33 protein-coding genes (2 of these 33 running past the window's edge) are annotated in these 57,671 nt (G+C 50.9%); 23 read left to right on the top strand and 10 right to left on the bottom strand.

Annotated features, from left to right (window positions below):
* The 7 genes in view from BMZ56_RS22620 to bglX are tightly spaced (at most 33 nt apart) and all read left to right on the top strand, a layout consistent with a single transcriptional unit that may run on beyond the window.
* On the top strand, positions 1–539 hold the end of the coding sequence (locus tag BMZ56_RS22620) for a SusC/RagA family TonB-linked outer membrane protein (RefSeq protein ID WP_090631324.1). The gene continues 2,515 nt to the left of window position 1, outside the view; only the last 539 of its 3,054 coding nucleotides appear in the window; its start codon lies off the left edge, out of view; it ends in the stop codon at positions 537–539.
* 19 nt (positions 540–558) lie between these two features.
* On the top strand, positions 559–2,091 hold the full coding sequence (locus BMZ56_RS22615; RefSeq protein WP_090631322.1) for a RagB/SusD family nutrient uptake outer membrane protein: 1,533 nt from the start codon (positions 559–561) through the stop codon (positions 2,089–2,091).
* 33 nt (positions 2,092–2,124) lie between these two features.
* On the top strand, positions 2,125–3,189 hold the full coding sequence (locus BMZ56_RS22610; RefSeq protein ID WP_090631319.1) for a LamG-like jellyroll fold domain-containing protein: 1,065 nt from the start codon (positions 2,125–2,127) through the stop codon (positions 3,187–3,189).
* A 10-nt stretch (positions 3,190–3,199) separates the two neighbouring features.
* The gene (locus BMZ56_RS22605; protein ID WP_090631317.1) at positions 3,200–5,182 is read left to right on the top strand and encodes a glucoamylase family protein; all 1,983 of its coding nucleotides are present in this window, start codon (positions 3,200–3,202) and stop codon (positions 5,180–5,182) included.
* A gap of 13 nt (positions 5,183–5,195) precedes the next feature.
* Positions 5,196–6,566, top strand: coding sequence for a glucoamylase family protein (locus tag BMZ56_RS22600; RefSeq protein ID WP_090631315.1), 1,371 nt, complete (start codon positions 5,196–5,198; stop codon positions 6,564–6,566).
* A complete protein-coding gene (locus BMZ56_RS22595) occupies positions 6,566–8,335 on the top strand; it encodes a family 43 glycosylhydrolase (RefSeq protein WP_245893357.1) in 1,770 nt (589 codons plus the stop codon). Before BMZ56_RS22600 ends, BMZ56_RS22595 begins: the two co-directional genes overlap by 1 nt.
* Positions 8,336–8,342: 7 nt before the next feature.
* Positions 8,343–10,631 (top strand): beta-glucosidase BglX, encoded by a 2,289-nt coding sequence (gene bglX / locus BMZ56_RS22590; protein WP_090631310.1) that lies wholly within the window; start codon positions 8,343–8,345, stop codon positions 10,629–10,631.
* A gap of 3 nt (positions 10,632–10,634) precedes the next feature.
* On the opposite strand, the gene BMZ56_RS22585 is transcribed toward bglX, so the two are convergent.
* Both BMZ56_RS22585 and BMZ56_RS22580 read right to left on the bottom strand, forming a co-directional pair.
* On the bottom strand, positions 10,635–11,258 hold the full coding sequence (locus tag BMZ56_RS22585) for an alpha/beta hydrolase (RefSeq protein ID WP_090631307.1): 624 nt from the start codon (positions 11,256–11,258) through the stop codon (positions 10,635–10,637).
* Between the two features lie 5 nt (positions 11,259–11,263).
* Complete coding sequence (locus BMZ56_RS22580) at positions 11,264–12,202, bottom strand: ring-cleaving dioxygenase (protein ID WP_090631304.1); 939 nt, start codon at positions 12,200–12,202, stop codon at positions 11,264–11,266.
* A gap of 154 nt (positions 12,203–12,356) precedes the next feature.
* Here BMZ56_RS22580 and BMZ56_RS22575 point away from each other — a divergent pair, with 154 nt between their 5' ends.
* Together BMZ56_RS22575 and argH are read left to right on the top strand one after the other, a co-directional pair.
* A complete protein-coding gene (locus BMZ56_RS22575) occupies positions 12,357–12,962 on the top strand; it encodes a Crp/Fnr family transcriptional regulator (protein ID WP_090631302.1) in 606 nt (201 codons plus the stop codon).
* 431 nt (positions 12,963–13,393) lie between these two features.
* Complete coding sequence (gene argH / locus BMZ56_RS22570) at positions 13,394–14,725, top strand: argininosuccinate lyase (RefSeq protein ID WP_090631299.1); 1,332 nt, start codon at positions 13,394–13,396, stop codon at positions 14,723–14,725.
* 8 nt (positions 14,726–14,733) lie between these two features.
* On the opposite strand, the gene BMZ56_RS22565 is transcribed toward argH, so the two are convergent.
* The 5 genes from BMZ56_RS22565 to BMZ56_RS22545 form a co-directional block, all read right to left on the bottom strand.
* Positions 14,734–18,267 (bottom strand): hybrid sensor histidine kinase/response regulator, encoded by a 3,534-nt coding sequence (locus BMZ56_RS22565; protein WP_090631296.1) that lies wholly within the window; start codon positions 18,265–18,267, stop codon positions 14,734–14,736.
* Between the two features lie 12 nt (positions 18,268–18,279).
* On the bottom strand, positions 18,280–19,407 hold the full coding sequence (locus BMZ56_RS22560) for a hybrid sensor histidine kinase/response regulator (RefSeq protein WP_090631293.1): 1,128 nt from the start codon (positions 19,405–19,407) through the stop codon (positions 18,280–18,282).
* A gap of 146 nt (positions 19,408–19,553) precedes the next feature.
* Positions 19,554–20,624, bottom strand: a complete 1,071-nt coding sequence (locus BMZ56_RS22555) for an aldose epimerase family protein (protein WP_245893356.1) — start codon at positions 20,622–20,624, stop codon at positions 19,554–19,556.
* Between the two features lie 21 nt (positions 20,625–20,645).
* The gene (gene galK / locus BMZ56_RS22550) at positions 20,646–21,818 is read right to left on the bottom strand and encodes a galactokinase (RefSeq protein ID WP_245893355.1); all 1,173 of its coding nucleotides are present in this window, start codon (positions 21,816–21,818) and stop codon (positions 20,646–20,648) included.
* Between the two features lie 456 nt (positions 21,819–22,274).
* A complete protein-coding gene (locus tag BMZ56_RS22545) occupies positions 22,275–24,314 on the bottom strand; it encodes a dipeptidyl-peptidase 3 family protein (RefSeq protein WP_245893354.1) in 2,040 nt (679 codons plus the stop codon).
* Between the two features lie 280 nt (positions 24,315–24,594).
* Here BMZ56_RS22545 and BMZ56_RS22540 point away from each other — a divergent pair, with 280 nt between their 5' ends.
* The 6 genes from BMZ56_RS22540 to BMZ56_RS22515 all read left to right on the top strand — a co-directional run bounded on the left by BMZ56_RS22540 (position 24,595) and on the right by BMZ56_RS22515 (position 38,548).
* Positions 24,595–26,715: a right-handed parallel beta-helix repeat-containing protein gene (locus tag BMZ56_RS22540; protein WP_177195273.1), complete on the top strand. Its 2,121-nt coding sequence runs from the start codon at positions 24,595–24,597 to the stop codon at positions 26,713–26,715.
* A gap of 64 nt (positions 26,716–26,779) precedes the next feature.
* Positions 26,780–29,683 (top strand): two-component regulator propeller domain-containing protein, encoded by a 2,904-nt coding sequence (locus BMZ56_RS22535; RefSeq protein WP_181127816.1) that lies wholly within the window; start codon positions 26,780–26,782, stop codon positions 29,681–29,683.
* 130 nt (positions 29,684–29,813) lie between these two features.
* Entirely contained in the window at positions 29,814–32,684 is a 2,871-nt protein-coding gene (locus tag BMZ56_RS22530; protein ID WP_245893352.1) for a TIM-barrel domain-containing protein, read from the top strand.
* Between the two features lie 74 nt (positions 32,685–32,758).
* A complete protein-coding gene (locus BMZ56_RS22525) occupies positions 32,759–35,983 on the top strand; it encodes a SusC/RagA family TonB-linked outer membrane protein (RefSeq protein ID WP_090631283.1) in 3,225 nt (1,074 codons plus the stop codon).
* Between the two features lie 10 nt (positions 35,984–35,993).
* Positions 35,994–37,685: a RagB/SusD family nutrient uptake outer membrane protein gene (locus tag BMZ56_RS22520; protein ID WP_090631399.1), complete on the top strand. Its 1,692-nt coding sequence runs from the start codon at positions 35,994–35,996 to the stop codon at positions 37,683–37,685.
* 20 nt (positions 37,686–37,705) lie between these two features.
* Positions 37,706–38,548 carry a hypothetical protein gene (locus tag BMZ56_RS22515; protein ID WP_090631397.1) on the top strand — a complete coding sequence of 281 codons (843 nt, stop codon included), beginning with the start codon at positions 37,706–37,708 and terminating at the stop codon, positions 38,546–38,548.
* A 67-nt stretch (positions 38,549–38,615) separates the two neighbouring features.
* Here the strand turns inward: BMZ56_RS22515 and BMZ56_RS22510 are convergent, their stop codons facing one another.
* Together BMZ56_RS22510 and BMZ56_RS22505 are read right to left on the bottom strand one after the other, a co-directional pair.
* Complete coding sequence (locus tag BMZ56_RS22510; RefSeq protein ID WP_090631280.1) at positions 38,616–39,839, bottom strand: MFS transporter; 1,224 nt, start codon at positions 39,837–39,839, stop codon at positions 38,616–38,618.
* A gap of 199 nt (positions 39,840–40,038) precedes the next feature.
* Positions 40,039–42,444, bottom strand: a complete 2,406-nt coding sequence (locus BMZ56_RS22505) for a TonB-dependent siderophore receptor (RefSeq protein ID WP_090631278.1) — start codon at positions 42,442–42,444, stop codon at positions 40,039–40,041.
* Between the two features lie 210 nt (positions 42,445–42,654).
* On the opposite strand from BMZ56_RS22505, the gene BMZ56_RS22500 reads away from it, so the two are divergent.
* The 7 genes from BMZ56_RS22500 (at position 42,655) to BMZ56_RS22470 (ending at position 53,513) form a co-directional block, all read left to right on the top strand.
* A complete protein-coding gene (locus tag BMZ56_RS22500) occupies positions 42,655–43,245 on the top strand; it encodes an RNA polymerase sigma factor (RefSeq protein ID WP_090631275.1) in 591 nt (196 codons plus the stop codon).
* Positions 43,246–43,298: 53 nt separating this feature from the next.
* Positions 43,299–44,438, top strand: a complete 1,140-nt coding sequence (locus BMZ56_RS22495) for a FecR family protein (RefSeq protein ID WP_090631272.1) — start codon at positions 43,299–43,301, stop codon at positions 44,436–44,438.
* A 160-nt stretch (positions 44,439–44,598) separates the two neighbouring features.
* On the top strand, positions 44,599–48,027 hold the full coding sequence (locus tag BMZ56_RS22490; RefSeq protein WP_218146643.1) for a SusC/RagA family TonB-linked outer membrane protein: 3,429 nt from the start codon (positions 44,599–44,601) through the stop codon (positions 48,025–48,027).
* 13 nt (positions 48,028–48,040) lie between these two features.
* On the top strand, positions 48,041–49,543 hold the full coding sequence (locus tag BMZ56_RS22485) for a RagB/SusD family nutrient uptake outer membrane protein (protein ID WP_090631270.1): 1,503 nt from the start codon (positions 48,041–48,043) through the stop codon (positions 49,541–49,543).
* A 4-nt stretch (positions 49,544–49,547) separates the two neighbouring features.
* Positions 49,548–50,504, top strand: a complete 957-nt coding sequence (locus BMZ56_RS22480; RefSeq protein ID WP_090631268.1) for a hypothetical protein — start codon at positions 49,548–49,550, stop codon at positions 50,502–50,504.
* A gap of 25 nt (positions 50,505–50,529) precedes the next feature.
* Entirely contained in the window at positions 50,530–52,026 is a 1,497-nt protein-coding gene (locus BMZ56_RS22475) for a hypothetical protein (protein ID WP_143073000.1), read from the top strand.
* Entirely contained in the window at positions 52,023–53,513 is a 1,491-nt protein-coding gene (locus BMZ56_RS22470; RefSeq protein ID WP_090631262.1) for a sialate O-acetylesterase, read from the top strand. Before BMZ56_RS22475 ends, BMZ56_RS22470 begins: the two co-directional genes overlap by 4 nt.
* Before the next feature lie 9 nt (positions 53,514–53,522).
* On the opposite strand, the gene BMZ56_RS22465 is transcribed toward BMZ56_RS22470, so the two are convergent.
* The gene (locus BMZ56_RS22465; protein ID WP_090631260.1) at positions 53,523–56,381 is read right to left on the bottom strand and encodes a triple tyrosine motif-containing protein; all 2,859 of its coding nucleotides are present in this window, start codon (positions 56,379–56,381) and stop codon (positions 53,523–53,525) included.
* A 259-nt stretch (positions 56,382–56,640) separates the two neighbouring features.
* Here BMZ56_RS22465 and BMZ56_RS22460 point away from each other — a divergent pair, with 259 nt between their 5' ends.
* Positions 56,641–57,671: the start of a SusC/RagA family TonB-linked outer membrane protein gene (locus BMZ56_RS22460; RefSeq protein WP_090631257.1), read on the top strand. The gene runs 2,026 nt beyond the window's last position; the window shows 1,031 of its 3,057 coding nt (coding positions 1–1,031); it begins with the start codon at positions 56,641–56,643; its stop codon lies beyond the right edge, outside the window.

Raw genomic sequence — 57,671 nt, 5'->3', positions numbered from 1 at the left:
ACCAGAATGGGGACGGCATTATCGACGATCAGGACCGCGTGGTATTGGGCTCCTACATGCCCGATTTTACCTGGGGAGCCAACCTCGGTTTCCGGTATAAGAAGTTGGAGTTCGCGGCGCTGCTGCAAGGGCAAACGGGTTACAACATCCTGAATCGTAAACGCGGTGAAATGATTTTCACCAACGATACCAACATCGATGCCGATCTGGCAACGAACCTATGGACGGAAGGCGGGGGATCATCGAAGAATTATCCGTCGGCCTCCGGATTACGCAGGGCATGGAATCAGGTCATGAGCAGTTATTTCGTAGAAGAAGGTTCTTACTTCCGGTTGCAAAACGTGCGGCTGTCTTATTCATTCCTGGGTAGGGAAATAAACGGTGTGACCTGGCCGGAAGCCCGGGTTACCCTTACGGCAGAACGACCCCTTACGGTATTCAAGTACAACGGTTTTAACCCTGAAGTGGCCAATGGGGTGGATCGCGAAGTATACCCCATACCGGCTATTTATACATTGGGCGTAACCATTAAACTGTAAAGTATTAAGGAAAGAAATTATGAAAGCGATACGAAATATCCAATACGGGGCGATGGTATTCTTTGGACTGTTGCTCGGCACATCGTGTAGCGGTTTATTGGATGAGCCGCTCGAAAATCAGCAGATTGCTGAGGGGACGGACTATACACAGACGCAAAATATGGTGTTGATGCTGTATGGTGCTTACAATCAATTATATGACTTCGGATGGGAAATTTACCCATCTATCAGTGTACGGGGAGATGACATTGATATCGGTGGACGCGGTGATCAGCCGTTGTTTGCACTGGCGGATAGCTTCCGGTATGACCGCAATTTCTGGGCGATGAATAGCGCATGGACCGGCCTCTATGGCGACTTGATTTACTGGCAGGGTGCGATCGAGGAGATCCAAAAGTATCAAGAGGCAGGTGCAAACGGGACCACCGCGCAGCAATATATCGCAGAAATCAAGGTTTTGCAGGGATTTGAAATGCTTCAGCTGGCTCGTATGTGGGGGCGGATTCTGATACCCCAGAGTTCTGAGCCAAGTGCGCTGCTGGACGTGGAATTATCTAGTTTTGAAGAGGTTATGCAGTATGTATCTGCGCGGATGGATGAAGCGATTCCGCTTTTGCCCGATATGCGGCCAAATCAGCGGTCGGACGTGCGTGGCGGCGTCACCCGCTATACGGCACTTGCCGTTAAAGCGATAGCCAACCTCGAACTGAAAAATTATCCCGCCGTGGCCGAAGCCACCGGCCAAATTATCAGTAGCGGATTGTTTAGTTTAGAGCCCGATTTTTACCATTTGTTTAAACTGCGCGGTAAGCTCAACAATGAAAACCTGCTCGAACTGCAGTATTCTGATTATGGCACAGCCACGGGTACATCCAATAAATATTTGTGGGATTTCTTTGGTCCCACGAGCTGGACACCCACGCGCGATGGTGCCAGTGGCGGATGGGGTTTTTGGGAACCCAGTATGAAATATATCCAATTCATGCTCGATCGCGGTGAGCGCGAACGCCTCGAAACAACCGTGATCTTTACGCCGGATGGCATTACGGACGTACGCAATGCGTACCCGAATGCGCCGAGTTGGATATCGAATGCAACTCCAGATGGTGATGTGTTCAATAACAGTGTCAGGACCAAATTCTACAGTGGTAAGCATTACCTGCCATCCGCCATGCTAACCGAAGGCCGCACCGCGTATGGCGAAAATAAAAACTTCACCTGTATCCGGTATGCCGAGGTGCTGCTTATGCATGCAGAGGCACTGACCAGCGGTGCTACCAGCTCGGTGATGACTGCCGATGCGGCGGTGAATGCCGTGCGCAACCGTGTTGGCCTCGGCCCGTTGAGCGGTGTTACGCTCGATCAGGTATTGGATGAAAAGTTCGCGGAGTTCGCAGGCGAGTGGGGCATCCGGTTTTATGACGTTGTGCGGCATGACCAGACAGCCGAACTATCGTATGGTGGGCGTACTTACGATGCAACCACCAGCCGATTTTATCCGTATCCGCTGGAACAACAAGACGTCCTGCCGCAGTTGAGGGAAGGAAATTGACAAACCGATTAGAAAATTTAACAAGGTATTGAAATGAAAAGAAGGAATATATGGCTTCTAGCCGCAGTGTTTGGAGCTGTAGCGTGCCAAGAAGGTTATATTGACGATATCAAACCTGTACCGCCGGGGGAAGATGTCACAGCACCTACCATATCGATGACCTATCCATTGGAGGGGACACTGATTAGGGTACGCGAAGATGTTACGTCTATCAACGTGCGTTTTACGGTGACAGATGATATCGAAATTGGAAACGTTGTCGTGGAGCTTGACGGCAACCAGATCGCCCAACTCGATAGTTTCCCCGATTATCGGAAATCCGTGGCATCATTTGCGTATAACGAAGTTGCAACCGGCGAACATACGCTCACGGTGACGGCGACGGATGTTGCTGGAAAATCCACCATACAATCCGTAGATTTCGAAAAGGTAGAGCCCTACCAACCGATTTATGATGGCGAAATATTTTATATGGCCTTTGATGGCGAGAATACCGAGTTGGTGAGCATTACCAACCCCACCCGCGTGGGTGAGCCTGGTTTCAATAACGGTGGCAAGAAGGGCAGTGCCTATTCCGGTGTAACCGATGGTTACCTGACCTTTCCCTTCGCTGACCTGGCGAATGACGAGTTCAGTGCAGCGTTTTGGTATAAGCTGAATGCGGTTCCGGATCGTGCGGGTATTCTGACAGTGAGCCCTCCCGGCCCGACAAACAACAATCGGACAAGTGGCTTCCGCCTATTCCGGGAAGCGGCCGGTGCCAAGCAACGAATCAAACTTAATGTTGGGGACGGCACGGTGGATAGTTGGTTTGATGGTGCTGAAGCAGCAGATGTTGAAGCAGGCAGCGATTGGGTACACATAGCATTTACGATCGCGGGCGACCGATGTGCTGTCTACGTCAACGGCAATATCGTAAGTCAGGGAACCTTTTCTGGAATTAGCTGGGCAGATTGCGATGCCCTCACCATCGGTTCCGGAGCACCCAATTTTACCGAATGGGGGCACCTGTCGGACTTGAGTTTGATCGATGAGCTGCGTATTTTCGACAAAGCACTGACCCAGGGAGAGGTACAACAGATGATCGCGGATAATTAGGGATTGGCAGATGAGCAAAGACGTACCGATACGGATCATTTATTTTATCGTTCTTGCCGGTTTACTGGCTGGATGTAAGAAGAACCAGATCGGTACGTTTTCGCTTTTGCAAGTATCGGTTGGCGAGGAGGCGCTCGCACTTGATGGAACAATTATGGATGGGTTGCCACTTGATCGGAGTATCACGCTGGTGTTTTCGCAACCGGTCGATCAATCTGCAGCCAATGCGGCCATTACCCTGAACCGCAACGGTGAATCCGTGGCGATAAGCTTGGCATTCCTTTCTGAGGGAGCCAGCGTGGTGGTGCATCCCAATGGCCCATTGCTGAGCAATACCACCTACACCTTGTCAGTCTCGGAGCAACTTCGGAGTGCAGATGGCGGTCGCGGATCAACGTATGATGTGCAGTTCAAGACGATGATAAAAGACCTGCAAGTTGTGGCCATCGAAATGGATGGAGAAAATATAGGACAGAACGATGTGCTGACCGGCATACCTGCCGGGTTGGGGATGACCCTTCGGTTTTCCAGCCCACTTGATCCGGCCACTGTGCAACAAGCTATCACATTGGAGGGAACCACAGGTACATCGAATATACAGACAGTGCTCGCCACCGATGCACAATCGGTTACCTTGGTCAGCAACGCGCCATTAGAAGGGCTCACCAAATACGAGCTGCACATTTCCGATGCGTTGGTGGGTGCAGGGGGAGAAGGCTTTTCGGGTTTCACAAAGGCCTTTTATACAGCAATAGATCCAACACCAAAGTTTCCGGTTATTCCGGATGAAGAATTGTTAACCCTGGTACAGCGGCAAACGTTCAGTTACTTTTGGGACTTCGCCCATCCAGCCAGTGGTATGGCCCGTGAGCGCAACACTTCCGGGGATTTGGTAACCAGCGGTGGTTCCGGTTTTGGCATCATGGCATTGATCGTGGGAGTGGAAAGGGGATTTATTTCGCGTAGCCAGGGTGTTGAACGGCTGGAACGCATCGTCAGTTTTCTTGAAACGGCCGATCGTTTCCACGGGGCTTGGTCACACTGGATCAACGGTAATACAGGGGCGGTTATGCCATTTAGTGCCAATGACAATGGCGGCGACCTCGTGGAAACGTCGTTGTTAATGCAGGGGCTTATTACGGTGCGTCAGTATCTGACAACTTCCACACCTGTTGAAAAGCGACTTGTTGATCGCATCAATGCACTTTGGCAAGCCGTGGAGTGGGATTGGTACCGACGGGATGGCCAGGAGGTCCTCTACTGGCACTGGTCGCCGGATAAGGGCTGGATCATGGACATGCCGATCCGCGGATGGAATGAGTGCTTGATTACGTACGTACTGGCTGCTGCATCACCGACACATGGTATCCCTAAGACCGTCTATAACAATGGCTGGGCTGGAAACGGTGATATACGCAACGGGGCAACTTATGAAGGCATTGCGTTGCCACTTGGTGCCGAATATGGTGGTCCGCTGTTTTTAAGCCAATATTCGTTCCTTGGTATCGACCCTAGAGGGTTGAGCGACGAATATGCTGATTATTGGACGCAAAATGTGAACCATACCTCCATCAATTATCAATATTGTATCCGTAATCCCCGTCGGTATGTAGGCTATGGCGAAAGCTGCTGGGGGCTCACGGCGAGCGATAATCACGAGGGTTATTCGGCACATTCGCCCACCAACGATCTGGGCGTAATCACGCCAACTGCCGCACTTTCTGCATTTCCCTATACTCCCGATAAGTCCATGGACGCGCTAAAGTTTTTCTACTATGCAATGGGCGATAGGCTTTGGGGTGCTTACGGTTTCTATGACGCCTTCAACATTACCGAGCAATGGTTTGCCGATTCGTACCTCGCCATAGATCAGGGGCCAATCATCGTAATGATCGAAAACCATCGCACCGGTCTGCTCTGGGATCTGTTCATGAGCGCACCCGAGATTAAAACCGGACTCCAAAAATTGGGTTTTAGCAGCCCAAGATTATAGCAAAGATTGATTTATGAACAAGTTAATAGAATATATCGTATTAATAACCGCAATAGGTCTTGTAGGCTGTAACGGTCCATCGAGAAACCATGCAGCCGACAGCGATTCAACAAAACGCAGCGATTCGACCCTTTCCGACGACTCGTTGCTCACGCGGATACAGCGCCAAACCTTTCAATATTTTTGGGAAGGCGCAGAACCCGTATCGGGCCTCGCCCGTGAGCGCATCCATATCGATGGAGAATATCCACAGAACGATGAAAACGTGGTTACCATCGGAGGTAGTGGGTTCGGCCTGATGGCTTTATTGGTAGGCATGGAGCGCAATTTCATCACACGGCAAGCCGGTGTCGAGCGGTTCGAGCAGGTGATCGATTACCTTGAAAAAGCCGACCGTTTCCACGGCGCATGGCCGCATTGGTTGGATGGGCCTACGGGACGGGCCAAGCCATTCAGTAAAAATGACAACGGCGGAGACCTCGTAGAAACCGCCTTTATGGCGCAAGCGTTGATTTGTGTGAGGGAATACTTCCAGCAGGGCGATAAACATGAAAAGCAATTGGCTGCACGCGCCGATGCCCTCTGGAAAACCATTGAGTGGGACTGGTACCGTCAAGATGGGCAAAACGTGCTTTATTGGCACTGGAGCCCTACGGCGGGCTGGGCCGCCAATCATCCCATTAGGGGCTATGATGAATGCCTCATTACCTACGTGCTGGCTGCTTCGTCGCCGACGTACGGTGTCCCTCCCGAAGTGTATCACGAAGGGTGGGCGCGCGGCGGTGCCATCAGGTCGGCTGCCGAGCGGTATGGGCATCCCATCATCCTCAAACACAATGTGCCGGATAGCAATGGGGTGGGACCGTTGTTTTGGTCCCACTATTCCTATCTTGGTCTGGATCCGCGGGGGTTAAAAGATGAATATGCAGGCTATTGGGAGTTAAACCGCAATCAGGCACTCATCCATCGCGATTATGCCATTGAAAATCCAAAAGGGTTTAAAGGATACGGTAAGCAAGCATGGGGATTTACGGCGAGCTATTCAATCAAGGGGTATTCTGCGCACAATCCCGATAATGACTTGGGTGTAATTTCGCCCACGGCTGCCTTGTCGTCATTCCCTTATACACCCGAATACAGCATGGACGTGATGCGTTATCTGTATGAGCAACTGGGCGATAAAGTTTGGGGTAAATATGGGTTTTACGATGCATACAGCGAGACCGATAACTGGTTTCCGCGACGCTACTTGGCTATTGACCAGGGCCCGATACCTGTGATGATTGAGAACCATCGAACCGGATTGCTTTGGGAACTATTTATGGGCGCACCGGAGATCAAGGATGGATTGAGGAAACTGGGCTTTAGAAGTCCGAAGATTTGATGATGAAATATCGTTGGAAAAATAGTTGGTTGATCGTTGTTGCGTGGGTACTATGCAGCGGAACGAGCGATGCCCAAACACCCCGCACCTATTGTAATCCGATCAACATCGATTACGGTTATACGCCCATTCCCAATTTTTCAGAATGGGGTCGGCACCGAGCTACGGCCGATCCGGTTATTGTCAATTATAAAGGTGATTATTACCTGTTCAGCACCAACCAATGGGGCTATTGGTGGAGTAGCGACCTCTCCAACTGGAATTTTGTGTCCAAAAAATTCCTACGCCCATGGAATGGCGATGTGTACGATGAGCTGTGTGCTCCGGCGGTAGGTATCGTTGGTGATACCCTGCTGGTATTCGGCTCCACCTACACCGATAAGTTTACGCTGTGGATGAGTACGAACCCCAAGGAAAACCAGTGGCAGCCCTTGATAGATTCCTTTTCAATAGGTGGTTGGGACCCTGATTTTTTCACGGATGACAACGGTCGCTTCTATATGTACAATGGTAGCAGCAACCGCTATCCGCTATATGGCATCGAACTCAACCGGCAGACCTTTGCACCCATCGGCACCCGCAAGGAAATGTATTTTCTAGAGGACTGGCGTTACGGCTGGCAACGATTCGGCGAGTACGTGGATAACACGTTCCTCGATCCTTTTATCGAAGGGGCGCATATGACCAAGCACAATGGTAAGTACTACCTGCAATATGCGGCTCCGGGTACCGAATTCAGCGGCTACGCCGATGGAGTGGCTGTGGGCGACAGCCCCTTGGGCCCGTTTACCACGCAGTCGGACCCCCTCAGCTACAAGCCTGGAGGATTTGCGCGTGGAGCTGGCCATGGCGCGACCTTCCAGGATAACGACGGCAATTATTGGCATGTCGCTACCGTTGTCCTGGGCGTGAAAAATAATTTCGAAAGGCGGTTGGGCATGTGGCCCGCCGGGTTTGATGAAGACGACGTAATGTATTGCAATACCGCATTTGGAGATTACCCGCACTACTTGCCGAATGGCCCCACTGACCACCGCGAAAGTCGGTTCACGGGCTGGATGCTGCTCAACTATAATAAGCCTGTGCAGGTGTCATCTACGCTGGGCGCGGCTTACCCGGCCAACCATGCGGTAGATGAAAGCATGAAGACCTATTGGAGTGCCGTCACAGGCGATAGGGGCGAATGGATACAGAGTGATTTGGGCGAGGTAAGTACGGTTCGTGCCGTGCAGATTAATTATGCCGATCAGGATGCCGACAGCGCTTTTCTCGGGAAGATGGAAGGGATTTATCACCGGTATATGCTGTCTTATTCCGAAGACGGACGCAAGTGGAATGTCCTTAAGGATAAAAGTCAGAACCGCAGGGATGTTCCCCACGACTACATTGAACTGGAGAATCCCGTGAAAGCCCGGTACATTAAACTGGAAAATATCCACATGCCGACGGGCAAATTTGCCATCAGTGGTCTGCGGATCTTTGGCAAAGGACAAGGAAGCAAGCCGGCTTCCGTCAACGATTTCATCATTCTGCGGACGGAAAAGGATAAGCGCAGTGCCTGGCTAAAATGGAGTCCGGTGGATAATGCATATGCCTATAACATCTATACAGGCCTGGCACCTGATAAGTTGTATAACTGCATCATGGTACATGGTGCCAACGAATATTATTATAAAGCGATGGATAGCCAGAAGCCCTACTATTTCAGCATTGAAGCCGTCAATGAAAATGGGGTGTCCGAGCGTACAAAAGTGATACGGATTGAATAAGATAAAGATGAAATACACAGTAATCATCGCCGGTCTTCTGGCCATCAAGTTATCGGGTTATGCTCAGCAGGCCACAACAGATAAAAGTAAAATGGATATCTTCATCACTGATCTAATGGGGCGGATGACACTCGAAGAAAAGATCGGTCAACTGAACTTGGTTACGGGAGGTGATGCGACTACAGGTGCGGTTGTAAGTACGGATGTGGAGGCCAAAATCAAGGCCGGTAAAATAGGCGGGATATTCAGTATGACGACCGTACCGCGCATCCGTGCGGCACAGGAGTTGGCGGTGAACCACTCACGGTTAAAGATTCCTATCATTTTCGGCATGGATGTCATCCATGGGTATAAGACGATTTTTCCCATTCCATTGGGGCTTGCCGCCTCTTGGGATACGACGCTTATCGAAGAAACCGCGCGCATTGCCGCTATAGAAGCGTCCGCCGATGGGCTGAATTGGACATTTTCTCCCATGGTAGACATCTCGCGTGATGCCCGGTGGGGGCGCATCTCCGAAGGTAGCGGTGAAGATACGTATTTAGGTTCGCGTATCGCCGAGGCCATGGTGCATGGTTACCAGGGCGACGACCTTTCCGCCGACAACACCCTGATGGCCTGTGTGAAACACTTTGCACTGTATGGTGCAGCGGAGGCTGGGCGTGATTACAATACCACCGACATGAGCCTCCACCGCATGTACAACGAATATTTGCCGCCCTATAAAGCGGCTATCGATGCGGGCGCCGGTAGCGTGATGACTTCCTTCAACGATATTAACGGCGTGCCTGCCACAGCCAACAAATGGCTCATGACGGACGTGCTGCGTCACCAATGGGGGTTTGACGGCTTTGTCGTGACCGACTATACCGCCGTCAATGAATTGATCGACCACGGTCTGGGCAACTTACAGGAGGTGTCTGCGCGGTCGTTGAAAGCTGGTGTGGAGATGGATATGGTAGGAGAAGGGTTTCTTACTACATTGAAAAAATCAGTCGAAGCGGGTAAAGTAAGTGAGGCCGATATCGATCGCGCTTGCCGCTTGGTGTTAGAGGCAAAATACAAGTTAGGCTTGTTTGACGACCCGTTTCGCTACTGCGACGAAAATCGCGCGGCAAAAGCCATCCTGAATCCAACTCACTTGGCCAAGGCACGCGAAGCAGCAGGCAAGTCATTTGTACTGCTGAAAAATGATGAGCAGCTGCTGCCCTTGAAGAAGCAAGGTACGATGGCGTTAATCGGCCCGCTGGCCAACACGGGCAGTAACATGCCGGGTACGTGGAGTGTGAGTGCCGACTTGGAAAACACGCCGTCGCTGCTGGAAGGGATGCGGGAGGTGTTGGGCGATACCATGAAAATCATCTACCACCCAGGTTCTAACCTGCTAGCGGATTCGTCATATCAAGAGCGGGCTACCCTATTTGGCCGGACCATCCCACGTGACGATCGTCCCGAAGCCGAGCTGATTGCCGAGGCGCTGGAAGTAGCTAGGCAGGCCGATGTTGTAGTTGCTGCATTGGGCGAAAGCTCGGAGATGAGCGGCGAAAGTTCCAGTCGTACAGATATTGGTATCCCGGCAGTGCAGCAGCGGTTGCTCGCCGAGTTGTTGAAAACCGGCAAACCCGTGGTGTTGGTATTGTTTACCGGCCGGCCGCTCACGCTCACGTGGGAAAACGAGCACGTACCGGCGATCCTGAATGTGTGGTTTGGGGGTACAGAAACTGGCAAAGCCGTGGCCGATGTGCTCTTCGGAGACGTGAACCCATCCGGAAAGCTGCCGGCCACATTTCCACAACACGTCGGCCAGCTACCACTCTACTATAGCCATAAGAATACCGGCCGACCATTGGGGGAGGGTCAGTGGTTCCAGAAATTCCGTTCTAACTACCTCGATGTAAGCAATGATCCGCTCTATCCTTTTGGATATGGGCTTAGCTATACCACGTTTACGTATGATGAGCCGGTGCTGAGTACCGATACGCTTCAACGGAAGGGCAACTTACAGGTAAGCGTGGAGGTAAGCAATACCGGCAGCTATGCGGGTGAAGAGGTGGTGCAGCTATACATCCGCGATTTGGTCGGATCGGTAACTCGCCCTGTCAAGGAGCTCAAAGGGTTTCAGAAAATCCAGCTGGCACCCGGGCAGTCACAACGGGTAGTCTTTGACCTCACCGAAGAAGACCTCAAATTTTACAATGCCGATCTGGAGTATGCCGCGGAAGCCGGGGAATTTATCGTCTTCATAGGAACCAACTCTCGTGATGTACAGGAGAAGCATTTTTTCCTGATAGATTGACGATCAGGCGAATATTAGTTCGTTTGCTAACAGCGTTTCGTCGGCACTGATGCTATGCGGCTTTCCGGGATAGATTTCCGCGGTGACGGCTGCGCCCAGATTTCGCAAGATAGCCACACTTTCCTCAATCCGGTGTAAAGGCACATGCGGATCCTCGTCGCCCGATGTAATAAGAATGGGTGTGCCCGCGAAATCGCCCTGATAATTCGATTTGATCAATGATTCGCCAATAAGTCCGCCGGTGAAGGCAACGATTCCGCCATAGCGCTTCGCATGCCGGGTTACGTATTCCAGCGTAAGGCATGCACCTTGGGAAAATCCCAAAAAATAAAGGTTCGCCGACTGAATACCCAGTTTAATGGTCTCGGCGACAACCTCATCCACCAATGCCAGTGCCGAATCCAGGGCGGGTTGATTGTCTGCCATAGGCGCAAGGAAACTATAGGGGTACCATGAATTATGGGTTGCCTGGGGTGCCAGCAGCAAGGCGTCCTCCAGCTGCAGATGGCGCTGGAGGGAAAGTATACCTTGTGCGGTGCTGCCCCTTCCGTGGAGCAACACCACTGCTTTTTTGGCGTGTGCAGCCAATTTGCCTGCTTGTATAATGTGTTTGTCGTGTGTGTACATGATAACTAATTCAATTGAGGTAAAACTTGCTCAAGACGGTTGCGGTACCCTTCATATTGTGAAGGCAGTTTCAAGCCGCTTCCCAATTCAGCTACAGTCTCATCCGTTGCAAAACCCGGATTGTCCGTAGCTATCTCAAATAACACGCCGCCCGGTTCGCGGAAATACAAGGAATAAAAATAGTTCCGGTCTATTTTTTCGGTAATGTTAAGTCCCTGTGCCACCACTTTCTCACGGAATTGCATGAGCGTGGCTTCGTCTTTTACCCGGAAGGCGACGTGATGCACAGATCCACCGCCGACGAAACCCACGGACTCTCCCGGCGCTTCCACCAAATCGACGAAGGCAGCTTGTTTCACCGCGTCGGTGACGAAGCGGAAGCGATTAACGTCTTGCTGTAACAGCCGGTATCCAAAAATATCGGTGAGGATACGAGCTGTGGCGTCTTTCTCAAGGGTGGTAAGGGTCACGTGGTGAAACCCACGGGTGGCGTGTTCGGCCTTCACTTCGTCAGTTTCCCAGGGCGTGCGCATGTCGGCTTCACTCGGTACAGTAAGTTCCAGCTTGAGTCCATCTGGATCCAAAAAAGTAAGGTATTGTTCGCCAAATTTGGAGGCCACATTATTAATGATCGCATTGTTTTCCTCAAGTCGTTTCTTCCAGAAATCCAAGCTCCCTTCGGGTACGGCATACCCTATTTCTGTGACCTGCTGGGTGCCACGTCGCCCCTGTCTTACGCGGTTGCCCCAGGGAAAGAAAGTAAGGATGGTTCCCGGCGTTCCAACTTCGTCGCCGAAATAGAAGTGATACGTTTCCGGATCATCAAAGTTTACGGTCTTTTTGACCATTCGAAGACCGAGAACGCGGGTGTAAAAATCATAGTTCCGCCGGGCATCGCCTGCAATGGCTGTAATGTGATGTATCCCTAAAATCTTGTTTTCCATGAGTTTTCCTCCTAATAATTTGATACAAAGGTAGCCTGCCTGTTATCCCCCCGCATTAATCTATGACAAGAAATCGTATCCGGGTGTTTGGAAATGAGGTGAAAAAAACAGTAAGTTTGATGAGATATGCGAATTCCTAACAAGCGATTGTTTTATGGGTAATTTTACTGCGATTAATGACTACGTAAATCGGTGCGGCCGTTTTTCGTCCGAGGATATTGCTGTGTTCAATGATCTGCTTAAGCCAAGGACCGTCAAAAAAAAGCAATTACTGCTGCGGGAAGGTGAGGTGTGTGATTTTGAGGCTTATATCGTTAAGGGTTGCCTCCGCAGCTACTATATTGACGAAAATGGCAGTGAGGTTATCCTGCAATTTTCTATCGAAGATTGGTGGGTAAGTGATATTGGTAGTTTCCACGAACGCAAACCCAGCCTGTTGTATATCGAGGCCATGGAAGACAGCGAATTGCTCACGCTCAATCCCTCCCGTAAGGAAGAATTGCTGCGCCGTGTGCCGCAGTTTGAGCGCGTTTTCCGGCTGATGATCCAACGCCATCTATCGGCTTTGGAGCACCGCCTCATCCGGACCATTGCTAAAACTGCCGAAGAAAGGTATGTCGAGTTTTTAAAGCAATATCCCAAACTTGCGCTGCGTGTGCCACAACATTATATTGCGGCTTACCTGGGGATGACACCCGAATTTCTAAGTAAGGTCAGGCGCCGATTGGCTACTCAAAAAGCGAATACCCCACGGCTATAAGGCAAAAGCGGCATCAAGTTTCCCATGCTTGCTGCCGCTTTTTGCAAAAAAAATAAACAAATAGGTTTATAACTGGTTAGCGAGTGTTTTTCCAGTTTTAAGACATAGTGGTCTATCATCAATTTATGTTTACAATATCGAGTAATTCATGATTCACTTACTTGTCAAACTAAGCTGAAAGTGTTTGAATCAAACCATTTTCCCCTGTCGTGGTTACAAACGTAGGAATATAAATGATTACTGCAAAAGTTTTTTTAAAAATAAGTGAGTAAACACTCACCCTTGTTTTTGCTTTAATCCTTTTAGCAACAAAAAAAGAGACAAAAGGACGTTTTCACTTAAAATATCTGGTAAGCGGCCAAAATCCGTAAGCTATTTGTATTTTTGAATCGAAAAAACGTAGCGCAAAAAGCAAAAGAAACTTGCGGAATATGAAAATTTGGCAGAAGAATACCGACGTAAATCATTTGGTGGAATCTTTTACCGTAGGCAACGATCGAGTGCTCGATCTGCAGTTGGCAGCGGCAGACATTGTGGGTTCACTGGCTCACACCCGTATGTTACACAGCATTGGCCTATTGAGTGGCGACGATTTGGATGCGGTTCAGAAAGAACTTAAGCAACTGTATCGTGAAGTTATGGCGGGTGAATTTACCATTGAGGAAGGTGTGGAAGACGTGCATTCGCAGGTCGAACTACTATTGACCAAGCGCGTTGGCGAAGCGGGAAAGAAAATCCATAGCGGCCGTTCCCGCAATGACCAGGTGTTGGTAGACCTCAAACTTTTTTTTCGTACAGAAATTGAAACGTTGGTCAAGAATACGGAGGTGTTGTTCGAGCGATTGATCACATTGAGCGAGCAATATAAGCACGTCCTGCTGCCGGGTTACACACATTTGCAGATTGCGATGCCTTCGTCGTTTGGTCTATGGTTTGGCGCCTATGCAGAAAGTTTGGTTGATGACTTGGAGCTTTTGCAGGCAGCATGGAAGGTGTGCAACAAAAACCCATTGGGTTCCGCGGCGGGATATGGATCTTCGTTTCCGCTTAACCGTCAAATGACTACGGATTTGCTTGGTTTCGACAGTCTTAACTATAATGTGGTATATGCGCAGATGGGCCGCGGAAAGACCGAACGCATACTTGCGCAGGGTATGAGTGCCCTAGCAGCTACCCTTGCCAAGTTGTCGATGGACGTTTGCTTATACATGAATCAGAATTTCGGTTTTATTACATTTCCGGATCACCTCACGACCGGTTCCAGTATCATGCCCCATAAAAAAAACCCGGACGTTTTTGAATTGGTACGTTCGCGGTGCAACAAAATCCAGGCATTGCCCAATGAAATCGCTTTGATGACCACCAATTTGCCGTCGGGATATCACCGGGATTTGCAACTTCTGAAAGAAAACCTGTTTCCTGCATTCGGTTCGTTGAACGAATGTTTGGAAATTACAGCCTTTATGCTTGAAAATATTCGTATTAAAGAAGGAATTCTGGATGATCCCAAGTACGATTACCTATTCAGTGTTGAGGTTGTCAATGATGAAGTGCTCAGTGGCGTCCCATTCCGGGAGGCATATCGCAACATCGGCTTGGCCATCGAAGCCGGTACATTTAAACCGCGAAAAGAAGTAAACCATACGCACGAAGGGAGCATCGGAAATCTCTGCAATGCCGAAATTAGGCAAGCATTTAACCGGGTCGTGGCTGCCTATGGATTCGACCGGGTAAATGAAGCGTTGCAAGCGCTGGTCGCATAGTTTACATGCTATGCATGTTCATCATATAGCCATACGCGCAGCAACGAAATCAGTTGGTCGATGTCTACCGGTTTAGAAATGTAGTCAGATGCGCCGGCAGCAATGCATTTTTCGCGATCGCCCATCATGGCTTTCGCTGTCACGGCGATGATGGGGAGACGGCTGAAGCGACTATGGTTCCGGATTTTAGTGGTGCTTTCATAACCATCCAAATGCGGCATCATCATGTCCATAATTACGATGTTGGTTTCAGGATGTTCCTCCAATTTTTCCAGCGCTTCCTGTCCGTCGGTAGCCGATATCACCTGCATTCCTAGTTTTTCCAACGTTTTGGTCAGTGAGAAGATGTTACGGATATCGTCGTCGGCAATTAATGCGGTTTTGCCCTGCAATACATCTTGGGCAGAAAGCTGCAATTTGCCCGTTTTTGAGATATCATCCTGCTGCGTTTCCACTAAGTGGAGGAAGATAGCTACTTCATCGATAATCCGCTGATACGAATAAGCGGTTTTTACGACGATAGAGTCCGCATATTGCTTGATGCGCATTTCTTCGGCGGGAGAGGGGCTACGGCCGGTAAATACAATGATGGGTACTTCCTCAAGCCCGGGATTTTGTTTCACCGTTTCGAGTAGATCATAGGGATTTTTGGTAGGTATGCCCATATCCAAAATTACGCACTCCGCTTCGTTGCCCAACAAACTCGCCACACTTTCATCGATGGAATTTTTTACGCTGGAAGAAATCTGGAACGATTGCAGGAAATACGCCAAGGCTTCAGCATGTTTGGCATTTTCTTCAACGATAAGTACTTTTTTGGAGCCCTCGGCCCAGATGGTTTCCAGTTTTTTAAACATTTCGCGCATATGCTTGATGGCAAGCGGCTTACTGAAAAAATCGGCGGCACCGTGTGCGCGGCTTTCTTTTTTTGCTTCCAGCGATGACATGACGTGTACCGGTATGTGCCGGGTTTCAGGGTTGGATTTCAGTTCATCCATCACCTGCCACCCGTCTTTAATCGGCAGCTTAATGTCCAATAAAATGGCCCGGGGATTGTACCGGACGGCTAAATCCATAGCTTCGTCTCCCCGTACCGCAACCACTCCCTTATAATGTTGACTGTGAGTAAACCGCAGCAGTTCGCGCGCAAAGGCAGTGTCGTCTTCAACGATAAGGATCACCTTGTCTTCCGGGGTCACCGTATCCCGGTCGTCGGGGATGGGTTCCGGCACCACGGGTACCAGGTAAGGCGAGGGAGAAGGTACGGGCAGCTCTGCTGCGTCTGGTTCTTGGGAATGGGGTTTCGCAATCGGTACAGTGAACGTAAATGTGCTGCCCTGACCCGGTTTACTGGTCACGTAAATTTCGCCACCCAGAAGACGGGCCAGTTGCCGGCTTATTGAAAGCCCCAAGCCGGTACCGCCGTATTTACGCTTGGTGGAGCCATCTCCCTGCGTGAAGGCTTCGAATATCAGCGCGAGTTTTTCCGAAGGAATGCCGGGTCCAGTATCCTCAACAGCAAACGCTAACAGTGCCGGATCTTGATCACTTTTTCCAACGGATAGACGAACGTGGCCTTTAGATGTAAATTTCAAGCCATTGGAGAGCAGATTTTTCAGAATCTGTTCTATCTTCATTCTGTCGGTATCTATGAGGAACCCATCCGGTAAGGTGTGCGTAATTTGCAGCTCGAGTTTCTTGTCTTGAGCTACGGGCATAAACGTGCTTTCCATGTTGTTAAGCACGTCTGCCACAGGCACGGGAACGTAATCGACGTCCATTTTACCCGCTTCAATTTTTGAAAGGTCAAGCAGTTCGTCGATGAGCTGTAGCAAACCATTGCCCGAGTTGTAGATTACGCGGGCGGATTCCATTTGATCTTCGGAGAGGTTCTGTTCGCTGTTTTCGGCAAGGTAACGCGAAAGCAATAGGATGGAGTTCAGTGGGGTTCGCAATTCATGCGACATATTGGCCATAAACTCGGTCTTGTACTGCGAGCTTACTTCCAATTCTTTGGCTTTTGCGAGAATTTCGGCATTGCGTTCCCGGATCATCCGGTTTCGTTCCTCCAGATCGAGGTTGTTTTGCTGGAGCTCCTCCTGCTGTACTTTGAGTTCTTCTTCGGATGCCTGAAGTTTTTGGGCATGCGCTTCGAGCTCAACATTGAGGCTTTCCAATTCGTCGTGCTGAGCTTGCAACTCTTCAGCTTGAGATTGTGTCTCTTCCAGGAGCTCCTGTAATTTTTTGCGACTTTGAGCGCCATAGATGGCCGTACCAATGTTTGATGCTGCCATCGTAAAAAAGGCAAGCGACTGCTGGGAAAACGGTTGTAAAGCTGCTAATTCGATTGCGCCGATTGCCTCGCGCTCGTGGAAAATCGGAAAGGCAATTACGCCGGCTGGTTTGATGCTGCCTGTAGCATAGGAAATGATGACTGAGTGTTCTTCGATATCCGTGAGCACGATAGCCTTTTTATCCCGTACAGATTGGCCGACAATCCCTTGTCCGAGAGGGATGCTCATAGCTTTGTCAGTCTGTAGCGCATACCCGCTTTGTAAGGTGAGATGGTTATCGTTTAACAGGTATATGGCTCCTGTTTGGCTGCCGGTATATTCAGCCAGAAAGGTAATGATATCCTGACAAATGGTTTCTACTTGTTTCTCACCCACCATTTTCTCATTCAGATCCGCTACACCGCTTTGCAGCCATTCATTGTTTGCGAGGCGCTCGAAAGATAGGGCGAGCGATTCCGCCATTCGGTTAAGGGAACCTGCTAAACTCCCCAGTGTATCCTTCTCGTCGTCGTTTATCCGTACGGTGTAGTCACCCGCCGAGATCTGAGAAGCGATTTCCCGTATAATGGAAAGTCGTTGCTTCGTTTGGAGGTCTTGCTCTTCCAGGGCGTTGTGCAGCGCACTGCGTTCGGCCATATCCTGTACAATCCGTATGTAGAATACCACGGCAATCAAGATGGCCAGCAGTGCCGCCAGTACGATGACACCAGGTGTATATCGCGCAAACCGGTCGCGTATTTCTGTTTGCACTTGCACTTGGCTGGTGGCTTCGGTGATCATCTGGTTGGATAGTGTGCGGATATCTTCCATATAAGCACGACCCATCTCAATCTCTTTTTCGTTGACGATTCCGGTAGTCCCCTTTGCATCGATCATGGCATTCATGCGTTCGATACGAAGGCTTAAGGTCTCTTTCAGTTTCTGGCCGGCTTCTAACTGTACGGGGTTGTCTTTGATTTGTAGAATCACCTCGTCCAGCAATTGATGCGACCGTTGGCAAGCGGCTGTATATGGCTCCAGATACAGCACATTGTTTGTAATAAGGTAACCGCGTTCCGAAGTTTCGGCCTCTTGGATACTTGACACCACCTGTTCAAGCGTATGAGTTATCTGATTCGTCTGACGTACCAATGCCGAATTTTCCAGCAGTCTATCGATGCAGACGTAGGCAATCAGTGAACTAAAGATTAGCAGGAGAATCGACAAGCCGAAGCCGATTTTCAGATTTCTGTTTGTGTTGCTTTTCATGCGACTGATGTGTTAGCAATCGGTTTTATCGAGGTCGATAGGCAAGGTGAAATAAAAGGTTGACCCTTCCTGCGGACTACTTTTTACGCCATATGTTCCCCGATGGAATTTAACGATTTCGGCACACAAATAAAGGCCCATTCCCATTCCACGGTATTCGGCAATCGATTGCTCAGTTCTATAAAATTTCTTAAAGAGATTGGTTTGGTCTTCTTCAGTAATGCCGATTCCTTTGTCTGTTACGCACACCTCCACGTGGTTGCCTGCTGTTTTCCGTATGGTTACCTGTATTGTTTCGGTTTCGGGCGAATATTTGGCGGCGTTGGATAGGTAGTTAAGAATTACCTGTTCGAGCCGCAGCAGATCTCCCTGCAAAGTAATGTCTGCATCTCCCGTTCGTACTACCTGTCTTTCCGGGTTACTTTGGATAAAAATATCCAATGCGCCGTCTACCAAGTGATTGAGATTGAATTCTCCCATGTTAAAGTCGAGCATGCCGGCTTCCATTTTTGCCATGTCTAGCAGCGCGGTCATCATTTGGTTGAGCTTATCTATTTGGCTGTCTGCCTTGTTGATAAACGATAGGGCATTTTCCTTTCGGTCGTTGTGCACGGCTACGCCCGCGAGCTGGATGTACGCTTTTACAGAGGTTAAGGGAGTTTTTACTTCATGGCTTACCATGCCCATGAGTTCATCTTTTTTTTCTTCTAAGCGTTTGCGTTGCTCAATTTCATTACGTAGTTCCTGTTGGGTATGCGCCAGTTCCTTGGTCTGTTCCTGAAGCTTGATAAAGGTACGTATCTTGAGCACGAGGATGTCCGGATCGACAGGTTTTACGAGGTAATCATGCCCTCCGGAGGTATATCCTTTGGTGATAAATGCCTTGCTGACATTGACTGCAGAAAGAAAGATGATGGGCAATTCACTGGTTTTGCGAATCCCCGAAATTGCTTCGGCCACTTCAAAGCCATCCATGCCGGGCATCTGCACATCCAGAATGACAAGCTGATATTCGTTTTTCAGCACCTTTTTCAAGGCCTCTTCACCCGACAATGCCGAGTCCACGTCGAAATCCTGCGAGGCCAGGATCTTAGTCAGGGCGGTAATATTCTCAATCTTGTCGTCTACAATCAGTATCATGGTTAAACTAAGCTAATGGCTTCGCAGTTTTCGGTCTCTCTCCTGCCGTTGTAAGACGGCTTTTGGAGGAAAAGTTGTTAAAATTAACCCTTTCTAACGAAGATTCAAACTTGGATAAGCGGTACCCTGCATATCCAGCGTCTTTTTTACTTAACTACTGAAAAGCGATAGCTAGTTTCCGAATGAAATACCTGCCCGGGCAAAAGCAGCGTGCTGGGAAAATCCGGTTGATTGGGCGAGTCCGGAAAGTGCTGTGTCTCGAGACAAAAAGCACCGTGTTTTTCGTAATAGACTCCTTGTTTTCCTTTATCGTTGCCATTTAGGAAATTGCCGGTATACAGTTGTAATCCCGGTTCGGTGGTCAATACATCCAAGCGGATACCTGTGAGCGGTGAAATAGCGGTAGCAGCGGGTAGTTGGACGGTCGTTACATCTGCATTGAGTACATAATTGTGATCATATCCCTTGGCCATGGCCAATTGATCGTTAGTAAGGTTGATTTCCTGACCGATGGGCTTGATTTCTCGGAAATCGAAAGGGGTGTTTTCCACGGATTCGACTGCACCGGTCGGGATTTGATGGCTATCCACCGGCAAGTAGGCATCGGCCTTTATTTGCAGCAAATGATCCAATACGTTCTCGTTGCCTTCACCATTCAGGTTGAAAAAAGCATGGTTGGTCAGATTGATCACGGTGGCTTTATCCGTTTCCGCCCGATAGGTAATGACCAGCTCATTGTCATCCGTGAGGCGGTATTTGACCATGACCGACAGTTTACCTGGAAAGCCTTCTTCGCCATCGGCAGATACGTAATAAAAATCAGCCTTTTCTTTGTATACCACACGCCTATCCCATATGCGGTTCTGAAAGCCATTGGCACCCCCATGGAGTGCATTTGGCCCGTTATTGGGTTTTACGTAAAACGTTTCTCCTTCAAGGGTAAAGCGGCCGTTGGCAATGCGGTTTGCAAATCGCCCGACCGTTGCTCCGTGATATATTTCATCCGCAGCGAGGTATTCCTCGATGGTATTGAAGCCCAGCACTACATCGGTAGGATTGCCCAGCTTATCGGGCACAAGGATACTTACAATACGCGCTCCAAAGTCGGAAAGACCGACAACTACTCCTCTGTTGTTCTCCAGCGTAACCAGGTGTGTGTGCTTATCCCCCAGTTGACGCTCAAAATCACGTGTCTTTGGCAATCGATAATGCATCATCGTACAGTAGATTTGTGCTACCTAATTGAGACGGGCTGTGCCCTCCGAAATATTGGCAACGTAAGCTTGTGTTTTTTTATGGGTCTTTTCGGTATATGCCTCGCCGACTTCCTTTACGACCCGGTCTACTTCGGAGGCCTTTACCAGGTTGATGGTGCAGCCACCAAAGCCGCCACCCATCATCCGCGCCCCCAGCACGGCATCGTTGTTACGTACCAGATCTACCAAAATATCCAATTCTTCGCAACTTACCTCATACAGATGCTGCAGTCCATCGTGTGTTTCAAACATCCGTTTACCGAATGATTCGAAGTCATCTCTTTTTAAATCGTCGCATCCATCTTGCAGGCGTTTTATTTCCGATACCACATAGCTGCATCGGTTGTAAACCACTTCATCCACGGGTCTTACGTAGCGGTCTAGCTGTTCGAGGGTTGCATCGCGCAAGCTTTTAACCTCGAAATGATGTTTTTGGATAAGCGATACCCCATACTCACACTGTTCGCGTCGCTCATTGTAAGCTGAAGAGGCCAGGGAGTGTTTCACTTGAGTATCAAACAATACGATGCGCAGTTCGGGGTTGTTAAACGGAATGTACTCATGCGAAAAATCTGCGCAGTCCAGTTTGATGAGTCGCTGCTTCTGCCCAAAAACGCTGGCAAATTGATCCATCAAGCCGCATTTGACACCTACAAATTCATTTTCAGCAGCTTGCGCGGTGAGCGCGAGGTCCAGCCGGGTGATGCCCAGGTTAAACAACTCATTGAGTGCAAATCCTGTGGCGCATTCCAGCGCTGCTGATGACGAAAGTCCCGCGCCCTGTGGAATATCTCCGCCAAATACAATATTAAAACCCTGTAGCGTATACCCACGCTTGGTCAATTGTTGGGCTACGCCGAGAATGTAATCCGGCCACAGAAGCGGCGAACGCACCAGCTCATCCAGCGCCGTGGAATACGTTTGGTTCTGGTCCAGCGAATGAAGGTGTACCGCGTGGTCGTCTCGCTTGCCGATCGCTAAGACAATATTTTTGTCGATAGCTGCTGGCAGCACCAGTCCATTATTGTAGTCGGTATGCTCACCGATGAGATTTACACGCCCCGGCGATCGTACCAGCAGCGGTGTGTGGTCAAAAAGTTCCTGATATTTTTCGTATACCGCATCTTGCAGGCTCATCGCCGTTGTTGTATTCATCCGTATGTACAAATTGAGCGCTAAAAGTACGAAAAAAAATTAGGTAGCGCACAAGCTCGCTGAAGTGCTTGGAGCGCGTTACGCACGCGGCCCCAAAAACTGGCAATGCAAAGCCAACAAACGAGTAATAAAAAAGGCTAAGAAAAGGAACAAAACTCGGAGTAAAAAAGACTATTATTCATGTATAAAAGGAATATTAGTTGTTATTTTGTCGTATAAAAGACGACCATTAGACGACAATTACACGACTAAAAGACGATCAAATTTGGTATCTACTCCGTTTTTGTAACGATTACATTCCGTTTTTGTAGGGAGTCTTTTTAGCAAAAAGGGAGGTGCGAGCCCTATTCAGGATTACAGTCAGGCTATGAACATGAAGGCGGCGGTTATAAAAAAGAAGCCGTTGCGCTGCTGAGCAGCACAACGGCATAAATGCTTCGAAGGTTAATTTATGGATTAGTTTATCGGTGGCAAAAACGAGTACTCCTTCCCATATTCCAGCATTTGCCGATAAAAATCGTCCGTATATTCCAGTTTCACATCTGTGATTTCGCCGTTTTCTTCCACTGCGATCAGTTTCGGTTGAACAAAACCTTTGTAGGGCCTGAGGTTCAACTTCGCATAGCGCTCCCAAACCTCTTTATGCAGTTCAGGGTTCACCTGTACACCATATGTCTCCACAAGATTCTTTCCTGCTTCGTAATCTCCTTCTGATTTAATGCGTTGGATTTCGCGTAGCAGGTCGCCAAATAAGGTACGCAGTTTTTCGTAATCGTTGATCTGTACATAGGTTTTGCCTTCTTGTTTTTCAAACGACACCACGTTTTCTGCCTTGCCTTTTTCATATACCCAATAGGCATTCAATGCACGGTTACGCATGTGAGCTTCTTCAATCTGATCGCCCGGTTTGATACGGGTTAACTGGGTCATCAGCCCATTCATCAGGTAGCTGTCGTACTCGGCTTTACCCACCTCCACTGAAGGCATGACGCCGATTTCTACCAATTTCGGGTCTAATATGTAATATAAAGCTACGAGGTCGGCCCGCGCTTCTTCGAGGCAGGATGCATAGCTTTTCAGGGTCTTGTCGGTCGTGCCCACACCGGGATTGATTTGCCCAGACGCATGACCGATGCACTCGTGCATATCGGTGTGTAGGTCACTGGCCAGGTTGCCGTATTTTTTCATGCGGGCCAATTTTGCCGTATCACCGACAAACTCTTCCAGAAAGCCGCTGTTCGCGCTGCTTTCGTTATAAGCGTGGACAATGTTGCTTAGCGAAACTGACTTGGAGCCGTAATCCTTGCGCAGCCAGTCCGAATTGGGAAGGTTGATGCCGATTGGCGTGCTGGGGGCGGCGTCACCAGCTTCCGCAATAACGGTGATGGCTTTGGCGCTGATGCCCTTTACCTGCTTTTTCTTATGTTCCGGTATCAAAGGCGAGTTGTCCTCGAACCACTGCGCGTCATCGGCAATTGCTTTGATCCGTTTCGTGCTTTCGAAGTCCTTCAGTGATAGCACCGCTTCGTAACTGCCTTTAATGCCGATCGCATCGTTGTACACTTCAATAAAGCCGTTGGCAAAATCGATGACACCGGTTGTGTCTTGTACCCATGCTTTATTGTATTCATCCCATGTTTTTAGGTCGCCGGTTTTATAATATTCGGTCAAGAAGGTAAGTGCCTGTTTTTGCTGTGGATTTTCAGCCAGTGGGATCGCCTTTTCCAGCCACGAAATCATCCGGTCGATCGCACTGCCATACATCCCGCCCGATTTCCAGACTTTTTCGGTCAGTTGGCCCTGTTCTTTGACAACCTTACTATTAAGCCCCCATTCGGGATCTTGGCCGGTATGCGGAAAGCCATTATAAAAATCTTCTACTTCTTTTTGAGTTACGCCCTCATAGAAATTATTGGACGACAGTGCTACGTGGTCGATTCCTTCCGTAAGATTAACCATTTTAGCGCCCAATTTCGGATCGAAGATTACCGGAGTGATCCGGGCTATAAAAGCTTCCGTGTCCTCGCCGTCTAACAGTGGCAGGTTGGCGGGGTCACACGCTTTTACCAGGTCAGCAAAGTAATCGGGGTTGCATTCGGGTACAAATTTATCGTTCGAATAGTGGTGGTGGGCGCCATTGCTGAACCAAAAGCGACCCGCATATTCCTTCAGTTTGCCCCATTCCGCTCCGCTTTTTTCTGTCTTGGCATTGTTGAAAATAGCTTCCAGCGTTTTTCGGATCGTCAGGTTGTTTTTTCCGCGTTGGTCATAAATAATATCCCTGCCGGATAATGCTGCCTGGTACAAGTAGTACGCTAACTTTTTTTGTTGAAGACTCAACCGGTCAAACCCTGGCACCTCATAGCGCAGGATCTCCAGATCGGCAAATTCATCGACTTTCACTTGGGCTGATGCCGTGTCAGAACTGCCAGAACTGTTTTCAGACGAATGGCAGGAATAGAAGGTGCCGATTGCCACGGAACTTGCTAATAGCATTGAAAATTTAGTGCTAACTTTTCTCATAAAATAAACATTCATTAGTGCATTAAAACCAATTGGGATTGGATTCTATGCAAAGGAAATAAAAAATTGACGGATATTTTGCCGATATCCGTCAATTTTTCTTCAATGTCCGGTGACATAGGTGGTTTCCTGCGCTCCAATAAGACGTCTCCAGTAGAGCGATGTCGAGTTTCTTTATTTATTAGCTATATTTAGGGCGTTGATTTCCCATTAGCCCTTATGAACCCGAATTTGCTGAACAATTATGAATATTATGAAATCACTCTTCCTTATTCTGACCACCTTATTGATCTCCCATGCATTGCGTGCGGATGTAAAACTTTATGTATCGCCCGATGGCGATGATCGCAATCCGGGTTCTCAGGGTCAGCCTTTGGCAACTCTTGAAGGTGCACGGGACAAAATCCGTCAGTTGCGTTTCGATAAGCAGATCTCGGATACCATTTTTGTCGAAGTACAATCGGGCACCTATTACATCACCCAGGCATTCCAGTTGACCGCTGAAGACTCCGGTACTCCTCAGTCGCCGGTAGTTTTTTATGGAGCCAAAGATAACAGACCGCTTATATGCGGTGGAAAAACAACGGACCGTTTTGAAGAGGTGACACCGGGGCTTTGGCGTGTTTACATACCAGAAGTTGCCCATTACGGTTTATATTTCGAACAATTGTATATAAATGGTCAACGGCGTTTTAGGGCGCAAACGCCTGACCGGGGCCAGTTCTCGCGGGTAGAAAGACTTGAGGAAACCATCCTGGATTCTTCGGGATACAGGATTGCTGATTTTGCATCACAAAAACTGGTTGTATCAGCGAAGGATCTGCCTATTTTGAACGATATTAGTGATAGTGAATGGGATCAGGCACTCGTGATTTTCTACCACAAATGGGACAACACGCGTAAGCGGGTCAAACATATTAAGGTTTCCGATTCGGCCGTATACTTCATCGGTAAAAGTATGCAACCTTGGAATCTAATCGACCATCAAAGTCGTTTTGTGATAGAAAACTATCGGAAAGCATTGGACAACCCCGGTGAGTGGTTCCTACAACGCGATGGATATCTTTACTACATGCCTCTGCCGGGCGAAACGATCGAAAACACGCAATGCATATACCCTATCTCCGACAAGTTGTTGACCCTAACCGGCAGCGAAGAAAAGGAAATCTCCTCGGTGCGGTTTGAGAACCTGCGTTTCGAAGTAACCACCCACCAAACCCCTCCTAATGGAGATGAACCCTACCAGGCAGCTGCCTATGTCGATGCCGCCGTTATGGTTGATCATGCCAATCACATCGAATTTGTAAATTGTGACATTGCCCATACGGGGCAGCATGCCATCTGGTTCCGTACAAGCGTTTCCAACTCAAAAATAACGCATTCCCATTTACACGACCTCGGGGGTGGCGGAGTCAAAATAGGGGATTATTCATCCTCGGGGTTTAAGCAGACCAATCAGGGAGAAACGGCAGAAACCCATCATATAACCGTACATAATAATATCATACAACACGGCGGATATGTATTCCCCTGTGCCGTGGGGGTGATCATTTTCCACGGGAGCGATAATTATATAACCCATAATGACATTGCTGATTTCAGGTATTCGGGTGTTTCCGTTGGTTGGATATGGGGCTATGCGCCAAGTCCGTCGAAACGCAATAAAATAGCATTTAACCACATCCATCATTTGGGGTGGGGCGAATTGAGCGACATGGGTGGGGTGTATACGCTCGGGGCCTCGGAAGGTACAACGGTGAGCAACAATGTTATCCACCATATCCACTCATTCAGTTACGGTGGCTGGGGCTTGTATACCGATGAAGGGTCCTATGGGATTACGATGGAAAATAACCTGGTATACAAATGCAAGAATGCTGGTTTCCATCAACACTATGGCAAAGAAAACATCATCAGAAACAACATCTTTGCATTCAACCTGCTTTCGCAGCTACAATTTACACGTGTTGAAGAACATCTGTCGTTTTCCTTTATCAACAATATTGTTTATTACGATACAGGCTTTCTATATATGAATATGGGAAAAGACACATGGCTTAAGGCGCAAACGGTCTTAGATAAAAACTGCTTCTGGGACCGCCGTACTGAAACGCCGGATTTTGTAGGGATGAGCTTTTCCGAGTGGAAAAAGCTAGGGAAAGATAAGCATTCCATTATCGCGGATCCGTTGTTTGTCGATCCGGATAATTTCAATTTTCAGTTTCGCAGCAAGCGCATAGCTAGGAAGATTGGCTTCGAGCCATTTGATTATTCGCGTGCAGGAGTTTACGGCGATCCGAAGTGGCAAGCCACGGCTTTATTATCTGACGAGCTGATGAAACAGTTTGATCGGATGATGGAAAAGGTAAAATGAGCAATCAAATACAGAATGCGTGATATTTTGTAAATTTGGCTGATTTCGTTGGCCTATGTTACATGTGCTAGTACGACTTTTGATTGTCGGGGGATGTTTGTTGTCCATCCGGGGCGTCGCTCAGACCGTTCAGTTCCAGCAATTGAACGTTGAAGATGGGCTATCGCATAACCACGTCACGGCCATTGTGAAAGACAAACGAGGCTTTCTATGGTTCGGTACACCCACGGGTCTTAGCCGGTACGACGGCCATGAGGTCAAGGTATTCCGGCATGTAACCAACCAACCTCGTAGTATAAGTGATAGTGATATATTGGGGCTGTTCATTGGTCCGGAGGAACGGTTGTGGGTGAAGACAAAACTGGGCATGAATATTTACGACGATCGTCGCGAAGAGTTCACGCGCAATGTAGACAGTGTACTGCAATCGATGGGGCTGCCGGTAGCGGAAGTGCTGGACGTAAGGCGCGCCGCTCACGGCAAATGTTGGTTTCTGCAGGCTGGCGGCCGGGTGTCAAGCTACGAGGAGCAGGGGCATACGGTTGCCTCGTATCCGTGGATAGACCCGACAAGTTCCGTCACTGGTATTGCGCTGGATCGTTCGGGAAATGCGTGGGCCGTGGATCATAAAGGGACGGTATGTCAATTGGGGGGCGACCACCCCATCAGTTACCAGTTGAACGATCGTGAGGTAACGTACCAAGGGGGAGCCGACTTTCGGCTATTTATGGACCGCAGCGGACAACCCTGGGTATATGCGTCCGGCCTATCGTTGGGGGTTTATTGGTGGCCCGCACCTCGCACCGCACCGCTGCACTTTACCACGGCATCTAACATCATCCCTTTGAATAATCAGATTATTTTCGGGATGGCCGAAGATGCCGATGGAAACATTTGGATCGCTACGGATCACGGCGGCGTGAATTTAGTGAATCCCAATACCAAACAGGTTTCTTACTTACTGCATGACGAATACGACGATCGGACCATCAGCCAAAATAGCATCATGGCCCTCTACTGTGATCGCGACGGAATTATGTGGGCAGGTACTTTCAAGCGGGGTGTCAGTTACTACCACCCCAGCCAGATTCAGTTTGCTTTGTTCCAACGACAGCGGGGGAGGGGAGAAGCCGTATTGCCCTTTGACGATATTAACCAATTTGTCGAAGACTCATTGGGGAATGTTTGGATCGGAACCAATGGGGGTGGACTGATTTATTTCGATCGACGGACCAACCGCTTCATTCAATATCGGTACGATCCGCAGGATCCGCACAGCCTCAGCAGCGATGTGATTGTTAACCTGTACATCGACCGCGAGAGAACGCTTTGGGTCGGCACGTATCACGGTGGGCTCAATCGCTTCGATGGCCGTGGGTTTGTGCGGTATTTGCATGATCCGCTCGATTCCACGTCCATCCCCGACAACAGTGTTTGGGAGATTTATGAAGATACCCAAGGGCGTTTTTGGATCGGAACGCTCAATGCTGGATTGGCGCGGTTTGATAGAAAGACAGGCTGCTTCACCCGGCTGGGGTATGGAGAACAGGGATTTACCCTATCGGCGTACATTTCGGCCATCACGGAGGATCAACGGGGCGGGGTTTGGTTCGGTACCGCCAACGGTGTCGAACTGCTTAATCCGGATGGGACGTTTACGCTATTTTCCTATAAGGACAACAAGCCGGGGGCACTCAGCAACGATCATGTAAACGAGATCATCGAAGATCGTAAGCGTCGGATCTGGGTGGCTACACGGGATGGTCTCAATCTCTACGATGCGGCTACCGGTTTGTTTCGGTCTTTTCGCATGGAAGATGGACTGCCGGACAATGCGATATTAGGCGTGGTGGAAGATCAGGAAGGGACCATTTGGGTCAGCACGGCGAGAGGTATTTCCGCCATTCGGGAGGAAAAAACCACCCCCGGACAGTGGCGCTTTTGGAGCTATGATCGGCGCGATGGATTACAAGGCAACGCATTCAATGAAGACGCTACGTGCCTGTTGTCTACGGGGGAATTGCTTTTCGGCGGTCCTTCGGGATTCAATAGCATCGATCCCGCACACATCCAATCGCCACCCCAAACGCTGACGCTACCTGTCCTTACCGATTTCCAGTTACTCAACCGCAGTGTAGACGCATCCCAATGGTTGGACCGTGGGCAACTAAGGCTTTCCCACGACCAGAATACCGTGGGGTTTGTGGTTGCTTCACTCTATTTTCTCAATAAAGACCGAGCCTATTTCCGCTACCAATTGGAAGGGTTCGACTCCGAGTGGGTATTGATGGATAGACGTACCCGCAAGGCAACGTTTACCAATTTGGATCCGGGTAAGTATGCATTCCGGGTGATGGTGTCCGAGGACGGGGAGAACTGGAGCAAGCCGTACACCCTTTCAACGTTTACCATCCGTCCCCCATTCTGGAAAACCGGATGGGCGTATTTTCTATATGTTGCGTTTGGATTGGGCACGATACTATTGATCCGGTATATTGAGCGAACGCGGGAAAAAACACGTTTCGCGCTGCAGCGAGAGCGACAGGAAGCACGTTCCAAGCTGGAAAGTGTGTTGAAACAACAGGCTTCGATGGAGCAAGCCTATAAAAAGAAACTGGACGTGTTCCCTTCCGAGAAGCCGGTAATGACGACCGACGAACTGTTTCTACGGAAAGCACTGGAGACGGTGGAGCAGCATATGGGGGAAGCCGGTTTTTCGGTGGAGTCTTTTGCGGAGGCGATGCATGTAAGTCGGGTAAGCCTCTACAAACGGATCGTTACGTTAACGGGGCATACACCCTCCGAATTTATCCGAAATATCCGCCTGCGCCGGGGCGCACAATTGCTGGAGCAGTCGGGGCTTACCGTGGCCGAAATTGCCTACGAAGTCGGGTTCAGCAATCCCAAACCATTCAGTAAATATTTCAAGCAGCTTTATGGGGTAGCACCCTCTGCGTACCGCAAATAGGTATATCTGGGACAAAAGTTAACCAAATCACCCACATTTGTTAACATACCTATCCCTTGGTATCCATTTAGCTCGCCTAATTTTGATCTCGATAACCAATTGCATTAACCAGCTATCGGTATTGCTTTTTATGATGAAGATGATATTCTTGTTCGTGGCCATTCTTTTTTTACTTATCTGTCCGGTGATGCCAACGATGGCAGCGCAGGTAGACCAGCCCCAAATAACCCGTAACGCTACCGGTGTATCCCTTTTGTTTGATGGGATGGCTACCGCAATCGACCAAGAGGTGGTATTGGATGTTATTACTGACCAGATTATTCATGTTATTGTCAAGCCGCCGGGAAAGTCTGTAGCGCCAAGCGAATCGCTCGTCATCGTCGACACCCTGCGCCGTACGGCAGGGCCGTGGACGCTGGAAAAGGCCGGTGATTATCTGCAGTTGAAAACAGCGGCCTTAACCGCCCGCGTCTCGTTGCTGTCTGGTGCAATCGATTTTCTGGACGAGAAGGGACAAACGCTGCTCGCCGAGCGGCGGCGGGATGCCACCACGTTTGAACCGTGTGCGTACGATGGCGATGTCTTTTACGGGATTCGGCAACATTTTGCCGTGTCCGAAACAGAAGGACTTTATGGACTTGGGCAGCACCAAAATGGGGTAATGAATTATCAGGGCCGACAGGTAACCCTTTTGCAGTATAATACCACGATTGGAGTACCTTTTTTGTTGTCCACCAACCATTACGGTATCCTTTGGCATAACTATTCCATTACGAAGGCCGGTGACATCCGGCCGCTACTTCCATTATCGGCTTTTCGCCTGTATTCCAAGGAAGGACAGCGGGGGTGGCTTACATCAACCTATCGGGATAAAAACCACCCCGAAACGATCCGGTTATCGCGACCGGAATCGGATATCACCTACCGCTATCTGACCGATCAATCGCGGTTTCCAGATTCTGTAGACCTTGCGAGCAGTCTGGTTACCTACGAAGGGCAACTGGAATCGCCCTATACGGGCCTCCACAGGCTGCATTTTACGTATTCGGGTTACATCAAGGTCTGGATAGACGACCAATTGCGAGAAGATCGCTGGCGCGAGTCGTGGAATGCTGGTTCTTTCGAGGTCGCGTTAGACTTAGAAGCCGGCCATCGCCACGACATCCGGATCGAGTGGCTGCCAGATGGAGGGCAGTCCTACTTAGGTGTCGAGTGGCAGCGCCCCATTCCCGATACAGATACCGGTACATTTTCGTTTGACTCGGAGGCAGGTGCTGGTGTCGACTACTATTTTATTGCCGGAAGCGATATGGATGATGTCATCGGTGGTTACCGCCACCTTACCGGCCGGGCACCCATCATGCCGCGGTGGGCATTTGGTTTCTGGCAGAGCCGAGAACGTTACAAAACACAGAAAGAACTGGAAGATACAGCCATGGAATTCCGCAAGCGGCAGATTCCTATCGACAACATGGTGCAGGATTGGTCTTATTGGCGTGAGCACGATTGGGGGAGCCACGATTTTGATACCACACGTTTTCCGGATCCCGAGGGCATGGTAGATCGCTTGCACAACAACCACTTTCACCTCATGATATCGGTTTGGCCCAAAATCAACGAAGCATCCAGCGTCTACACCCGGTTTCGCGATAAAGGGTGGCTCTATCTACGCAATATTTACGATGGCCGCAAGGACTGGATCGGTCCCGGATATACTTCTACCTTTTATGACCCATTTAATGCCCAGGCCCGCGCGGGCTTCTGGGATTTGATGAATGAGAAACTATATCGTAAAGGCATCGACGCATGGTGGATGGACGCCAGCGAGCCGGATATCCACTCCAATATTAACCTAGAAGCGCGAAAATCGGTCATGCAACCGGCTATCGGTTCGTCTGTGCGCTATTACAACGCTTTTCCGTTGGAAAATGCCCGCGGCATTTACGAAGGGCAGCGGAGCACCGATGCCAACAGTCGGGTATTTATCCTTACCCGTTCGTATTTCGCGGGCCAGCAGCGTTACGCGGCGGCGGCCTGGAGCGGCGATATCTCCTCGCGTTGGCACGATATGAAAGACCAGATTGCCGCCGGGGTCAATTTTTCGATGTCAGGCACACCCTACTGGACCATGGATGCTGGCGGTTTTTTGGTCGAAAGGCGTTTCCACAACCCCAATACCGAAGACCGTGAAGAATGGCGCGAATTGAATACCCGCTGGTACCAGTATGGAGCCTTTTTGCCGATTTTCCGGGCCCACGGGCAGTTTCCCTTTCGAGAACCATTCAATATCGCCCCCGAAGGACACCCTGCCTACAGCAGTATGCGTTATTACATCGGACTTCGTTATCGACTCTTGCCCTATACGTATTCGTTGGCCGGGAACACCTATTTGCATGACTACACGATGCTCAGGGGGCTGGCGATGGACTTCCCGCAGGATGCACAGGTTTTTGCCATCAATGATCAATTTCTGTTCGGACCCTCATTGCTCGTAAATCCGGTAACGCAACTTGGGGCTACTTCTCGTAAATTGTATTTGCCCCGGGGAGCAGGATGGTATGATTTTTACAGTGGCGCATACCATCGTGGCGGGCAAACGCTGGAAGCGGCAGCACCCTACGAGCGCATGCCGCTTTTTGTCAGGACAGGCAGTATCATTCCGCTTGGCCCCGAGCTGCAATACACCGACGAAAAGCCTGCCAAGGAAATTACACTCTTTGTTTACGCAGGTGCTGACGCCTCTTTTGAGCTCTATGAAGACGAGGGGACTAATTATAATTATGAAGAGGGAAAGTTCGGTACCATTACATTGACGTATCACGACAAGACCAGCGAGCTGCGTATCGGTGCTCAGCGGGGTTCGTTTGAAGGGATGTTGACCCGCCGGAGGTTCGACATTGTCTATGTGCGGCCTGAAACGCCGCAGGGTGCGGATACGCCCGCGCGTGTCACGCAAACGGTAACATATACTGGAAAGGAAATACACATCAAATTGAAATAAACAAGCAATAACTCGGGCGTAACAAGGATCAGTTATCGCCTTCTATTGGATTCTTCAATTATAAACAAAAAACCATGCAATTAATTTTTTACAAACAGTACTCGCGAAGGCTGTTGCAGCTCACAATAGGCTGCCTTGCCTTGAGCGTTTCGGTCCCTCCGGGGCCTGCATTTGCACATAACGGTGCCGGATATGAATCCGAACGGCTACACGTGGCGCAAGCAACGGTTAGTGGCACCGTGGTTGACGATGCAGGGACACCTTTGGCGGCTGTTACGGTCACAGAAAAAAACACCAGCACATCTACGACGACGGATGTTGAAGGTAATTTTCAGCTGTCGGTATCTTCGGGTAATGCCACCTTGGTGTTCTCGTCGATCGGGTATACCACCCAAGAGGTTTTCATCGGTAACCAGCGGATAATCCATGTTACCCTGGAGGTTGCCAACAATACCCTTGAAGAACTGGTGGTGGTAGGCTACGGTACGCAGAAAAGGAAGCTGACAACAGGCGCTATGTTGCAGGTAAAAGGCGATGACATTCAGAAATTGAGTACCACCAATGTGGTCGGTGGGCTTCAAAGCCAGTCGCCCGGTGTCCAGATTACGCAGACCTCCGGCATGCCCGGGCAAGGTTTCAAGGTCAGAATCCGGGGTATCGGTACAATCCATAATTCCGATCCGCTGTATGTCATCGATAACGTTATCGGTGGAGATATCAATGCACTGAGTCCTGCGGATATCGAATCCATTGACATCCTTAAAGATGCTGCATCGGCAGCCATTTACGGTGCCAGGGCCGCCAATGGTGTGGTCTTCGTCACGACCAAACAAGGGAAGGCCGGCAAGCTCAAAATCAATTATGATGGTTTCGTTGGTTGGCAGAATGCCTACAAGATGCCTTCGTTGCTTACGGCCAAAGAATACATGGCTATCCAGGACGAACGTATGTTTAATGAGGGGTTGGCTCCGTATGACTGGGCCAGTCTTATTCCCAATCAATACCAGCAGATACAGGAAGGAACCTGGAATGGTACCAACTGGTTGCGGGAAATCCACCAAGATAACGCATTGACGCAAAGCCACGCCTTTAACCTCACCGGAGGCGGTGAACAGTCTAAGTTTTCACTGGGTTACTCCACCGCTTCTCAGGATGGTATCTTTGGGAAGCCTGTTCAACCCCATCTTAACCGGCACACGTTTCGCATCAATTCCGACCACGTGATTCTGAAAAATGATGATTTTGATATCCTTAAATTCGGTGAGAACCTCACCTATACCTACCGGGTCAATTCGGGTATCGGCATCGGCAATATCTACTGGAACGACGTGCACAACATGATGGTGGGTAATCCACTGCTGCCCGTCTATAATGCAGCGGGCGGGTACTACGACCAGGCCAGCAAAATTGCGGATGGATGGGCATTCGACGGCGCGACGGCCAATCCCATTGCAGATATGGTTTACCGCCGGGGTCAGAACCAGAGCAAGAGCCATTCCCTGTTTGCCAATGCATATGCCGAGGTTCAGCCGCTCAAAGACCTGCGAATCCGCAGCAGTTTCGGTTATCGGCTGGGCGCTTCTTCCTACCGTTCGTATACGCCGGCATTCCGTTTATCCACGGTGTCGCTCAATGACATCGATGACATCTCGCAAAACCAGGGCCTTGGCTACAGCTGGTTGTTGGAAAATACGATATCATATCAGCGCAGTTTGGGCAGCGGACACCATTTCGACGTGGTGGTGGGGCAGTCTATCGAAAAGGGCGGTATTGGCGAGGACCTGAGTGTCACCACGGCCAACTCGTCGTTTCCCGGTAGTTGGCCCAATGCCTGGGTAAGTAATGGGCAGGGATATTCCGGCTTTATGCCCGCTGTGGGCGGAACCCATTGGGGTGAATACGCCTTTAGTTCTGCTTTCGGACGCGTCAGCTATAATTACCAGGAGAAATACATGGCGGCTGCGATTATCCGGGGCGATGGTTCGTCCAATTTCGACCGCGGCAAGCGATGGAGTTATTTCCCATCCTTTTCGATTGGCTGGAATGTCACGAATGAAGATTTTATGGAACCGGCATCGGAGTGGCTTTCCTTCCTGAAGCTGCGTGCCAGCTGGGGCCAAAATGGAAATGCGAATATCCCGCCCTTCCAGTACCTGGCTACCATTGCCATTGATCGCCAAAATGGCTACTATTTCGGCAATGAAAAGAACACGCTTGTCAACGGCGCCTATCCTGATATCTTACCCAACCCGGTTGTGTCATGGGAAACGTCCGAACAGCTCAATATCGGGTTTGACGCGCGCTTTGTACAGGACCGCTTGGGTGTCATCTTCGATTGGTACCGCAAGTCAACCATCGATTGGCTGGTCCAGGCACCGGTATTGGCTATTTTCGGAACTCAAGCACCCTTTATCAATGGCGGCGATATCGAAAATCAAGGCCTGGAGCTGGGGTTAAGGTGGAATGAAACCCGTGGCGATTTCGCTTACGGTATCAATCTCAACGGCGCTTACAATAAGAATCGCGTTACCCGCATTGCGAATGCCGAAAAGCTCATCAACGGCGCGGCAAACGTGTTAAGCCAGGGTACGACGCCCATGTATCGTGCGCAGGAAGGCTATCCGGTGGGTTATTTCTATGGTTTCAAGACCGACGGTATTTTCCAGAATGACGCGCAGATTGCGGAATACCGTGCCGCGGGGCACGGTGTATTGGCAAGTGCTCAGCCAGGAGATGTGATTTTCGTAGACACCAATGGCGATGGCTTTATCACCGAAGCAGATAAAGTACAGATTGGCAATCCGCACCCCGATTTTACGGCCGGGCTCAACATTTCGCTGGGGTACAACGGCTTTGACCTGATTGTGTCAGGCTTCGGCGCGTTTGGTCATCAGATTGCCAAGTCCTATCGCTCGTTTGCCGATAGTCCCTTGCAAAACTACACCACCGAAGTATTCCAGCGGTGGCATGGCGAAGGCACGTCCAACCGCTACCCGAGGCTCACCAACGGCAGCCATACCAACAACCAATATATATCAGACATCTACATTGAAGATGCCGATTTCTTCAAAATACAGAATATCACGTTGGGCTACAGTTTCAAGTCCTTGTTTCCGAAGATGCCGCTCGGGCAAGCCCGCCTTTATGTGTCGGCGCAAAACCTGTATACGTTTACCGGCTATTCGGGCATGGATCCTGAAATCGGTTATGGCGATGAGCAGGGCTGGGTGTCCGGCATAGACCTCGGGTTTTATCCAAGCCCGCGTAATTTCATCATTGGACTGAATGTCAACTTTTAATACGAAAGAAATGAAACGAATTATCGCAATAACATTAGGAGTCATACTCTTATCCGGATGCGAAAGCTTTTTGGACACGACCAGTTATGACAAGAAAAATACCGGCAATTTCCCGATGAATGTGGCCGATGCCGAACAAATGATCACCGGTATCTATTCGACGATGAGTACTGCTATCGCTGACGCGGCTCATTCCCACTTTTACGCCGCGGAGCTGGCTTCGGATGACCGTTTCGGCGGCGGTGGCGAGAACGATCGCGATATGCACGGGCTCGATCACCTGATGAACACCCAACCCGACCGTTTCCTCCCTTTCTGGCGCGCGCGTTACCAAGGCATTTTCCGGGCCAATACCGCCATCGCTACGATGGACAACGTAACCGGTTGGAGCAATGAACAGCAGCGCAATCAGCTCTTGGGCGAAACCTACTTTCTGCGGGCGCTGTTTTACTTCGAGCTTTCCCAGCTATTTGGCGAAGTGCCATTGGTTATCGTGCCCGAAGCGGAAAATCTGCCCAAGGCACCCGCTGCCGAAACGTATGCGCAGATCGGCTATGACCTGCAGCAGGCCATAACGCTGTTGCCCTCCGTGCCGTATACCAACACGACGGCGGGCCATGCCACCAAATGGGCCGCTCAGGCGCTTGCGGCCCGGGTATTCTTGTTCTATACCGGCTATTATGAGCAGTCGTCGCTGCCCGTGGCCGGCGGAGGTGAACTCAACAAGGCGCAGATCGTCACTTGGCTCAACGAGTGCATCAGCAGCAGCGGTCACGACTTGGTATCCGACTTTCGTAATTTATGGCCTTATACGAATGAATATACTGCTGAAGATTATGCCTATACGCGTGATAACGATTTGGCTTGGGAAGGCGATGGAAATAAGGAAACTGTATTTGCCGTTAAATTCGGAACGTTGGTCGACTGGGGCGACCAGTACAAGCTGGGATATTCCAATCAATATGTGCTGCACTTCGGCATGCGGTCCAACAATGGGCAGGCAGGTACGTTTCCCTTTGGCGCAGGCTGGGGTGCAGGCCCGGTGAATACGAGGCTATGGAATGAATGGCGACAGGCCGAACCCACCGATATCCGGCGCACCGGTTCCATCATCGACGTAGAGAATGACCTGGAGAGCTATATTTACGGTGCTGATTCACAGATGGAAGAAACCGGGTTCTGGCAAAAGAAATACATGCCTGTCACCGCCTATCGGGATGGGACACTGCTTCCTTCTTATGCCATTCTGGCCGATGGGGCACCTACGGATATGCAGCTGGCCCATACCCAGGATCTGGTGCTGATTCGCTTTGCCGATGTATTGCTGATGCATTCCGAGCTGACTGAAGAGGCAACGGGTTTAAATCGTGTGCGTGCCCGGGCAAAGTTGGGCAATGTGGCCTATTCGCTGGAAGCGCTCAAGCGTGAGCGCCGTTGGGAACTTGCCTTCGAAGGACTGCGCTATTTCGATCTCATGCGTTGGCATGACGCCGCAAACGCACTGGCTGCACAGGAAGGTGTCGCCATTAAAAACAAAGGGGTAGATACCCAGATGAAGGGATTTGGCGGTGGATACAGTGCACGCTACCAAGCTACCGGCGGCTTTTGGCCGATCCCGCAAAACGAAATCGCCCTTTCCGACGGTGTACTGACACAGAATGCCGGATGGGGTACACCGGCAGATGAATTTCCGGGATGGTAAAACTTAAAAGGAAAAATATCATGAAAACCTTTATAAAACACTGCTCCAAGTGGGCAGTCCTACTGATCATGGCGGTCTCGGCCTGCGAACCCATCGAAGACCGTATGGAAATGGGCGGTGCCATTGCCGCCGAGCAACTCGACCTTACGGCAACGCTTATTCAGGTGAACGGGAAAAACTCTAACAAGGTAGCATTGGATAACCGGAGTCCGGTTCTTTCAAACTGGGATTACGGCACCGGTACCACACAACGGAAAACAGATACCGTACTGTTAGTGACCACCGGCGAGAATGAAATTATTTTTACAGGGCTCAATCCCGATGGTACTAAGATCACAAAAACATTGACCGTCAACGTCGACGAGCTGACCTTTGACGTACCCTTGGAATGGGGCTATCTCACCGGCGGATCGGAACGGACATGGGTATGGGATGATACCCAGCCTGCCGTATGGGGCAACGGCGGTTACATGGGTAGCAGTAAACCCGAATGGTGGGCATTGCCAGTCGCCGATATCGATGGACAGGCTAGCGGAGAAGGTGCCGGAGCCAAGATGGTGTTCTCTTTGCGGGGCGCCAAACTCACCAAGGTGAAGGCCGGTGGGCAGGAGGAAACGGGGAGCTTTTCATTCGATATGACCAAAATCATCACGCTGGACAATGGATCAGTATGGGCTACCGGTAAACTGACCACCAAAGGTGTTACCGTATTGTGTGGGAAATCACCCAACGAAGGAGGCGCACCTGTTTACGAGTATGACATCTTGCTGCTGGATGATGGCCGCATGGTACTAAGCTATCCAGAGCCTGGTGTGGGACCATGGGGTACCGCCTGGTTTTGGATGTTCAGGGCCATCGATTGATTGTTGATCGGCTATCAACCGTATATTTGCGTTTACCAGAGGCCATTCCGTTAAAGGGATGGCCTCTTTACCTTGCGCAATGAGCGAGTTCGGCTTTGTCCGACTCGGGGGCACTCTTAGGCGCAGATACGATCAACAAGCCGGTAGAGATGAGGGCAAGAATGAGGTAATTGACGGCTAATTGTCCTTGATCTGTAGCAGGCAGAATGGACACAAGGGCATAACTAACTAAGGAAGTTACGAGGTAAGAACCCCCGCTGGTAAGACCACCGGCCACGCCCGGATTTCTTGGAAACCGCGTAAGGCAGTGCGTAAAGTAAACATTGTACACAAATCCCGAAGCCACATGCAAGGCAAAGACAAAGCCCATCAGCGAATAGACATTGGCTATCCAGTTGGTGGTGGCTAGCATAGCCAGACCCACGATCCATTCGGCCGCAGTGGCATAACGCAACTTCGCCGTGAAGGGAGCATCCGTGAAGGCTCGACCGATGGAACCACCGCAGAGGAGTCCGAAGCCGGAAATAAGCGCGCAATAGCCTGTCACTATCGGCGATAGGCCCAGTTCATGTTCTATAATAAACGGAGCAGACATGCCAAAAAGCATCACCATGCTATAGCTGATGCCCAGTGTAACCAGTCCATAGGTGAAATCGGCGGTGCGGAGAATACGGCGGTAGATAGCCAGTTGCCCCTTAAAGCGGAAAGCCGGAAACCGTACCATGGCTTCGCCGCCGAAGCGTGCCTCCATAAGTAGTGCCAATAGTGCGTACGCTCCTAGGAAATAGAAGTTAGCCGTCCAACCCACCCACACCTGAAGGTAGCCGCCGATGAAAGGAGCGGTAATGGGAGCCAGCGCCCAGATCACCGTAAGCATGCTGGTGTAGCGTTGTAGCTTGCTCCCCGTGAATATATCAGCCAGGAAAGCCCGTTTGCTTACCACGATAAGGGCAGTTAGTGCTCCCTGCAGAATGCGCATGGCATACACAAAACCGATGTGGTGTATGGTAGCAATCGCAAAGTTACTGCCGGCAAAAAGCAGCAGCGATGCCAGAACAAGGCGGTAGCGTCCCCACGTATCCACCACACTGCCGGCTACGAGCATAGTCAGGCCATAGCTAATGAGAAAGCATGACAACGTAAGCTGGATTCCCGCAACGTCTGTATGCAGTGCCCGCTGCATCTCCGGAAATGAGGGCAGGTATACATCGGTGACCAAACCTGAGAGTGGGATAAGCAAAAAGGTAGAGAGCGTGGCAAGTTTTTCGTATCGTTGCTGATATCGTTTCATTCAAATCCTCCGAGGTGCAAAAGTAAGTAACATTTGTTGGGGCGGTAATCACGATACAGTAAAAAATGAAAGGTTTCCAAACGGGGAGAATGGAAACCTTTACTAACCAATTATAAACCTAAATTATGATGATACAAAGATAGTGTATTTTTCACACTATGCAAATTATTTTTTAATTTTTTTTAGTTATCTGCATATGCTAGAATTTGTAGCTTATAGAGAGTCTCAGATTGCGGGGTGCTTCGGTCTGCCAATAGAATGCGTTGTTCCACTCATAGTAGGTGCCGCTGTACAGGTAGTTATTCAAGAGGTTAAACGCGTTCAGCCGGACATTGAAATTCTGAATGTGATAATGGATACCGGCATCCAGTTTAAAATAATCGCCCAAAGGCATCCCTTCCAGTTCGCCGTCATAGGTTTTCCGATCCCATAGGTAGGTGAAGCCAGCGGAAATACCAACGTTGCGCAAGAAGCCTCGCTGAAGAGTGTAATCGAACCAGGCATTGGCTGTGTGGGTAGCATAGCCCGGTACGAGGTCTCCCACTTCAAAACCCTCAACTCCTTCATTCAGTTTAGTGATTTCCGCATGGGTATATGCATAGTTGGCCATTACGTCAAATCCGGGTAAGATGCGGCCCCTAACGTCGAGCTCAACGCCCCGTGCCACTTTCTGGCCCAATACAATGCTATAGCTTTGATTCGGGTCGCTGTGAAGCGGGTCGTTGGTAAGCTCATTTTCCTTTAGGATCCGGTACACGGATACACTCGTATTCCAGTTGCCACCTGCCCAGTTACGCTTAAGGCCGATTTCCTGGTTATTGCCTGTGATGGGTTTCACCCTGCCGCCGCCGTAAATGCGCCCAGCCTGGGGCACAAACGCCTGGTCGTATAACGCATAGGCGGAGGTATTTGGGTCGATGCTCCAGCTAAGGCCGATACGAGGTGTAAAGTGGCTGGCTTGATAGGCTTCTTCACCCCATTCACTCTGCCTAACCCAAGTGTAGCGTCCGGCCAGTGTCAGGCGTAATTGGTTCTGGAAAAAGCCCAATTCATCTTGCAGGTAAATGCCGGCATAGCGTTGGGTTTGAATGCCACCGGCAGTTTCGGCCCGTTCGCTTAACGGGGTTTCGCGATCAAATGTTGGATAACCATTTGCCGGGCGACCAAGGTCGGGGTTGTACACATCAAACGGATCGTCCTCCGTGTCCAGCGCAAAGCTTTGCCCCCAGTCGGCTAGGTAGTCTTTGTCGCCCACGTCAACACCCGCCAGCACCCGGTGCTGAATGCCGTTAGTATTAAAATGACCGTTTACAAATGCTTGGCCGAGGGCAGACCTGCTGAAGGCATCCCATATATCTACCCCCCGGATGATCTTCCCATCGTCGGTCATCTCGTTCTCCGGCCACATCGAAGAGCCCTTTTGATCGTAGCGCAGGTAATACCCCTGTGCGGTCACCTTCCAGTTGGGGGCTAGGTTGCGGGTCACGTTGAGCAAAAAGGTTTGATCGGTGATGTTGGTCGGATCCAGCCCTTCGGGGGTCATGGAAAAATTTTGGGGCAGCCACGCATATCCTTTGTTAACTGGTCCAAACACATAATAAGAACCCACGTCAGACATGCGTGCGTATTGCAGGGTATACTCCGCAGTGATCGTCGTCTTGTCATCCGGCCGGTAGGCAATTACTGGGGCTACCACATAGCGGTTGTCGGATTCATTTGGGCGGTGTGAACCTTTCGCCTGTGCCGATACATTTAACCGGTATAAGAATTTGCCGTTTTGGGATAGCTTACCGTCTAGGTCTACTGCTGCCCGGTAAAGGTTGTACTGACCCACCGTTATCGAGGCTTCGCCCTTGGTCTCGCCGGTTGGCTTTTTGGTCACCACGTTATAGGAACCTGAAGGATCGCCATTGGACAGCAGAAACCCGGCAGGTCCTTTCACAAATTCGATGTGATCTACAAAACTCATGTCTTCTGTAAGGGGCCCCCAGTAGGACGAAACCACGTTGAACCCATTGCGGAAGGCCTGTATCTGTGTGCCCCGCATGCTGATGTTGGTGTATAAGTTGCCCCAATGTTCCAGCCGCACTGCGCCGCTCACATTGCGGATCAATCCATCGCTCATACTGATTACCTGCTGATCTGACAGCGCTTTGGAAGAGACGACCTGTATATTCTGCGGCACCTCTACGAGCGGTTCATCCAATCGCAAGGTGGGAGAGGGAGCCAATGTGGTATAGCCCCTGGACTGTGTGATCAGCACTTCCTGCAATTGGGCACTGGTCATGTCGATGGTAAAATCTTGGGTTATCGAAGCGTCGGCACTGACGGTAAGCGTTTGCCGTTGTTTGGCCATGCCGACGGCGCTGACCTCCAGGGTAAGGGAACCCACTTCGGTCAGTTCGAGGCGGTAATGCCCTTGCTCATCGGTTGTCGTCCCCTGTCGGGTGCCAACCACCACGACACTGACCGCTGCGGCGGGCAGCCCATTGGAAGTAGAGATTTTCCCACTTACCACCGCATGGCCGCTATTTTGAGCATGGGATCCCGGAATACCGAGGAAAATTCCTGCAAATAAGAAAGTTAAGTAAGTAAAAGGTTTCATTCGTACGCTATATATTTTATATGATCAATCATAAACACGGAGCCTGCCCGGCCATTTCGGCACAATATTAGGAAACCTTTTGATTTATTTAAAATAATTCTAAATAATATCATCGGTAGATTTGTTCTGTTCGTCCGGATCCGTTTGATGGAATACGCGTATCGTCCTGATTTCCTATGTTGATGAAAAACTGTACTTTTATCACTTGCTATGAAGGTAACAGATAAGGACATCCTCCAATTGGCACAGACTGACCCGCGTAAAGCGTTTCATTGGATTTTCGGCCAGTATTGGGAAGAACTGTACCGGCATGCATGCCGCAGGGTCGATTCAGCAGAAACTGCCAAGGACCTGGTCCAGGAAGTATTTATCACCTGTTGGGACAATCTGGGCAAGTTATCCGCTCAGGAGCACCTGCAACCCTATCTGTATGCTGTATTACGCAATAAAATACTCAAGCTTTTCGAAAAAGATGAAGTCAGGTTGCGTTACGCCTTGCAGCACGCCGCTATTGATGCAGCGACTGATATCGATCCACAGCAGCAGCTGCTCACCAAAGAACTGGAGGACATCCTCGCCGATGAGATCGGTGCGCTTCCCGAGCGCATGCGGCAGATCTACCAGCTCCGGCATGACGAAGGGCTAAGCATCCGCGAAATTGCCGATCGGCTGCATTTATCGGAGCAGACCGTCAAAAACCAGTTGCATACCGCTACAAATCGGCTACGCGATCGTTTCACAGGCTACGGCCTTTCCCTCATCATGGCGGGTACGGTGCTGTGGATGCAGCAGGCGGTTTAAAAAAAATCATTTTGACCTAGTACTTTTTTGACTGTTACCGGATAAGTAAGTATATGGCCAATCTGAAAGACATACATCGGCTCATCCAGCGGTACAATGATGGCACGGCTACGCCCCAGGAACGGCAGCAGGTAGAACAGTGGTACGATACCATTCAGGGGCCCGATCATGGCGACTTCGCGCATCAGCCCGACGCAAAGGCATATGTGCGCCGTACGTTATGGGCAGACATCCGGCGGCAGCGGCCCGTCGGTGGAGGTATGCCGAGGCTGATGCGTTGGCTTCCCTACGCCGCAGCCGTATTCATTGCGGCGCTTGCCGGTACGTGGTTTTTTATCGGCGAACAGCATGCACATCAGGATACTGCTATAGAGAGCGCCTATGCCATCCATCCCGGCGGCAATCGCGCTACACTGATGCTGGGGGATGGCCGGACGATCAACTTAAGCGAAGCACAGTCGGGCATCGTAGTAGCGGATGGAATCACCTACAGCGACGGGACTGCGGTGGTGGGCAGATCCGCCAGCAAGGGAACCGGCGCCGAGCTATTGCAGCTGACCACCCCCAGAGGGGGGATCTACCAAATCACCCTGCCCGATGGCAGCCAGGTGTGGCTTAATTCGGGCACAACCTTAACATATCCGGCCCGCTTTGATGGCGGCGAGCGCATCGTGGAACTGGAGGGCGAGGCGTATTTTGAGGTAAAGAGCTTGAAACATATGCCCTTTAAGGTGAGAAGCAAAGGGCAGGAGGTATCGGTGCTGGGCACACAGTTCAACATCTCCGCCTATCCCGGAGACACCGATACCAAAACCACCTTGATCGATGGATCGGTCAAAGTCGCGGTACAGCACACAGGCCAGCAGTCGGCGGTTCTGCTGCGGCCGGGCCAGCAGTCGGTTTTCCAGCAATCGCAATTGACGGTGGTGGAAGTCAATACGGCTCCCTTTGTCGCATGGAAAAGTGGTTTCTTCCATTTCCGGCAGACGGAAATCCGGGAAGTCATGAACCAGCTGAGCCGTTGGTACAACATCGACGTTGTTTACGAAACCAATCTTCCGGGAGAAACTTTTTCGGGAAAAATGGAGCGGAATGTCAGCTTAGGCAATGTACTGGACTTTCTGTCCGGGTCGGGTATCAGATACCGTTTGGAGGGACGGCATCTGATCATCGAGGGGCTGACCTATCAATAACCAATGTATAGACCAAGGAGGTAAAATATGAAGAAATAAAGACCACCGTAGTGCAAAACAGGACGAGGAGGTGTTGCAACCACCTCCTCGCGATGTTCGGATATGCCGATAAGGCCTTGTATTGAAACCGGATTATAAACTATCCAAACAAACAAATTTAATGATAAATTATGTAATGTCACGCTGTGGGCTAAAAATTCCCACAGTGCTCAACCAATTATTACTTGTGATGCGGATAACCACGCTGTTCGTACTCCTCGGATTTCTGCACGTGAGTGCTGCTTCCTTGTCGCAGACGATCACGTTGCACGTCAAACGGCAACCCATTGAAGACGTATTTTCGGCCATCGAAAAGCAGACCGGATATTGGGTGATGTATAACGATCGGTTGGTCCATGCGGCGGAGCCGATTACGATCGAAGCAACCGACATGCCGCTGAAAGACTTCCTCAATAAAGTCCTGACACCACTTGCCCTTACCTATACGGTAGCGCATACCAACATCCTGATCAAGGCCAAAGACAATCGGGCGTTCGGTCATCGTACGCCGGGGAGCGAAACGGCCGTCGCTGAAATGCAGCAACAGACCCTGCGCGGCACCATCACGGACGGTGATGGGCAACCCCTTGCGGGCGTGACGGTGCGCATCCCCGGTACGACGGCCGCAACTACTTCCGACGAAAACGGGGTGTATGTCCTCACCGTACCGTCGGGAGGCCAGCAGATATCCTTTCGGATGGTGGGGTTTGAGTCCCGGGAATATGCCGTAGCCGGGTTAACGACCCTCGATGTCGTACTGCAGGCTACAGTGAGCGACCTCGATGAAGTTGTGGTAGTGGGCTACGGCGCCGTCAAGAAAAAAGACCTCACAGGGTCGGTTGCCTCGGTGCAAACGCAGGATTTCAAGGATATCCCCGCCAACTCCATTGAGAATCTGTTGCAGGGACGTGCATCCGGCCTGCAGATCGTCAAAACATCTCAGGATCCCGGTGCGGGCACCACGGTACGCATACGTGGAGGCAGTTCGTTGCGGGGATCCAATGCTCCCCTGTTGGTGGTTGACGGATTTCCCCTTGGCGACGCGGGTAATCTCAAGCAGATCAACCCCGCAGATATTGTATCGATCGAAGTGATGAAAGATGCTTCGGCATCCTCCATTTATGGGTCACGCGGCGCCAACGGTGTGATTATGGTCACCACGCGCAAAGCCGCTGCCGGCAAAACGGAAATCAATGCCAAACACCAGACCACGCTGTCGCAGTTTGCGTCAGACATTATCCAATGGACGGATCCGGCCCTCATGGCCCAGCTGGATAACGAAGCCAAGATCAATGGGGGCATGCCTCCGCTCTACGTCGGAGCGGTCAATTCTACGGGCATCTACTATCCCTCGGTGCGGGAAATACAGGACGGCACATGGCCCCATTTCACCGATTGGGCAGACGTTGTTTTCCGGGACAATGCCCTTACCCATACGACTACCGTGTCCCTGGCCAATGCCAACGACAAAACGTCATTCAATCTCAGTGCCAACAACTTCGCGCAGGATGGCGTGTACATTAAAGACGCATACAACAAGCAGATCCTGAACCTGAACATCAAACATGAAATCAGCAAGCGGCTGACGGTTAGCGCATTCAATAACCTCTCGCGCGATACCCGGACGGCCAACAGCGGGCTTCCCTACTGGCGTAATCCGCTGTGGCCGGTGTACGACGAAGCGGGAGGGTACTTTCTGGCCGGTGCGGCCGACTACGAGCATCCCCTCGCGTGGACCGACCACCGGAAAAGCATCAACAAGGGTACGGATTTTATCTCTTCCTGGCTACTCGACCTGGATGTAGTTGACGGGCTGAACCTGCGGTCGCAGTTCAATTATAAGTATGGCGCGTCCATCACGGACCGGTATGAACCCGATGTATACACCGAAACCGGTACCAACAACAAAGGAGCGGCATTCCTGGACAACTGGATGGGGCAGGTATATACCGCAGATACGTACCTGACGTACGACAAGGCCTTTGGCAAAGATCATGCCCTCACCGCCATGCTGGGCCATTCCTACGAATATTCGTTGGCACGCTCCTCGGCACTGGAATCCTACAATTTCAAAAACGGAGCCTTGAACAACGAAAATATGGCATCGGGTGCACCCGAACTCAACCGGCATACCAACGGGCAGACGCTGACCAAACTGCTGTCGTTTTTCGGCCGTATGAATTATGCCTATAAAGACCGGTACCTGCTTACCTTAACCCTGCGTGCCGATGGTTCATCCAAATTCAGTGCCAACCACAAGTGGGCCTATTTCCCTTCGGGTGCACTCAGCTGGAAGCTGCACGAAGAAGACTTCATCAAAGACCTTGGCATTTTTGACGAGCTGAAGCTCCGTGCCAGCTATGGTATATCTGGCAACCAGGGCATCTCCCCTTACCAGACCCTCAGCCGTTACGGCATTGAAACCTTCTTTACGGACGGTGCCTGGAATACCGCCATCGGCCCCGGCTATGTCATCGGTTTCACCGGCGTGGGCGGTAGGTACAAAGAATGGGGAGGCATCCCTAACCGCGACCTGAAATGGGAAACCACTGCGCAATACAACCTCGGACTTGACGTTTCTTTCCTGCGGAACCGGTTGCGGCTTACCGCTGATTATTACGACAAGCATACGTTCGATCTGCTGCGGGAGCGGTACCTCGCCCTCAGTTCGGGATATGACCGCATGTGGGTAAACGACGGGGAGATTGCGAACCGCGGTGTGGAGTTGACGGTCGATGCAGACATCGTACGCACACGTGATTGGGATTTTTCCGGCACGTTCATCTTTTCGCGCAACGTAAATAAGGTAGTGAGCCTGGGCGACGCCATTACCTCGGGTCTGAATACCGACTACCTTTCGGGCGTGCAGTACGAGTACTACGGCAACGGGGTGGACCCGTTCCGGGAACCCTCGCCCAATATCCTGGCCGTGGGGATGCCGGTCAACGTATTCTACGGATACCGCGTAAACGGCATCCTGCAATCTGCCGCGGAGGGCGCTGCTGCCGGGCTGCAGGGTGCAGAAGCCGGGGCGGGCGAATACCGGTATATGGATCTGAGCCAGGACGGGGTGTTCGACACGCGCGACCGCACCGTCATCCGTGATCCCAATCCCGACTTCCTGGCGAGCCTCAACCTACGGTCGCGCTACAAGAATTTTGACGTGAGTGTATTCCTCAATGGCGTATTCGGCAACGACGTGCTTTGGAGCGGTATGTATAATTCCGCCATGTATGTACCGCTGCGGTGGACACCCGACAACCCCACCCAGCAGTATCCCAGTGCGCGGCAAGGCAGGCTGTACTATACTTCAGACTGGTTTGTCAAAGACGGGAGTTTCCTGCGTGTCCAGAATGTCAACCTCGGATACACCCTGCGCTTCCCGCATGCATCGTGGATCCAGCAGGCACGGCTTTCGGTGAATGCGGAAAACCTGTTTACGTTCAGTTCTTTCGAGGGTTATGACCCTGAGGTGCCGCTCAATGGGCGGTACGGTGGTGGGTACCCGAAACTGCGGACCTTCACGTTTGGAATAGATTTCACCCTTTAACACGCAATCGATCATGAGCAAATACTTGTATATATTAATGCTGTCGCTGGGCCTTTGCCTCGGCGGGTGCAGCCTGGAGGAAGAACCATACGGGTTTTATTCCGAAGACAATTTTTACCGTACCGTGGAAGACGCGGAGTCGGCCCTGTACTATGCATACAATACCTTCTCGTACAACGAGTACGTACGCGCCATTTTCTACATTCACGAGCTGGCCACAGAGACCTGCGACGTCAAGGGCGAAGAAGGGTTCGGCTCCCAGGAGATCAACCGGTGGGATTACCAACTGTTCAGTGAAAACGAACAGCTGGAGCTCTTTTATAAATACGGCTATATTGCCATCAACCGGGCCAATGCCGTGATCGACAACATCGCGGCCAGCAACTTGCCCGACGATTTTAAATCGCGTGTACTGGGCGAGGCCCATTTCCTGCGTGCCTGGAATTACTATTACCTGGCGCAAACGTTCGGGTTGGTGCCGTTGCATACGCAGACAATCACCGCGGCATCGCAAACCGCGGCACCGCTGGCGGCAAATATGGATGAGCTGTATGACTTCATCATTGCCGACCTCCGCATCGCTGCCGAGCGGCTGCCGGTGCAGCGCATGGTGGGCCGGGCCGACCAGGTTGCCGCACAGGCCCTGCTGGCCAAGGTTTACCTGAGCATCGCCTCGTCCAAGGAGAGCCAGGTGAACCTGTACCGCGACATGCAGCGCGACGTCACGCTCATGTACGACAGCGCAGCCTATTGGAGCCGCAAGGTGCTTTACGACCAGTCAGAGTACGGCCTGTCGCCCGATCTGCTGAGCATTTACGATACGCGGAAGCCCGAAGGACCGGAACATATCTTCATGATGTCGATGGACAAATCCGGTATTGACGAGGGTAATTTTTCATCCATCGACAAGATGTTCATCCCGTATAAAAACGGCGGTAGCCTATGGTTCCCCAATCCCGACGGAACCTACACCCAGGCGACCAACATGGGGTGGGGGGTGTTTGTGACCACCGACCTGTTTGCCAACAGCTATGCCGATGGCGATAAGCGCAAAAGCCAGCTCATGGCCAAGCGTTATTATACGAAGGCCGACGGATCGGCATGGGAGGATAACGACTATTACCTCACGCGCAAGTATGTGGATCCCGATTTCGTGGGGGTCAAATCCAGCACCCGTCCTTTCCTCATTCGGTTTTCAGACATTGCCCTCACCTTTGCCGAGTCGGTCGGACCAACGGTCGAAGGGTACCAGTGGGTGGATGCCATCCGGCAGCGCGCGGGTCTTGACGGCCTGCCTGAAGGGCTAGGAATCGCGCAATTCCGGGAGGCTGTGTTTGCCGAGCGGGCTTTTGAGCTTGCCTTTGAGGGTAAGCACCTGCACGACCTGCGGCGCAAGGCAAGGGTTACCGCGACCGATCCCCGTGCCGCCGCATCGGGTATTTCGGAAGCGCAGGCCGCATTTTACCCCCTTCCGCAGAAAGAAATTGATCTCAATCCGAGTATTCCAAGAAACTAAGCAAATGAACAAGTATCTTTTATATACGTATTGCCTGCTGCTGCTGGCCGGCTGCAAGCGGGATATCATGCAGGATGTCCGTGACCAGCAGTGGAACCACGAGCGGGCCATCATCGATATCGTGTTTGAAAACCAGGTGGGCACCGCAACAATCCAGCGCGACGAGCACAACGAAGGGACCGTGTCGTTTATGTATAATGCGACGGCAGGCGACGGCAACCGGCTAGTCATCAAAAGTCTGGAACTTTCCTACGGTGCGCAGTCAGAACTGTCCGAAGGCGATGAGCTCATTTTTGACGGCAACCATACGGCACAGTTGACGGTGACATCCAAATCCGGCAAAACGCGCGCCTGGACCATCCAGTACGTCCCGTTTGCGGACGAATTGGTGGGCACCTGGCAGATCACCACGCTGTCGGTATACGGCGGTGCATGGCCGGAATATGGCGGCTCCGCTGCCTATCCGGATATGGCTGAACGTGCGTGGAACTGGCAGCAGGATGGCAGTGGACCGGTAGCCGAATACGACAACACCCTCACGTTTACGCTGGAAGGCATTACCGAAGAGGGCGATGCCTATGGTAAGGTCATCAACCATGCCGGACCCGATGAGCAGTATGCCGACTTCATCTTCATCGACGATCCCGACGGTGCACGCACCCCCATCGATGTCAATTCGAAATACCGCAAGATCCCGGTGGGTGAAGGCACCTGGAAGCGCAACTCACGCCAGGGCACCCTGACCTTCTCCGGTGGCAGCACCGTATCCACGGGCCGGTTTGTGGGGAGCGGAACCGAAAAGCTGGACGACTTCAATAACGAGCTTACGTTGCCCGACCATGCATTTGTATTCGAGCTCACGCCATCCTTCGTCTGGATAGACATCTATAAAGACCGTGAGCGTTTTGTCGAAAATGCGAAGAAATACTGGGTACAGGTAACCAAGGTGTCCGATCAATAAACTATTCACACAAATTAAGAAACTCATGAAACTACAGGGCTGTTTATTCGGATTGATGCTGGCGGGCGTGTCGTCTGCCTGCCAGGACGTTCGGCTTGAATCCAAAAATATCAACAATGACATTGTGGTAAAGACCACGCCGGTTACCGGTCTGCCTTTCGAAGGCATTGGCCCGCAATGGGGCGGATATGACAACATCGAGCGATGGACGGGCAATGCTACCTTCACGGAGGCCGATTGGGCCACCCTGCGCGAGCGCGTGTCGTTCCTTAAACCGGGGCTGGTACGCATCATGGTCTCCCAGGGGTGGAATTACCTGACGGACGGGGCCTATCATCCCGAGAAAAGTGCGGGCGTACTGTTCCGGATACTGGATTTCTGCCAGGAGCAGGGCATTCAGGTAATGTACGGGGAATGGGGAGAGCGCGCACTGGAAGACGGCAGCGTGGATACCGACTGGTTGGACCGGTCTACCGACTTCCTGAAATACCTGTTGGATGTTAAAGGCTATACCTGCCTGAAATATTATAACATGTGCAACGAGCCCGCGGGCGACTGGTCGTCCATCGGGGGCAACTATGATCTTTGGCAGCAGACCTACGACCAGATCTTTTCCTTGATGGAGCAGAAAGGACTGTCGGACCGGATTACGGTCATTGCTCCCGACGTAGCCATCTGGAACGATACCAGTCTTTCGGACTGGATCACCCGTCCGGCCGCCCATTTCGGCGACCGCATCGGGGCCTATGACATCCATTCATATCCCACAGACGACCAGGTGAAAGGAGGCAGTTACCGCAGCGTGATTGAGGCCTACCGGGGAGTGGCCCCTGCCGGCAAACCCATGATCATGGGTGAACTGGGGTTCAAGTACAATCCCAATTCGGAACTCGGAGCTACCAACCTGGCCCGCATCGCGGAAGATCCCTTTGCCGGCGACGACTCGAACATGATGGTCTACGATGCTTTTTATGGGGTGGATGTGGCCGATGCCGTCATCCAGAACATGCTGGCAGGCTACAACGGTGTCATCCTCTGGAACATGGACGATGCGATGTATGAAGACCAGAATGATAAATTGAAGCGATGGGGATTCTGGAACATCCTGGGCGAAGAGCGTTTCGGCGGGGCGACAGATGAGGCCATCCGGCCGTGGTTTTATCCCATGTCGTTGCTATGCCGTTATTTTCCGGCAGGGTCGAACCTGCTGCAGGTAGCTATCCCCGAGAAAAAGGGACTGCAGGCCATCGCCGCCGAAAAATCGGGCGCGCATACCATCGCCATTGCCAATTCGCATGCTGCGGCGTATACATTGCAGCTAAAGGCCGACCAAGGCATGACGCTCAGCAACGCAAAAGTATACCGGTTTACAGCCGGGCAGGGAACCGCCTTTGAGGGCGCGGTAGATGCCAACGGCTTTGCGGTTCCCGAAAGTGTGGAAACCATCCAGCTTGGCAATGGCCAGTCTCGTACGATTACGCTTCCCGGCCACACGCTCGTGTTGATAACCACCCTGCCATGAAACGGACAGACTTTTTGATCGCACTTGTAGTGTGCTGTGCGATGGGTTGTTCGGGCAAGGAGGAGCCTGCCGGTCCCGAAGGAGGGAACGGCAGGCTCTCTGAAAAACTGACGGTGGGCCCTAGCCTTCAGGCGCACATGGTCATGCAGCAGAACAAACCGTTTACGATTTCGGGAACAGGCACCGCGGGCCAATACGTCGAAATTTCCTGCAGTTGGGAAGAGAAGTCCAGCCGGATACAGGTATCGGCAGACGGCAGCTGGCGGCATACGGTGACTGCGCCCAACGGTGGTTTTAACGCTCAGCAGGTTACTGTGTCGGGCAAACAGACACTCACATTTGACGATATCCTCATCGGCGAAGTATGGGTTTGCAGCGGCCAGTCCAACATGTGGTGGCCGCTAAAAGATACCGAAGGGGGGCTTTCCGAGATGATCGGTGCCAATGCCAGCCTGCCCATCCGGCTGCTGCATGTGCCACAGGTACAGGCGTCTGCACCCGTAGCTACGCTGCCTGCCACGTGGCAGCCCTGTACAGCCGGTTCGCTGGAGTGGTTCAGTGCAGTAGCTTATTTCTTCGGCAAGCAGCTGGTGGAGGCATTGCAGGTGCCGGTGGGGCTGATCAATGCCAGCTGGGGAGACACCACGGGCGAAGTGTGGGCAGAACGGGACGCTGTATTGGCCAATGATGCCATCCGTGAGCAGGCGCTCAAGCAGGATGCCACGCCGCGGGCAGACGCCCAAGCACCCTATCGCATCGGGTCGGCTTTCAATGCGATGATCTATCCGCTGCGGGACATCCCGGTGGCCGGTGTCATCTGGTACCAAGGTGAAGCCAATATGGATGCCCCTGGTACCTATCCGGCGCTACTGGCTACCCTGGCAGCCAGCTGGCGCAAGCTATGGGGCGTCGAATCTGCAGACTTCCCGTTTTACATTGCCCAGATCTGCCCCTATCAGCGGGCATTTGACTATCAGGTCAACTATGCCAATCCCAACATGCGGTTTGCGCAACAGAGGGCCAGCGAGCAGATCCCCAACAGTGGCGTGATCTGCAACGACGACATCGGCGATATCCACGACATCCATCCCAGGAACAAGCTGGACGTTGGCAAGCGCTTTGCCTTTTTGGCGCTGGAGAATAAATATGGCCGGACAGGCCAGCCAAAATCGCCCCTCTATGCAGGCCACCGGATTATCGGCAACACGCTGGAAGTGGATTTTCGGCATGCCGGATCGGGATTGAAAACGGTCGATGGATTATCGCCTACCTTTTTCGAACTGGCGGGTGCCGATCGCGTATTCCATCCTGCGAATGCGGAGATCAGTGGTAGCACCGTCCGGCTCACGGCAGCTGCCGTGCCCGAACCTGCGTATGCCCGGCTTGGCTGGAGCTACACGCGTACCACCAACCTGCGGAGCAACGAGGGTTTGCCGGTAGGGGTGTTCAAGACGTACGATTGGGCGGAGCCTGCGGAAGAGCCTTAAACAAATGAATCAAATAGTTGCCAGGTACTCGCTCAGCGACAGCTCGGTTGGCAGTCCCAGTTTTTTACGGAGTCGGTAGCGATGGATTTCAACGCCTCTAACCGAGATGTTCTGTAACTGTGCAATCTGTTTGGAAGAGAAATTCAGGCGTAGGTAGGCGCAAACTTTCAAGTCTGTGCGCGTTAAGTCGGGGTGAGCGGTTTTCAGCCGGTTAAGAAAGCCGTCGATCAGTTCGTCAAAGTGGGCGGCAAACTGATCCCAGTTGGCACTGTTCTTTTCAACATCTTTGAGCAGTGAAGTGATTCGTTTCAGGTCGTTTTCATCTTCGGCGTGTAGGTTTAATTTGGTGATTTCGACCTTGAGTTTGATCAATGCATCCGTGTTTTCCATCAGTTGCATACTCGTATTGGCCAATTCTTTGGTCTTCAGTAGTACTTCGTTTTCCAATTTTTCATTCTGCAATTTTACGATCTCCTTTTCATTCTTCTCGATCTCCAGTTGATGGATATACCGCAATTGATGCAGTTTTCCTTCGAATTCGAGCTGTTGCAGCCGCCACGCCCGTTGCTGCCAGCGGATCAATAGGTAAACCCCCGTCAGAAATAAAAAGAAATAGCCCAGCATTGCCCAAACCGTTTTATACCAAGGGGGCAGAATCACAAACGTATAGGCAATGATTTCCGATTCGTTTCCCGGATTCTTTCGTGCCTTTAGCTTAAATGTATACCTACCGTTGGAGAGATTCGTGTAATGTTTTTCAGTGGCCGAGCTCCATTCAGACCAACCGGTATCATACCCTTCCAACCAATAGCTATAGGTTACATGGTTCTGTATGCCGAAGCTTGGCGAGCCGTATTTAAAATGATAGGAGTCGAACGAAGGGGGCAGTTCGGGTATCTGCGAAGGAAAATATCCTCCAAAAATAAGACTATCTTTTTTGCCCGAAGTTTTTATGGAAGATAGCAGCGCCGCGGGCTGAGGAGTGTCGCCGGTGTATTTTTCATAGTTGATGTGAATGATGCCCTTTTCGGAGCCGATGTAGATATTATTCCGGTTATATGGGTAAATATTTTCGAATCCGGAAGTGTTGAGCCCTTCGATCTCGGGGAAAAACGTGATCTCTCGGCTGGCTTCTTCTTCCGCAAACCGCGCCACTCCGACTTTTTTTCCGCTGCAGAACCATACATTGCCATCTACGTCATCTTTCAGGTATTTAATGGGGATTCCCCGAAAACATGTGAATGACGCAGATGGGACAAAGCGTTGGGAGACCGTATCAAATTCATAGATGCCCGATTCGGTCGCAAACACGATGCGGTTGGCGATTTTAAAAACATAATTTTGGAAAGACGAAGGCAGGCCGTCGTTTTGGGTGAAGAGACGCGCTTCGTATTGCATACTGTCCGGCGCAATACGCAACCGATAAATGCCGCGGTAGGGATGCGATGCCCATACATCACCGTTTTCATCCCGTTCCAGAAAACGGTATGAATCGGGCTGCCCCGTTAAGGTGCCCAATTTCTGGAAACGGCCCTTTGAATAATGTAGCAGGTCTAAACCGTAATAGGTGCCCACCACGATATCGGATACCGGATACACGGAAGATAAGGGTAGGAACATCCAGGAACCAGTACCTGCCGCAAGGGGTATGGCCGTTTTATCTTTGATGATAAAGACACCGGCATTATGAGCAAGGAGCAGCTGACCGTTTACCTCCTCCAGGCGCCAGGCTTCACCTCGGTCGCTGCCGGCAACCAACGAGAAACTACCCTGGGATAGGCTGTGATCCGTGGCATCTGGTGCCAATGGAGCCACGTATACACCGTTGGAAGAAGACAGGTACAGGTTCTTTTTAAACACACGGGTAGAAAACCCCGTGACGTCATTTTCCAGGTTGGGGCGAAAATATTTGACAACGCTGTTGTAGCTGATTACCGCGATCGCGTTGTCAACTCCGGCCCAGATATTACCATCTCGATCGGTGAAGACAGCGGAGACGTTATTATTTGGTAAGCCTTCGGCAACACCGATGCGCTGGATTACCTGGCCGTCGAGGTTGCGGATCAAGCAACCTGCCAGGGATGTTGCCGTGGCATATTCTGTGTCACTGATTCTCGAGAACGAGGGGGTATACAGATCCCGCCACGGTCCAGTGTCCAGCAGCTGGAACTTGTCCTCGTGCAACAAGTACATTTGATTGGTTAAGGTAGCGAATAAAACGCTGTCTTCACCGATGGAAAAGACGTCGGCAATGGCGGCATCTTTCAGCAGGTTTTCCGGGGATAACGGCGACCACCGATTGTTCCGGAATTCAAGCAACCCATTTTCCCGATCCTGTGCGAATAGCCGGCCTTCCGAATGACCGAGGAACTGCCAGGTTGTAGTAGCGTTGTGTACGGTAATCCGGCCGTTGGTCAGTTCAAAGATGCGGTCGTTGGTCCGAAAAAAAACCGACGAACCTTGTTTGGCCGTATTCCACACATCGGCAAATTTCCGGTGTTTTTCCGGGATGAGCTCCGTCAGTGACGTGTAATGTAGCGATGTGTGTGAGGCTTCAAAATAGCCGAACTCGCCCTGGCCACCTACATAAATCCGGTCGTTCCCATCGATATACAGCGAACGGGCGATTGTGCCATTGGGCAGTGGATAAAGTTTCCAATATCCCCCGTCAAACGTAATCAGCCCTTCATTATTGGCAAAATAAAGAATTCCCCTGCTATCTTGCTTAATATCCCAAGTACGGCTTCCGCCCTGGAATATCGCTTTGCTGTAGTTAAAAACCAAGGGAATGCCCAGCGTATTCTGCCCCCATACTAGGTAAGGCAGGACAATTAACCAAAGGGGTATCAACCGGATGATGAACGTCATATAGATTTATTCGTCAGTTGTTGTGACGCTGAAGTAGGACAAATATAGCGAAATCATCAGATTTCGCAGTTATGATGTAGAAATGTTGTAGTGTAATATTTCCGATTTACCTGCTTCGTATGCTATTTTTGACCTACTGATTGTAAACAAGAATCCTGGTAAAATGAAGGGTGTATGAAGCTTGCAGGAGTTGCCGTTATGAATCGGATGCCTTAGGTGCTCATGCGGCTTCATTGCCTTAACAAAAACAATTATTCACATGAACAAAAATCTATTAAAACTTGCTATGGTTACACTTTTGTCTTGCACGTATGGTTTCGTGCAGGCACAAAGTAGCGTGGTGACCGGCACGGTCACCGATGCAGGAGGCAACCCGCTGGTTGCTTCCGTAACTGTGAAAAACGCGCCCGGTATCGGAACCACAACTTCCGAAACCGGGGCGTTCACCTTAACTGTGCCACAAACTGCCGACTCGCTGGTTGTTTCTTCCGTTGGCTACGTCCGCCAGGCATTTGCCATTTCCGGGACGGTGCTCAATTTGCAGTTGACGGCAGATGGGGCATTTAACCTGGATGAAGTGGTTGTAATCGGATATGGCACCCAACGGAAAGGTGACTTAACTGCGCCGGTTGCCACGGTAAATATGGAAAATGCAGCCAAGCGTACCATATCCACACCGATGGATGCGCTGCAAGGGGCGGTAGCCGGTGTGCAGGTGGTCAGCTCCGGTGCGCCGGGTACCACGCCTACCGTGCGTGTACGGGGCGTGGGTTCGTTTAACAACGAGAACCCGCTGTATGTAGTAGACGGCATGTTTATGGACAACATCGATTTCCTGAATCCGAATGATATTGCCGATATGTCGGTATTGAAAGATGCTTCGGGAGCCGCGATTTATGGCGTGCGAGCGGCAAACGGCGTCATCATCGTTACCACCAAAAAGGGAAGCCTCAACATGAAGCCCCGGGTTACCTACAACGGCTATGTGGGTGTCCAAACTCCCAACAATGTATTAAAAATGGCAGACGGTTCGCAATTCGCAGCTTATTCACTGGCGAAGGGTGAAAACAGCGTGGTGGAAAGCTCCGTGTCTAAATTTGGCGGCACAAACGCTAGCCCGGCCATGAGTACAGATTGGTACGGCGAACTGCTGCGGTCGGGTGCGCTGATCACCAACCACAACCTGGATGTACAGGGCGGCAGCGATAAGATCACGTATACGTTTGGAATCAATTACCTCGACCAAGACGGCATCATGGACGCGGAAAACTATCACCGAAAGTATAACAT

It is taken from the genome of Parapedobacter indicus, assembly GCF_900113765.1.
GTDB classification, from domain to species: domain Bacteria; phylum Bacteroidota; class Bacteroidia; order Sphingobacteriales; family Sphingobacteriaceae; genus Parapedobacter; species Parapedobacter indicus.
Note: the sequence above shows the minus strand (reverse complement) of the source record. Positions and strands in the feature narration are given on the sequence as shown.

What these genes read in the sequence shown, in the direction of transcription:
- BMZ56_RS22615 (WP_090631322.1), top strand. Translation starts at nt 559, where the DNA reads ATGAAAGCGATACGAAATATCCAATACGGGGCGATGGTATTCTTTGGA.
- BMZ56_RS22610 (WP_090631319.1), top strand. Translation starts at nt 2,125, where the DNA reads ATGAAAAGAAGGAATATATGGCTTCTAGCCGCAGTGTTTGGAGCTGTA.
- BMZ56_RS22605 (WP_090631317.1), top strand. Translation starts at nt 3,200, where the DNA reads ATGAGCAAAGACGTACCGATACGGATCATTTATTTTATCGTTCTTGCC.
- BMZ56_RS22600 (WP_090631315.1), top strand. Translation starts at nt 5,196, where the DNA reads ATGAACAAGTTAATAGAATATATCGTATTAATAACCGCAATAGGTCTT.
- BMZ56_RS22595 (WP_245893357.1), top strand. Translation starts at nt 6,566, where the DNA reads ATGATGAAATATCGTTGGAAAAATAGTTGGTTGATCGTTGTTGCGTGG.
- bglX (WP_090631310.1), top strand. Translation starts at nt 8,343, where the DNA reads ATGAAATACACAGTAATCATCGCCGGTCTTCTGGCCATCAAGTTATCG.
- BMZ56_RS22585 (WP_090631307.1), bottom strand. Translation starts at nt 11,258, where the DNA reads ATGTACACACACGACAAACACATTATACAAGCAGGCAAATTGGCTGCA.
- BMZ56_RS22580 (WP_090631304.1), bottom strand. Translation starts at nt 12,202, where the DNA reads ATGGAAAACAAGATTTTAGGGATACATCACATTACAGCCATTGCAGGC.
- BMZ56_RS22575 (WP_090631302.1), top strand. Translation starts at nt 12,357, where the DNA reads ATGGGTAATTTTACTGCGATTAATGACTACGTAAATCGGTGCGGCCGT.
- argH (WP_090631299.1), top strand. Translation starts at nt 13,394, where the DNA reads ATGAAAATTTGGCAGAAGAATACCGACGTAAATCATTTGGTGGAATCT.
- BMZ56_RS22565 (WP_090631296.1), bottom strand. Translation starts at nt 18,267, where the DNA reads ATGAAAAGCAACACAAACAGAAATCTGAAAATCGGCTTCGGCTTGTCG.
- BMZ56_RS22560 (WP_090631293.1), bottom strand. Translation starts at nt 19,407, where the DNA reads ATGATACTGATTGTAGACGACAAGATTGAGAATATTACCGCCCTGACT.
- BMZ56_RS22555 (WP_245893356.1), bottom strand. Translation starts at nt 20,624, where the DNA reads ATGATGCATTATCGATTGCCAAAGACACGTGATTTTGAGCGTCAACTG.
- galK (WP_245893355.1), bottom strand. Translation starts at nt 21,818, where the DNA reads ATGAATACAACAACGGCGATGAGCCTGCAAGATGCGGTATACGAAAAA.
- BMZ56_RS22545 (WP_245893354.1), bottom strand. Translation starts at nt 24,314, where the DNA reads ATGCTATTAGCAAGTTCCGTGGCAATCGGCACCTTCTATTCCTGCCAT.
- BMZ56_RS22540 (WP_177195273.1), top strand. Translation starts at nt 24,595, where the DNA reads ATGAAATCACTCTTCCTTATTCTGACCACCTTATTGATCTCCCATGCA.
- BMZ56_RS22530 (WP_245893352.1), top strand. Translation starts at nt 29,814, where the DNA reads ATGATGAAGATGATATTCTTGTTCGTGGCCATTCTTTTTTTACTTATC.
- BMZ56_RS22525 (WP_090631283.1), top strand. Translation starts at nt 32,759, where the DNA reads ATGCAATTAATTTTTTACAAACAGTACTCGCGAAGGCTGTTGCAGCTC.
- BMZ56_RS22520 (WP_090631399.1), top strand. Translation starts at nt 35,994, where the DNA reads ATGAAACGAATTATCGCAATAACATTAGGAGTCATACTCTTATCCGGA.
- BMZ56_RS22515 (WP_090631397.1), top strand. Translation starts at nt 37,706, where the DNA reads ATGAAAACCTTTATAAAACACTGCTCCAAGTGGGCAGTCCTACTGATC.
- BMZ56_RS22510 (WP_090631280.1), bottom strand. Translation starts at nt 39,839, where the DNA reads ATGAAACGATATCAGCAACGATACGAAAAACTTGCCACGCTCTCTACC.
- BMZ56_RS22505 (WP_090631278.1), bottom strand. Translation starts at nt 42,444, where the DNA reads ATGAAACCTTTTACTTACTTAACTTTCTTATTTGCAGGAATTTTCCTC.
- BMZ56_RS22500 (WP_090631275.1), top strand. Translation starts at nt 42,655, where the DNA reads ATGAAGGTAACAGATAAGGACATCCTCCAATTGGCACAGACTGACCCG.
- BMZ56_RS22495 (WP_090631272.1), top strand. Translation starts at nt 43,299, where the DNA reads ATGGCCAATCTGAAAGACATACATCGGCTCATCCAGCGGTACAATGAT.
- BMZ56_RS22490 (WP_218146643.1), top strand. Translation starts at nt 44,599, where the DNA reads ATGATAAATTATGTAATGTCACGCTGTGGGCTAAAAATTCCCACAGTG.
- BMZ56_RS22485 (WP_090631270.1), top strand. Translation starts at nt 48,041, where the DNA reads ATGAGCAAATACTTGTATATATTAATGCTGTCGCTGGGCCTTTGCCTC.
- BMZ56_RS22480 (WP_090631268.1), top strand. Translation starts at nt 49,548, where the DNA reads ATGAACAAGTATCTTTTATATACGTATTGCCTGCTGCTGCTGGCCGGC.
- BMZ56_RS22475 (WP_143073000.1), top strand. Translation starts at nt 50,530, where the DNA reads ATGAAACTACAGGGCTGTTTATTCGGATTGATGCTGGCGGGCGTGTCG.
- BMZ56_RS22470 (WP_090631262.1), top strand. Translation starts at nt 52,023, where the DNA reads ATGAAACGGACAGACTTTTTGATCGCACTTGTAGTGTGCTGTGCGATG.
- BMZ56_RS22465 (WP_090631260.1), bottom strand. Translation starts at nt 56,381, where the DNA reads ATGACGTTCATCATCCGGTTGATACCCCTTTGGTTAATTGTCCTGCCT.